54 protein-coding genes, 1 tRNA gene and 2 pseudogenes (1 of these 57 only partly in view) are annotated in these 54,816 nt (G+C 72.3%); 31 read left to right on the top strand and 26 right to left on the bottom strand.

The features are described 5' to 3' along the window. Both AB0M59_RS41450 and AB0M59_RS41445 read left to right on the top strand, forming a co-directional pair. On the top strand, positions 1-586 hold the 3' portion of the coding sequence (locus tag AB0M59_RS41450) for a 3-hydroxyacyl-CoA dehydrogenase NAD-binding domain-containing protein (RefSeq protein ID WP_364626840.1). It extends 326 nt beyond the left edge of the window; the window shows 586 of its 912 coding nt (coding positions 327-912); the start codon falls outside the window, past its left edge; its stop codon occupies positions 584-586. 1 nt (position 587) lies between these two features. After that, positions 588-1,778, top strand: a complete 1,191-nt coding sequence (locus AB0M59_RS41445; protein ID WP_364626838.1) for an acyl-CoA dehydrogenase family protein — start codon at positions 588-590, stop codon at positions 1,776-1,778. A 4-nt stretch (positions 1,779-1,782) separates the two neighbouring features. Here the strand turns inward: AB0M59_RS41445 and AB0M59_RS41440 are convergent, their stop codons facing one another. Both AB0M59_RS41440 and AB0M59_RS41435 read right to left on the bottom strand, forming a co-directional pair. Beyond that, positions 1,783-2,994, bottom strand: a complete 1,212-nt coding sequence (locus tag AB0M59_RS41440) for an LCP family protein (protein ID WP_364626837.1) — start codon at positions 2,992-2,994, stop codon at positions 1,783-1,785. Positions 2,995-3,191: 197 nt separating this feature from the next. After that, complete coding sequence (locus AB0M59_RS41435) at positions 3,192-3,932, bottom strand: SDR family NAD(P)-dependent oxidoreductase (protein ID WP_364626835.1); 741 nt, start codon at positions 3,930-3,932, stop codon at positions 3,192-3,194. A 176-nt stretch (positions 3,933-4,108) separates the two neighbouring features. Here AB0M59_RS41435 and AB0M59_RS41430 point away from each other — a divergent pair, with 176 nt between their 5' ends. Beyond that, on the top strand, positions 4,109-5,086 hold the full coding sequence (locus AB0M59_RS41430; protein ID WP_364626833.1) for an RNA polymerase subunit sigma-70: 978 nt from the start codon (positions 4,109-4,111) through the stop codon (positions 5,084-5,086). Positions 5,087-5,299: 213 nt separating this feature from the next. On the opposite strand, the gene AB0M59_RS41425 is transcribed toward AB0M59_RS41430, so the two are convergent. Next, positions 5,300-5,563, bottom strand: a complete 264-nt coding sequence (locus AB0M59_RS41425) for a WhiB family transcriptional regulator (protein ID WP_364626831.1) — start codon at positions 5,561-5,563, stop codon at positions 5,300-5,302. Positions 5,564-5,758: 195 nt separating this feature from the next. Next, on the bottom strand, positions 5,759-6,391 hold the full coding sequence (locus AB0M59_RS41420) for an endonuclease (protein WP_364626829.1): 633 nt from the start codon (positions 6,389-6,391) through the stop codon (positions 5,759-5,761). Positions 6,392-6,550: 159 nt separating this feature from the next. Here AB0M59_RS41420 and AB0M59_RS41415 point away from each other — a divergent pair, with 159 nt between their 5' ends. Both AB0M59_RS41415 and AB0M59_RS41410 read left to right on the top strand, forming a co-directional pair. Beyond that, positions 6,551-7,039 (top strand): sigma-70 family RNA polymerase sigma factor, encoded by a 489-nt coding sequence (locus AB0M59_RS41415; RefSeq protein ID WP_364626828.1) that lies wholly within the window; start codon positions 6,551-6,553, stop codon positions 7,037-7,039. Between the two features lie 155 nt (positions 7,040-7,194). After that, a complete protein-coding gene (locus tag AB0M59_RS41410) occupies positions 7,195-7,782 on the top strand; it encodes a sigma-70 family RNA polymerase sigma factor (protein WP_364626907.1) in 588 nt (195 codons plus the stop codon). Here the strand turns inward: AB0M59_RS41410 and AB0M59_RS41405 are convergent. Next, positions 7,779-8,612: a LysR substrate-binding domain-containing protein gene (locus AB0M59_RS41405; protein WP_364626826.1), complete on the bottom strand. Its 834-nt coding sequence runs from the start codon at positions 8,610-8,612 to the stop codon at positions 7,779-7,781. The genes AB0M59_RS41410 and AB0M59_RS41405 overlap by 4 nt on opposite strands. Positions 8,613-8,708: 96 nt before the next feature. Between AB0M59_RS41405 and AB0M59_RS41400 the strand changes: the two genes are divergently transcribed. Next, positions 8,709-9,683, top strand: coding sequence for a bile acid:sodium symporter family protein (locus tag AB0M59_RS41400; RefSeq protein ID WP_364626824.1), 975 nt, complete (start codon positions 8,709-8,711; stop codon positions 9,681-9,683). A 59-nt stretch (positions 9,684-9,742) separates the two neighbouring features. After that, complete coding sequence (locus tag AB0M59_RS41395) at positions 9,743-10,264, top strand: dihydrofolate reductase family protein (protein WP_364626822.1); 522 nt, start codon at positions 9,743-9,745, stop codon at positions 10,262-10,264. A gap of 72 nt (positions 10,265-10,336) precedes the next feature. Here AB0M59_RS41395 and AB0M59_RS41390 read toward each other — a convergent pair whose 3' ends face one another. After that, positions 10,337-10,612 (bottom strand): hypothetical protein, encoded by a 276-nt coding sequence (locus AB0M59_RS41390; protein WP_364626820.1) that lies wholly within the window; start codon positions 10,610-10,612, stop codon positions 10,337-10,339. A 163-nt stretch (positions 10,613-10,775) separates the two neighbouring features. Here AB0M59_RS41390 and AB0M59_RS41385 point away from each other — a divergent pair. Then, positions 10,776-10,849: transfer RNA gene (locus tag AB0M59_RS41385), tRNA-Ile, on the top strand. 97 nt (positions 10,850-10,946) lie between these two features. Here the strand turns inward: AB0M59_RS41385 and AB0M59_RS41380 are convergent. The 3 genes and pseudogenes from AB0M59_RS41380 to AB0M59_RS41370 all read right to left on the bottom strand — a co-directional run. Continuing rightward, positions 10,947-11,354, bottom strand: a pseudogene (locus tag AB0M59_RS41380) (dihydrofolate reductase family protein); the annotation flags it as partial. 14 nt (positions 11,355-11,368) lie between these two features. After that, positions 11,369-12,157, bottom strand: coding sequence for a metalloregulator ArsR/SmtB family transcription factor (locus AB0M59_RS41375; RefSeq protein WP_364626819.1), 789 nt, complete (start codon positions 12,155-12,157; stop codon positions 11,369-11,371). A gap of 47 nt (positions 12,158-12,204) precedes the next feature. After that, positions 12,205-13,173, bottom strand: a complete 969-nt coding sequence (locus AB0M59_RS41370; protein WP_364626817.1) for a hypothetical protein — start codon at positions 13,171-13,173, stop codon at positions 12,205-12,207. Positions 13,174-13,351: 178 nt separating this feature from the next. Here AB0M59_RS41370 and AB0M59_RS41365 point away from each other — a divergent pair, with 178 nt between their 5' ends. Next, positions 13,352-14,356, top strand: coding sequence for a hypothetical protein (locus AB0M59_RS41365; protein WP_364626816.1), 1,005 nt, complete (start codon positions 13,352-13,354; stop codon positions 14,354-14,356). Between the two features lie 502 nt (positions 14,357-14,858). Here AB0M59_RS41365 and AB0M59_RS41360 read toward each other — a convergent pair. Then, entirely contained in the window at positions 14,859-15,374 is a 516-nt protein-coding gene (locus AB0M59_RS41360; protein WP_364626814.1) for a hypothetical protein, read from the bottom strand. Positions 15,375-15,582: 208 nt separating this feature from the next. Between AB0M59_RS41360 and AB0M59_RS41355 the strand changes: the two genes are divergently transcribed. Next, on the top strand, positions 15,583-15,864 hold the full coding sequence (locus AB0M59_RS41355; RefSeq protein WP_364626812.1) for an isoamylase: 282 nt from the start codon (positions 15,583-15,585) through the stop codon (positions 15,862-15,864). A 15-nt stretch (positions 15,865-15,879) separates the two neighbouring features. On the opposite strand, the gene AB0M59_RS41350 is transcribed toward AB0M59_RS41355, so the two are convergent. After that, the gene (locus AB0M59_RS41350) at positions 15,880-16,599 is read right to left on the bottom strand and encodes a substrate-binding domain-containing protein (protein ID WP_364626810.1); all 720 of its coding nucleotides are present in this window, start codon (positions 16,597-16,599) and stop codon (positions 15,880-15,882) included. 42 nt (positions 16,600-16,641) lie between these two features. Between AB0M59_RS41350 and AB0M59_RS41345 the strand changes: the two genes are divergently transcribed. The 4 genes from AB0M59_RS41345 (at position 16,642) to AB0M59_RS41330 (ending at position 19,557) form a co-directional block, all read left to right on the top strand. Continuing rightward, positions 16,642-17,013, top strand: coding sequence for a DUF5997 family protein (locus AB0M59_RS41345; RefSeq protein ID WP_364626808.1), 372 nt, complete (start codon positions 16,642-16,644; stop codon positions 17,011-17,013). A gap of 47 nt (positions 17,014-17,060) precedes the next feature. Beyond that, positions 17,061-18,215, top strand: coding sequence for an aminotransferase class V-fold PLP-dependent enzyme (locus AB0M59_RS41340; RefSeq protein ID WP_364626806.1), 1,155 nt, complete (start codon positions 17,061-17,063; stop codon positions 18,213-18,215). Positions 18,216-18,280: 65 nt separating this feature from the next. Beyond that, positions 18,281-18,718, top strand: coding sequence for a MarR family transcriptional regulator (locus tag AB0M59_RS41335; RefSeq protein WP_364626804.1), 438 nt, complete (start codon positions 18,281-18,283; stop codon positions 18,716-18,718). 11 nt (positions 18,719-18,729) lie between these two features. Further along, entirely contained in the window at positions 18,730-19,557 is an 828-nt protein-coding gene (locus AB0M59_RS41330) for a haloalkane dehalogenase (protein ID WP_364626802.1), read from the top strand. 1 nt (position 19,558) lies between these two features. Here AB0M59_RS41330 and AB0M59_RS41325 read toward each other — a convergent pair whose 3' ends face one another. Genes AB0M59_RS41325 through AB0M59_RS41310 form a run of 4 tightly spaced genes read right to left on the bottom strand, consistent with a single transcriptional unit; the run spans position 19,559 to position 22,917 of the window. Next, a complete protein-coding gene (locus AB0M59_RS41325) occupies positions 19,559-20,185 on the bottom strand; it encodes a TetR family transcriptional regulator (protein WP_364626801.1) in 627 nt (208 codons plus the stop codon). 1 nt (position 20,186) lies between these two features. Then, the gene (locus tag AB0M59_RS41320) at positions 20,187-21,338 is read right to left on the bottom strand and encodes an FAD-dependent oxidoreductase (protein ID WP_364626799.1); all 1,152 of its coding nucleotides are present in this window, start codon (positions 21,336-21,338) and stop codon (positions 20,187-20,189) included. After that, a complete protein-coding gene (locus AB0M59_RS41315; RefSeq protein WP_364626797.1) occupies positions 21,335-21,523 on the bottom strand; it encodes a ferredoxin in 189 nt (62 codons plus the stop codon). The genes AB0M59_RS41320 and AB0M59_RS41315 overlap by 4 nt, the downstream gene beginning before the upstream one ends. Continuing rightward, a complete protein-coding gene (locus AB0M59_RS41310) occupies positions 21,523-22,917 on the bottom strand; it encodes a fatty acid desaturase (RefSeq protein ID WP_364626795.1) in 1,395 nt (464 codons plus the stop codon). The genes AB0M59_RS41315 and AB0M59_RS41310 overlap by 1 nt, the downstream gene beginning before the upstream one ends. A gap of 579 nt (positions 22,918-23,496) precedes the next feature. Here AB0M59_RS41310 and AB0M59_RS41305 point away from each other — a divergent pair. The 7 genes from AB0M59_RS41305 to AB0M59_RS41275 all read left to right on the top strand — a co-directional run bounded on the left by AB0M59_RS41305 (position 23,497) and on the right by AB0M59_RS41275 (position 30,081). After that, on the top strand, positions 23,497-25,923 hold the full coding sequence (locus AB0M59_RS41305; protein WP_364626793.1) for a nitrate- and nitrite sensing domain-containing protein: 2,427 nt from the start codon (positions 23,497-23,499) through the stop codon (positions 25,921-25,923). 52 nt (positions 25,924-25,975) lie between these two features. Further along, positions 25,976-26,401 carry a roadblock/LC7 domain-containing protein gene (locus AB0M59_RS41300; protein ID WP_364387916.1) on the top strand — a complete coding sequence of 142 codons (426 nt, stop codon included), beginning with the start codon at positions 25,976-25,978 and terminating at the stop codon, positions 26,399-26,401. Further along, complete coding sequence (locus AB0M59_RS41295) at positions 26,398-26,769, top strand: DUF742 domain-containing protein (RefSeq protein ID WP_364626791.1); 372 nt, start codon at positions 26,398-26,400, stop codon at positions 26,767-26,769. The genes AB0M59_RS41300 and AB0M59_RS41295 overlap by 4 nt, the downstream gene beginning before the upstream one ends. 16 nt (positions 26,770-26,785) lie before the next feature. Beyond that, entirely contained in the window at positions 26,786-27,340 is a 555-nt protein-coding gene (locus AB0M59_RS41290; protein ID WP_364626789.1) for an ATP/GTP-binding protein, read from the top strand. Positions 27,341-27,664: 324 nt separating this feature from the next. Then, positions 27,665-28,594 (top strand): tryptophan dimethylallyltransferase family protein, encoded by a 930-nt coding sequence (locus AB0M59_RS41285; protein WP_364626787.1) that lies wholly within the window; start codon positions 27,665-27,667, stop codon positions 28,592-28,594. Between the two features lie 48 nt (positions 28,595-28,642). Continuing rightward, positions 28,643-29,272 (top strand): hypothetical protein, encoded by a 630-nt coding sequence (locus tag AB0M59_RS41280; protein ID WP_364626785.1) that lies wholly within the window; start codon positions 28,643-28,645, stop codon positions 29,270-29,272. Beyond that, positions 29,269-30,081, top strand: coding sequence for a hypothetical protein (locus tag AB0M59_RS41275; RefSeq protein ID WP_364626783.1), 813 nt, complete (start codon positions 29,269-29,271; stop codon positions 30,079-30,081). Before AB0M59_RS41280 ends, AB0M59_RS41275 begins: the two co-directional genes overlap by 4 nt. A 91-nt stretch (positions 30,082-30,172) precedes the next feature. On the opposite strand, the gene AB0M59_RS41270 is transcribed toward AB0M59_RS41275, so the two are convergent. The 3 genes from AB0M59_RS41270 to AB0M59_RS41260 form a co-directional block, all read right to left on the bottom strand. Continuing rightward, positions 30,173-32,407: a LuxR C-terminal-related transcriptional regulator gene (locus AB0M59_RS41270; RefSeq protein WP_364626781.1), complete on the bottom strand. Its 2,235-nt coding sequence runs from the start codon at positions 32,405-32,407 to the stop codon at positions 30,173-30,175. A 121-nt stretch (positions 32,408-32,528) separates the two neighbouring features. Further along, a complete protein-coding gene (locus AB0M59_RS41265) occupies positions 32,529-32,984 on the bottom strand; it encodes a hypothetical protein (protein ID WP_364626779.1) in 456 nt (151 codons plus the stop codon). A 657-nt stretch (positions 32,985-33,641) separates the two neighbouring features. Then, positions 33,642-33,824, bottom strand: a complete 183-nt coding sequence (locus tag AB0M59_RS41260; RefSeq protein ID WP_364626777.1) for a hypothetical protein — start codon at positions 33,822-33,824, stop codon at positions 33,642-33,644. On the opposite strand from AB0M59_RS41260, the gene AB0M59_RS41255 reads away from it, so the two are divergent. Further along, the gene (locus tag AB0M59_RS41255; RefSeq protein WP_364626775.1) at positions 33,814-34,164 is read left to right on the top strand and encodes a hypothetical protein; all 351 of its coding nucleotides are present in this window, start codon (positions 33,814-33,816) and stop codon (positions 34,162-34,164) included. The two genes, AB0M59_RS41260 and AB0M59_RS41255, sit on opposite strands and share 11 nt — an antisense overlap. A 6-nt stretch (positions 34,165-34,170) precedes the next feature. Here the strand turns inward: AB0M59_RS41255 and AB0M59_RS41250 are convergent, their stop codons facing one another. The 3 genes from AB0M59_RS41250 to AB0M59_RS41240 form a co-directional block, all read right to left on the bottom strand. Further along, the gene (locus AB0M59_RS41250) at positions 34,171-35,049 is read right to left on the bottom strand and encodes an RNA polymerase sigma-70 factor (RefSeq protein ID WP_364626773.1); all 879 of its coding nucleotides are present in this window, start codon (positions 35,047-35,049) and stop codon (positions 34,171-34,173) included. Beyond that, positions 35,046-35,408, bottom strand: coding sequence for a DoxX family protein (locus AB0M59_RS41245; RefSeq protein WP_364626771.1), 363 nt, complete (start codon positions 35,406-35,408; stop codon positions 35,046-35,048). The genes AB0M59_RS41250 and AB0M59_RS41245 overlap by 4 nt, the downstream gene beginning before the upstream one ends. 65 nt (positions 35,409-35,473) lie before the next feature. Continuing rightward, on the bottom strand, positions 35,474-36,004 hold the full coding sequence (locus tag AB0M59_RS41240; RefSeq protein WP_364626769.1) for a helix-turn-helix domain-containing protein: 531 nt from the start codon (positions 36,002-36,004) through the stop codon (positions 35,474-35,476). Positions 36,005-36,103: 99 nt separating this feature from the next. Here AB0M59_RS41240 and AB0M59_RS41235 point away from each other — a divergent pair, with 99 nt between their 5' ends. From AB0M59_RS41235 to AB0M59_RS41215, 5 genes and pseudogenes are all read left to right on the top strand, one after another. Then, complete coding sequence (locus AB0M59_RS41235; RefSeq protein WP_364626767.1) at positions 36,104-37,006, top strand: NAD(P)H-binding protein; 903 nt, start codon at positions 36,104-36,106, stop codon at positions 37,004-37,006. Between the two features lie 11 nt (positions 37,007-37,017). Beyond that, a pseudogene (locus AB0M59_RS41230) lies at positions 37,018-37,191 on the top strand (SDR family NAD(P)-dependent oxidoreductase); the annotation flags it as partial. A 56-nt stretch (positions 37,192-37,247) separates the two neighbouring features. After that, positions 37,248-37,784, top strand: coding sequence for an SDR family NAD(P)-dependent oxidoreductase (locus AB0M59_RS41225; protein ID WP_364626765.1), 537 nt, complete (start codon positions 37,248-37,250; stop codon positions 37,782-37,784). Positions 37,785-37,878: 94 nt separating this feature from the next. After that, complete coding sequence (locus AB0M59_RS41220) at positions 37,879-38,772, top strand: TIGR03619 family F420-dependent LLM class oxidoreductase (RefSeq protein WP_364626763.1); 894 nt, start codon at positions 37,879-37,881, stop codon at positions 38,770-38,772. An 86-nt stretch (positions 38,773-38,858) separates the two neighbouring features. Continuing rightward, positions 38,859-39,506, top strand: coding sequence for a response regulator transcription factor (locus tag AB0M59_RS41215; RefSeq protein ID WP_364626905.1), 648 nt, complete (start codon positions 38,859-38,861; stop codon positions 39,504-39,506). 1 nt (position 39,507) lies between these two features. Here the strand turns inward: AB0M59_RS41215 and AB0M59_RS41210 are convergent, their stop codons facing one another. The 4 genes from AB0M59_RS41210 to AB0M59_RS41195 form a co-directional block, all read right to left on the bottom strand. Beyond that, positions 39,508-42,288 (bottom strand): AAA family ATPase, encoded by a 2,781-nt coding sequence (locus tag AB0M59_RS41210; RefSeq protein ID WP_364626761.1) that lies wholly within the window; start codon positions 42,286-42,288, stop codon positions 39,508-39,510. 2 nt (positions 42,289-42,290) lie between these two features. Beyond that, positions 42,291-42,416, bottom strand: a complete 126-nt coding sequence (locus AB0M59_RS41205; protein ID WP_364626759.1) for a hypothetical protein — start codon at positions 42,414-42,416, stop codon at positions 42,291-42,293. Between the two features lie 383 nt (positions 42,417-42,799). Next, positions 42,800-45,544 (bottom strand): AAA family ATPase, encoded by a 2,745-nt coding sequence (locus AB0M59_RS41200; RefSeq protein ID WP_364626757.1) that lies wholly within the window; start codon positions 45,542-45,544, stop codon positions 42,800-42,802. Then, on the bottom strand, positions 45,528-48,104 hold the full coding sequence (locus tag AB0M59_RS41195; RefSeq protein WP_364626755.1) for a LuxR C-terminal-related transcriptional regulator: 2,577 nt from the start codon (positions 48,102-48,104) through the stop codon (positions 45,528-45,530). The genes AB0M59_RS41200 and AB0M59_RS41195 overlap by 17 nt, the downstream gene beginning before the upstream one ends. A 405-nt stretch (positions 48,105-48,509) precedes the next feature. Here AB0M59_RS41195 and AB0M59_RS41190 point away from each other — a divergent pair, with 405 nt between their 5' ends. The 3 genes from AB0M59_RS41190 to rfbB all read left to right on the top strand — a co-directional run bounded on the left by AB0M59_RS41190 (position 48,510) and on the right by rfbB (position 51,841). After that, positions 48,510-49,802 carry a histidine kinase gene (locus tag AB0M59_RS41190; RefSeq protein ID WP_364626753.1) on the top strand — a complete coding sequence of 431 codons (1,293 nt, stop codon included), beginning with the start codon at positions 48,510-48,512 and terminating at the stop codon, positions 49,800-49,802. A gap of 160 nt (positions 49,803-49,962) precedes the next feature. Next, positions 49,963-50,850 carry a glucose-1-phosphate thymidylyltransferase RfbA gene (gene rfbA, locus AB0M59_RS41185; RefSeq protein ID WP_364626751.1) on the top strand — a complete coding sequence of 296 codons (888 nt, stop codon included), beginning with the start codon at positions 49,963-49,965 and terminating at the stop codon, positions 50,848-50,850. 19 nt (positions 50,851-50,869) lie between these two features. After that, positions 50,870-51,841 (top strand): dTDP-glucose 4,6-dehydratase, encoded by a 972-nt coding sequence (gene rfbB, locus AB0M59_RS41180; protein WP_364626749.1) that lies wholly within the window; start codon positions 50,870-50,872, stop codon positions 51,839-51,841. 1 nt (position 51,842) lies between these two features. Here rfbB and AB0M59_RS41175 read toward each other — a convergent pair whose 3' ends face one another. Next, on the bottom strand, positions 51,843-53,321 hold the full coding sequence (locus AB0M59_RS41175) for a glycosyltransferase family 39 protein (RefSeq protein ID WP_364626747.1): 1,479 nt from the start codon (positions 53,319-53,321) through the stop codon (positions 51,843-51,845). Between the two features lie 205 nt (positions 53,322-53,526). Between AB0M59_RS41175 and AB0M59_RS41170 the strand changes: the two genes are divergently transcribed. Further along, complete coding sequence (locus AB0M59_RS41170) at positions 53,527-54,753, top strand: macrolide family glycosyltransferase (RefSeq protein WP_364626745.1); 1,227 nt, start codon at positions 53,527-53,529, stop codon at positions 54,751-54,753. Positions 54,754-54,816: the final 63 nt, after the last annotated feature.

Genomic DNA, 54,816 nt, shown 5'->3' with positions numbered 1-54,816 from the left:
GAGTTCGTCCAGCGCCATCCCCTCGACCGCGTTCACCGGCGAGATCGACGGCAGCCGGGTCCTCATCGGACACCCGTTCAACCCGCCGCACCTGATCCCCCTGGTCGAGGTCGTCCCCGGCGAGCGCACCAGCGACGAGTCGGTGGAAAAGGCCGTCGAGTTCTACACCTTCCTCGGCCGGACGCCGGTCGTGGAGCGCAAGGAGATCCCCGGGTTCGTCGGCAACCGGCTGCAGAACGCGCTGAGCCGCGAGGCGATCTACCTCGTCGAGCAGGGTGTCGTCACGCCGGAAGACCTGGACAAGGTGATCACGAACTCGCTCGGCATCCGCTGGGCGACCGTCGGGCCGTTCCTCGGTTCGCACCTCGGCGGCGGCCCCGGCGGCTACCGGCACATGGCCGAGCACATCGGCAAGTCCATGAAGAAGATGTGGGCCGGCCTGGGCACCCCCAGCCAGAGCCCCGAAGAGCAGGAACGGCTCATCGAAGCCGTCGAAAAGGCTTACGGCTCCTCCACGTACTCGGAACTCGCCGAAACGCGCGACCGCAAGCAGCTCGCAGTGTTGAACGCAGTGGAGGAGAACTGACATGGAACCGCTCAAGGACAAGCTGACCGCCGACTTCTACGACTTCGAGGCGCTGCTCCCCGACGACGAGCGCAAGCTGCTCGTCAAGGCCCGCGAGTTCATGACCACCGACGTCAAGCCGCTGGTGAACGAAAACTGGGAAGCGGGCACCTTCCCGAAGGAACTGATCGGGATGTTCCGCGAAAGCGGTCTCGCCGGCCTGCCCTACGAGGGCTACGGCGAGCACAAGCCCGCCGTCAGCCACCTGCTCACCGGCATGATGGCGATGGAGATGAGTCGCACCGACGCGTCCGTGGCGACGTTCTTCGGTGTCCACAACGGACTCGCAATGTACTCCATCTACAGCGGTGGCAACCAGGAACAGCGCGACCGCTGGCTCCCCGAGATGGCCGCGATGGACAAGATCGGCGCGTTCGCGATGACCGAGCCGCTCGGCGGGTCCGATGTGGCCGGTGGCATGCGCACGGTCGCCAAGCGCGACGGTGACACCTGGATCCTCGACGGTGCCAAGAAGTGGATCGGCAACGCGACCTTCGCCGACTACGTCGTGGTGTGGGCGCGGGACGTCGACGACAACCACGTCAAGGGGTTCGTCGTCGAGAAGGGCACGCCGGGCTTCGTGCCGGAGAAGATCCAGGGCAAGACCGCGTTCCGGATCGTCGAGAACGCCGAGATCACCCTGACCGGCGTCCGCGTGCCGGAGGCGAACCGCCTGCAGGGCATCAACGGCTTCCGGGACGTCGCGGAGATCCTGCGCGCCACCCGCGGCGGCGTCGCGTGGCAGGCGCTGGGCGTGATGATCGGCGCCTACGAGGCCGCGCTGGCCTACTCGCAGGAGCGCAAGCAGTTCGGCCGCCCGATCGCGCGGTTCCAGCTGGTGCAGGACCTGCTCGTGAAGAGCCTCGGCAACATCACCACGTCGTGGGGCATGCTCGCGCAGCTCGCCCGGCTGCAGGACGCGGGCATCTTCAAGGACGAGCAGTCGTCGCTGGCGAAGGCGTTCGTGACGTCGCGGATGCGCGAGGTCGTCGCCTGGAGCCGGGAGATCTTCGGCGGCAACGGGATCGTGCTCGGCTACGACGTCGCGCGGTTCTTCGCCGACGCCGAAGCGATCTACTCGTTCGAAGGCACGCGCGAGATGAACACGCTGATCGTCGGGAAGGCGATCACCGGACAGTCCGCGTTCGTCTGAGCACTCAGTTCACGCAGCCGGCGGCCGTAGTGGTCGCCGGCTGCTTCGTGTCCGACGACACCGCCGACGGCGTCCGCGTGGTGGTCGCCGCCACCGGCTTGACGCCGCCGGCGGTGTCGTCGCCCGAGGCCTGGACCGCGGGCGTGCTGATCGCCGTGCGCACGAACTGCTGGACCTGCGCCGGGTCGACCTTCACCGCGTCGCCGTCCGAGGGCGTCGCCAGCGACAGGCTCTGCACCGGGATCGTGGCGAACGCGATCGCCCCCGAGCTCATCCCCCGCAGCTGCTGCGCGAAGCTCAGCACGTCCCAGCCCTGGTCCAGCACCACGGACCCCTGCACCGCGTCGACCAACGCGGAGAGCTTCGACACGCTGGTGAACGTGCCCGCGCTCAGTACTTTCTTCGCCATCCCGGACAGGAACGCCTGCTGCCGCGCGATCCGGTCGAGGTCGCCGTTGGTCAGGCCGTGGCGCTGCCGGACGAACGCGAGCGCCTGCGCCCCGGACAGCGTCTGCGGGCCGGCCGCGAAGTCCGCGCCGGAGTAGCTGTCGTGCACCGGCGCCTTGAGACAGACCTCGACGCCGCCGACGGCCTGCGACAGAGCGTCGAAACCGGCGAGGTTGATGGCCGCGTAGTGGTTGATCGTCAGCCCGGTGAACTTCTCGATCGTCTGGATCGCGGTCTTCGCGCCGGCCTCGTTCGCCGCCACCTCCAGCTGCGCGCCGGACAGGCCCTGGGCGCGCAGCCCGGACATCGAGGCGTTCTTGCCGCGGCTGTACGCCGAGTTGATCTTGTGCTTGCCGTACCCGCCCGCGATGTCCACATAGGAATCGCGCGGGATCGAGATCGCCGTCGCCGCGGCGCCGCCCGCCGGGATGTGGACCACGATCATCGTGTCGGTGGTGTCGCCGCCGTCGTCACCGCTGCCGGCGTGGAGGGCGTCGAGCACGTTCTGCGGCAACGGGTTGCCGTACGTGTCGGTGCGCGCGTCGATCCCGACGAGCAGGACGTTTTGCGCGACTTTGAGCGGTTCGCCGGGGATGGTGTCTTCGTCCTCGACCTGCCCCGACGGCGAGATGACGTTGGCGGTGACGAGGCCGTGGTCCAGCTTGCTCAGCTGCGACCAGGCGTACCCGGTGGCGCCGAGCACCAGCGCCGACACGACGCCGAGCGCGACCCGCACGCCGATGCGACGCCCCCGGGACGACAGCAGCACGACACTTCCCCTTGCTTCCCTGTGGTGAACCTCCGACCCCGCCTTCGAGGATCACCGGGTTAGCTGGGAATCAGCTGAGAAAGTTGTCGAAATGCTGTGACGCTGCCCGATCGGCCGAGCTGATTCGAGCCGATCGGCCGATTTCGCGACGGAAAGTACCGGCGCGCACACGAAAACGTGCTGTGGGCGTGGCCACACTAGCGCGGCATCCGCCGCCAGACCGCACGCGGCAGCAAGCGCATTCCGAAGAAGACCGGACGGAGTACGCCGGGCACCCAGACGACCCCGCGACGCTTGCGCAGCGCGGCGACGGTCGCGTCGGCGACCTGGTCCGGCGTGCTCGAGAACGGCGCCGGGCTCATGCCCTCGGTCATCCGTCCGATGACGAAGCCGGGGCGGACGAGCAGGAGGTGGACGCCGGAGCCGTGTAACGCGTCGGCGAGGCCGCTCGCAAAGCCGTCGAGGCCGGCTTTCGCCGAGCCGTAGACGTAGTTGGCGCGCCGCACGCGCACCCCGGCGACGGACGAGAACACGACGAGGCTGCCGTGGCCTTGGGCGCGCAGCAGGTTCGCGGCGTGGGTGAGCACGCCGACCTGGGCGACGTAGTCGGTGTGCACGATCGCGGCGGCGTGGGCGGCGTCTTCTTCGGCGCGGGCTTGGTCGCCGAGGATGCCGAAGGCGAGCACGACGACGTCCAGGGGTCCGTGCTCGGCGGCGACCTTCTCGAGGAAGGGACCGTGGGCGGCGAGGTCGTCGGCGTCGAACTCGGCCGTCTCGACGGTTTCGGCGCCGGCTTCGCGCAGTTGGGTCGTGGCGGCGGTCAGGTCCGCGCCCGGACGGGCGGCCAGCACGAACCGCCGGTGGTCGCCGGCCAGGCGTTCCGCCACGGCCAGTCCGATCTCGCTGCGTCCGCCCAGCACCAGCACCGTTCCGCTCACGGAGGCAGTCTCGCAGCCGATGGTGGCCGAGGTGCGGGCACCCGCCGCTCCCTTCCGGCGAACGTCGCGAATGACTCATTCGGGACCTCCGGAGCCGCGAATGAGTCATTCGCGACGTCCGGGAGTGGCCGCCGCGGAACCTGACCCTCGCCGCCCGCGTGCGCTAGCGTGCCCGGGTGGGCCACGCTCCGGATTTCGAGACGGTCGTCGCACGGCATCGGCGGGAGATCCAGGTGCACTGCTACCGGATGCTCGGCTCGCTGAGCGATGCCGAAGACCTCGCCCAGGAGACCTTCCTGCGCGCCTGGAAGGCCCGTGACCGGTTCGAAGGCCGGGCGAGCGTGCGGACCTGGCTGTACCGGATCGCGACCAACGCCTGCCTCGACGTCCTCGCCCGGCGGCCGCGGCGGGTGCTGCCCGACCAGCTCGGGCCCGCCGGGGAGCCCGACGGCCCCATCGCCGCCGCCGATCTGCCGTGGCTCGAGCCCTTTCCCGACCGGCTGCTGGACGAGGCCGGGCCGGATGCCGTCGTCGTCGAGCGGGAGACCATCGAGCTCGCCTACCTCGCGGCCGTCCAGTACCTGCCGCCGCGGCAGCGGGCGGCGCTCGTCCTGCGGGACGTCCTCGGCTGGTCGGCCAAGGAGACCGCGGACCTGCTGGAGACGAGCGTCGCGTCGGCGAACAGCGCCCTGCAGCGAGCGCGCGCGACGCTGCGTGAGCGACTGCCCGCGCGCCGTGCCGAGTGGACGGCCGGCGACCCGACGGACCGGGAAACCGCGCTGCTCAAGCAGTTCATCGCCGCGTACGAGGCGGGCGACCCCCAAGCGGTCGCCCGGTTGCTGCACGCGGAGGCCCGCGCCGTCATGCCGCCGTACGAGCTCTGGTTCGGCAACGCCGCGGCGATCGTCCGGGCGTTGTCGCTGTCGCTCGACCCCGCGTCGCCGCACTGCGTCGGCCGCTTCCGGATGCGCCCGACGCGCGCCAACCGCCAGCCCGCGGTGGCGACCTGGCTCCGGCGCCCGGGCGAAGACGACTACCGCTGGTTCGGGGTGTCCCTGCTGACGATCGAGCACGGGCTGATCACGGACCTGGCCGCCTTCGAGTCCGTCCCGGCGGCGGCGTGGGGGCTTCCGGAGACGTGGCACGACGAGTGAGCACGATGGCCTCGGATGGCCGCGACCGGCACCGCGCACCGAGGACCGGTGCGTGCATTCGGTAGTGCGTCGCTCACCGCGCAGGGCGTGAAAAAGCCCGGGCGGGTGATTCACGGGGAATCACCCGCCCGGGCGCACACCACCCGGAAAGAAATTCTTCCGATTTCGGTGTTCGGCTTCCTGGCCGCCGGGAAGAGGTCACCGGGCGGCGGGTCAAGCTGCTCGGTGCCGCTGCGGCGCGGTACGCGTCAACCGGCGTCGGTCCTCGGCGGTGGTCCCGCCGAAAACACCGTGGTCCAGGCCGTTGTCGAGCGCGTAGCCGAGGCATTCGGCGCGCACCGGGCAGCGCGCGCACACGGCCTTGGCCTGCGCCGTCTGCCGGGCGCCGGGGCCTGTCGCGGAGATCGGGAAGAACAGTTCCGGGTCCTCGTCCTTGCAGGCCGCGAGTTCCGCCCAGCCCGTCATCGTGGCTTCCATTTCCTTCGTTCACCTCCCTCTGCTTCTCTACTGTTTCCCATTGTCTTGGCGCGTCAACCGACTTGACCGCGACGGACGCGCGAGCGTATCCGCGTGGGTCAAGGGGGTTTTGGCTTCGGTCCCCGGCTCACCCTCCGGGCAACCAAGACTGCAACACACGAGAGTACGCCTTCCTTCCCGGGATCTCGATGTCGATCACGTCACCCGATCGGCGAGACCGCGCTCCAACGTGACCCGCACGAGGGCCGCCGCGAGGTGCGCCAGCTCGTCCGGCCCGACGAGCTTCGCGAGCCGCGCCGGCTGCGTCGGCAGCCCGAGTTTTTCCGCACCCTGCAAGGCTTTCCGGTCGAGGTGCGGGCGAAACTCCGGCCACACCAGCTGCACCTCGCGGGTGAAGATCTCCGCCCCGACGGGTCCGAGTCTCGGCACCTTCGTCAGCAGTCCGGCCAGTGTCCGGAATTCGCCGTTCGCGGCCTCGCGCACATGTCTCAGGTCGCCGTTGTACTCGTCGAGGAGGTACTGCGCTCCCTCGCCGAGCGCGGTCGCCGTCTGTTCGTCGTAGCGCTTGTAGTGCGCGCGGCCGAGCGCGTCCACCCGCTTCTGCCAGGTCGCGTCGGCCATCGCCCGGGCCGTGCCCATCCCCGCCGCCTTGAGCTCCCGCGCCGCGTCGACGGCGATGGCCGCCTTGATCCGGGTCGAGAGCAGCACCGACAGCACCAGCAACCGGTACAGCGGCGCCGGCTGGTCGGCGAGCTTGATCCCGGCCTCGGCGGCATAGGTCGGGCCGGCCTCCCGGAGCAGGCGCTGGATCGTGTCTCGCTGGGTCATCAGGTTCGGGTACCCGAGATGCCCGCGCCCATTCGTCACCGGTCGTCACCGATCCGGAGCAGACCATTACTCCTACCGAGTAGTCTTGATCGAATCGTTACACGTAGCGGTCACCTCAGCGCACTTGTTCCAGTGGAGGCGAGGGGTGGTGAGGGGTCCGTGTGGGGTGACGACGATTTCGACGCGTTCTTCCGCGCCGACTTCCCCCAGCTCGTGGCGTTCCTGTGCAAAGCCGGGTTCGAGGCCGAGCTGGCCCGCGACATCGCCGCCGAGGCGATGCTGCACGCGCTCGAGGCGTGGCCGACCCTCGAAGACCCGCGGGCCTGGGTCCGCCGCGTCGCCGGGCGGCTGCTCGACGCGGCCGGCGACGCGCGCACGGACTGGACGCAAGCGGAGGACGCGGCGGACGACGAGAAACTGGCCGCCCTGGTCGACCAGCACGCGGGGCTCATCGACCTGCTCGCCTCCCTGCCCGGGCAGCAGCGGCTGGTCCTCGCCTGGTCCCTCGACGGCTTCACGCCCACGCAGATCGCGACGGCGCTGCGCATCGCGCCCGCGACCGTCCGCTCCAACCTCCGCCACGTGCGGGAACGCCTCAGGCGCCACCGGGCCGCATCGCCCGGCGACCAGCGGGACAGGGAAGGGTGAGCACCATGCCGGCAACCGAGTACGGGGACCCCGCGATCACCGAGTTGCTGCGGGAGTCCAACGCCGCGCTGCACGACTCGCTGCGCGCCGGCCTCGACGTGGAGGGCGCCCTGCTCCGGGTGCGCAGCCGCGCCCTCGTCCGAGAGATAGCCGCGGTGAAGCCCCCCGAAGCGTTCCCCTCGCACTGGCGGCGGCACGACGAGCCGGTCGCCGACGCGATCGCCGGCGACCACGACGCGACCGCCCGCCTGCTCGCCACCATCCGGCCGCTGGTGGTGCGCTACTGCCGGGCCCGCGTCGGCCGGCACGAGCGCTCGTTCGCCTCCGCCGACGACGTCGCCCAGGAGGTCTGCGTGGCGGTGCTGACCGCGCTGCCGTCCTACCGCGACCAGGGCCGCCCGTTCCTCGCGTTCGTCTACGGCATCGCCCAGCACAAGGTCGCCGACGCGCACCGCGCCGCGGCCCGCAACCGTTCCGACCCGGTCCCGGAGGTGCCCGACGGGGTGTCCGAAGCGGACGGACCGGAGCAGCGCGCCCTGCGGTTCGAGCTGAACGAACGGCTGGCGCGGCTGCTGGACGTGCTGCCGGCGAAGCAGCGGGAGATCGTCGTGCTGCGGGTGGTCGTCGGGCTGTCGGCGGAGGAGACGGCCTCGGCGGTGGGCTCGACGCCCGGCGCCGTCCGCGTCGCCCAGCACCGCGCGCTGGCGCGGCTCCGAAGACTCCTGACCGGTGACGAAGACTAGCGCCGCACACGGTCGAGGATGAACTCCTCCAGCGCGGCAGCCGGCCCTTCGCTCGATTCGCGGGCCAGCAGCATGAACTCGATGTCACCGGGCTGGGGCAGGCCGTCGAGCTCGACGAGGTCGCCGGGCACCAGGCTGCGCGCGTGCAGGGTGACGCCGAGCCCGGCCGCCGCCGCGGCGCGCAGGCCGGTGAGGCTCGACGTCTGGCACGCCGCCCGCCACTCCAGCCCGGCGCGTTCGAGGCACTCCACCGCGAGCTGCCGCGTGATCGACGGCATCGGGTACTGCACCAGCGGCACCGGCTGGCCGGGTTCCAGCACCGTCGCCGCCGAGCCGATCCAGACCAGGGGCTCCCGCCAGAGCAGCCGGCCGTGGTGGGTGCCCGGGCGGCGCTTGCCCAGCACCAGGTCCAGCTGACCGGCGCGCAGCCGCTGCGCGAGGACGTCCGACAGCTCGACTGTCAGCTCGACGTCGACCAGCGGATGGCTGCGCCGCAGCCGGTGCAGGATCTCCGGCAGCTCGCCGAGCGCGAAGTCCTCCGAGACGCCGAAGCGCACGCGGCCACGCAGTTCGGCGCCGCGGAAGTGCCGCTCGGCCCGCTCTTCGGTGTCGACGATCGTCTGCGCGAACCCCAGCATCGCCTGTCCGCGCGCAGTGAGCTCGACGGTGTGGGTGTCCCGGGCGAAGAGCAGCCCACCCGAGTCGCGCTCCAGGCGCCGGACGTGCTGGCTGATCGTCGGCTGGCCGACCCCCAGCCGCCGCGCGGCCGCGGTGAAGCTGCGCGTCTCGGCGACGGCGAGGAACGAACGGCACAGGCGCGGGTCCAGCACGCGGTTACTTTATCGCGATCCGCGATGACAGTCAGTCCGGTCATCGGGGTTCACAATGAGCGCGCCGTCGTCGAGAATTACTGCGAAAGGAGACCCATGTCCCGGTTTCGCCTCGACCCGTTCGTCGTCGCCATCCTCGCCACCGTCGGGGCCGCCACGCTGCTGCCCGCTTCCGGCGTCGTAGCGGGTGGTTTCAGCACCGCCACCACGATCGCCGTCGGGCTGCTGTTCTTCCTGTACGGCGCCCGGTTGTCCACCCAGGAGGCCCTGGACGGACTGCGGCACTGGCGGCTGCACGCGCTCGTACTGGCCGCGACGTTCGTCCTGTTCCCGCTGCTCGGCCTGGCACTGTTCCTGCTGCCGCCGTCCGTGCTGCCCGCCCAGCTCGCCGCCGGCGTGCTGTTCCTGGCCGTGCTGCCCTCGACCGTGCAGTCGTCGATCGCGTTCACCTCCATCGCCCGCGGCAACGTCGCGGCGGCGATCTGCAGCGCGTCGCTGTCCAACCTGGCCGGGATCGTGCTCACGCCGCTGCTGGTGGCGCTGCTGCTGTCGGGAGACGGCGCCGGGGTCGACGGTTCGGCCGTGCTCGGGATCGTGCTGCAGCTGCTGGCGCCGTTCGTCGCGGGACAGCTCGCACGGCGCTGGATCGGCGAGTGGATCACGCGGAATTCGGCGCCGCTCAAGCTGTTCGACCGCGGGTCGATCCTGCTGGTCGTCTACACGGCGTTCAGCGCGGGCATGGTCGAGGGCATCTGGCACCGGCTCGACGCGGGTCACCTGCTCGTGCTGCTCGGCATCTGCTGTGTGCTGCTCGCGGCGGTCCTGGGCGCGACGAGCTGGAGCGCCCGCCTGCTGGGCTTCGCCCGCGCCGACCGGATCACGATCGTGTTCTGCGGGTCGAAGAAGAGCCTGGCGAGCGGGTTGCCGATGGCGACGGTCCTGTTCGGGCACGCGCAGGTGGGGCTGATCGTGCTGCCGCTGATGCTGTTCCACCAGATCCAGCTGATCGTGTGCGCGACGCTGGCCCGCCGGTACGCCACTTCTTCGGTTCCGGAGCTCGTCCCGGCCTGACCGATGAGTTTTCCGGCCGCTCCCGGTCGGTACTGGTGACTCCTACGGAAGGCGCCACCATGGCCAAGGTCCTCTACCACATCACGATGTCCCTCGACGGTTTCGTCGCCGGCCCCGCCGACGACATGACGTGGCTCGCCGGCCTGCACGCCGGGCCGAACCCGGTCGTCGAGCGGGTGATCGGCGGGATCGGGGCGATCGTGATGGGGCACAACACGTACGCGCCGGCGACGACGGCGGAGGGCAAGGTCTACGGCGGCCGCTGGGAGGGCCCGATCTTCGTGGTGACCCGCGACGCCCCGCCGTCGCCGGGCTTCACCCTGGTCGACGACTTGGGCAAAGCGGTGGCGGCGGCGTCCTCGGCGGCCGGCGACGGGTACGTAGCGATACTGGGCGCCACGACGGCCCGGCGTTGCCTGGAAGCCGGGTTGCTGGACGAAGTGCTGGTGCACGTCGCGCCGATCCTGCTCGGCGACGGCGTCCGGCTGTTCGACCACCCCGGCGGCGCGCGGGTGCGGCTGGAGCCCTTGGAGCTGAGCGTTGCCGGGCCGATCGGCAACTTCTGGTACCGGGTGGGGTGAGCAGTCACCGTCCATTGTGTACAGCTAAAGGCATACCGGCGGAGCGGCGGAACCTGAGCGGAATCCGCACTCTCACCGCGGCCGCGGCGACGGCTTCCGCAGTTCTTCGGCGAAAATCGCGTCCACGCGCCGGTTCGCGCGCCGCAGGACCCGCGCCGCCGCGCGCACCACGAATCCCAGTGCCACCGCGAACAGGAGGGCCAGGCCGATGGCCGCGAGGTTCGCCACGAGCGCCTCCCGGTACTGGTGCGCCAGGTAGCCCAGGCCCGCCCCGGCGGTGACTGCGTCCAGCAGCGCCAGCCGGAGCGCGTGCGGGGGGTGCGGTGTGGCTCGCGGTGCCGTGACCATCGCCCACCTTCCCGCCGTTCCGTTCAGCGGTGACGCCCTTGCAACCTAGACGAGGCTGGGCCGGTCGGTGGCCACTTCAACCTGTTTGGCCTACCGGATCTCCCCGGATGGCCGCTGTGATAACTTGAAGCGAACTGAGTCTTCTGTGCGAATGCAAATCCCGGGGGCGGTAGCTCAGTTGGTTAGAGCAGGGGACTCATAATCCCTTGGCCGCGGGTTCGAGCCCCGCCCGCCCCACGACGCTGTCCCGCCGCTGTCCACAAAGGACGTCAGCGCACGCGCTCGTAGACCGCCGACTCCCCGGCTCACCGGTTTCCTGGCGGGCCATGCTAATGCTGTTGACCAGGATGTCACCCGATCCGGTGGATTTCAGGTCCGCGACGACGTCCGCCGCCGGGGCGTTCACCACGCGGGTGCGCTCCCATTGCGCCTCGGTCAAGGTCGTCGAGAAGACCACCTTTTCCGCGTCCACCAGCCACTTCGCGTAACCGCGGTCGCGCGGGTCGGCGTTCTCGTCGGCGGCGACCGTCGGCCAGAAACCCAGGAATCCCTCGGCGTTGAGACGGCCGAGCACCGCCGTCGTCGCGCTCTCCCAGATCCGCGTCAGGTGGCGCCGCGCGACTTCGGTCGTCGCGTACGAGACGATCGCGCCCATGTCGCCGGGCCCGCCGGGGCCGTGGTAGCGCCCGTCGAGCGTCAGACTCAGGTTCGCGGTGACTCTGCGGCCGGTCGAATCGGTCATGGTGGTCAGTCCTTTCAAGGGGTGAGTACGTCGGTGAGGTGGTCGAGCACCTGGTCCCAGCCGGTTTCGATGCCGGCGATGGCGGGGACCGCCCCGACCGTCGTCGCGGTGATGCGCAGCCCGAGCCGCAACCGGGTGCCGCCGGGCACCGGCGCGAGCTCGAGGTCGTAGTGGCCGGTGAAGGACGCTTCGCCGGTGACAGCGAGGTCGAAGGCGAGCCGTCCGGGCTCCGTCGCGAGGCGGACCCACCCTTCGGAGTGGTATTCGCCCTCGGCGTCGCGGTAGGCGAGCACGGCGTGCCCGCCCGGCCGCGGCTCGAGGACGCAGGCGGTGACCGTCATCGACGGCGGCACCCACCACGACGCCAGCAGCTCCGGGTCGGTCCAGTGCTGCCAGACGACCTCCCGAGGCACGGCCAGCAGGCGCTCGAACGCGAACTCCCGCCCGTCCGCCCACTCGTCCCGGTCCGCGGCCGCGGTGTCTTCTTCGATGGCCGCGCGATACCGCGCGACGACGTCCCGCTCGCCTTCGTGCGCTTCGGTCGCCTTCGCCAGCTCCGTGAGCCGACCCGCGAAGGCCGCCAGCGGCTCGGCGTCGAGGGCGTAGACGCGGCGCTGCCCGAGCGGGAACACGGTGACCAGCCCGGCGCGGGCGAGGGTCTGGAGATGCTTGGTGGTCTGCGGCTGCCGCAGACCGGTCAGCTCGGCCAGCTCCCCGACCGATCGGGGACGCTCGGCGAGCAGTTCGACGATGCGCCACCGCGCCGCGTCCGCCAGTGCTGCCGCGATCCCGTCCCCGTCCATGCGGCCAAGTATTCACATGCCAGAATATTCATGTCAAGGAATATCACTCAGGGACTTTCCTGGGCCACCCAGCGCAACCCGTAGGCGTAGCCCAGCTGCGGGGCGCCGAACTCCTGCGCCACTTCGCACGCGCCGTCGAGGGGCAGCGCCGGGCCCGGCTTGGCCGGGTCGCCGAGCACCGAGGGTGGGACCCGGTCCAGCCGCCACACCGTCCACGGCAGCCGGTGGGGGTCGAACCGGACCCGCACGGTGAACGACTCGCACGTCACCAGCGGCACGAACACGTACGACGGCCGGATGGGCAGGCCGTCCCGGATCCGGATCACCAGGGCGTAGGTGTGGGTGTCCCCGCGCGCCAGGGGCCGCGGGAGGTCGAGCAGCCAGCGGAAGTGGCGCTGCCCCACCCGCTGGGCGTCGGTGATCCGGACGCCGTGCTGGGCGTCGGCGGCCACCAGCCGTTCGCCGTCGCCGCCGTCGACGCGGGGCACGGTGAACTGCGCGGAGATCCGGCTCAGCCCGTCGCGGGTCGCCACGATCTGCCGTTCTTCGATCAGCTCCGGCTCGGCGGTGTCCAGCCGCACGATGGCCCGGAACCGCTTGACGAACCAGCCCTGGTCGGGGTCGTCGGGCACGCCGTCGCCGGGCCGCAGACCGGCCTCGATTTCGGCGGCCAGGCGCGCGAACGAGCGGTCGATCCGGCGGCGGGCCGTGCGTTCGGACACCCGCAACCGGTCGGCGAGGACCCCGACGCGGTCGCTGAGCAACGCGTGCTGCGCGCCCGGGGCGATGCCCAGCGCGACGTTGACCGCGAGCTGGTCGTCCGCCGGGAACTCGGCGACCGCGGTGGAAATGGCGTCGCGCAGCACCCGCCGCGCTTCGCGGTCGTTCGCCGTCCGGTGGATTTCGCACCAGCCGGAAACGAGCGGCCCGAGCCGGGCCCGCAGCCGTTCGGTTTCCAATCCCCAGCCGCGGCGCAAAATCGTGAGTTCGCGGAGCAACCCGTCCTCGTATGCCATGAGATTTCGATTGTGGCACGCGGACTTCCACGCGATCGGCGGTGCGGGCTGCGCCGATCAGGTGATTCCGGAATGGCCAGTGGCTGGCCAGTTCCGGCGTGATTCGGCCAGGCGACGGCCTTTTCCCGTTCCCCGGCTGACCGACCATTTTCCGGTCGACGACATCGGGGAGGACGGGTTGCTCGACACCACGCACGCGCCCATCGGGCCGGCGGACGTCGCCGGTGTCCGCAGGCTGGCCCGCGACGGCCGGCTCGCGGGCTCCGCTTCGGCCGCCCCGCCCGGCGACCTCGCCCGCCTGCGCGGCGCGGTGTACGCCGTCGCCTGGCCGCTGGTCTTCGCCCGGATCACCAAGCCCCTGGAACGGCAGCGCCGGCACCCGGACTGCGCGCGGGGGCTCGAATGGCTGCGTCCCGACTGCCTCGACCGCTTCCACGACGACGTCGAAGCCGTGGTGGAGCACGCTTTGCGGCGCGCGACGGACCCGATCGGCAACTTCGACGGCTGGCTGGCGACCCGGCTGAGCCCGGCGACGGTCGACGCGCACCGGCGGCGGCGCGGCGAGATCGGGGCCCTGCAACGACCTCGCCTGCCGGCCTGGCTGGGCGAAGCCCTCGGCGACGACCCGTGGCTGTGCGACCTCGCCCTCCAGATCCTGGTGTGGGCCGGGGTGCCGGCGACGGCGGGCGCCGAGCTGTGGCCGCTGGACGGCTGGGCCGCGCGCCGCGCCGAGGTCACCGGGGCGCCGCCGGCCGGCCGCGACACGCTCGACCACGAGGTGCGGACGGTCCTGGCCGCCATGCGCACCCGGCCGAAGTGGCACGCCGAGCACGTCGAACGCCCGCTCGGGCACAAGCGGGCGCCGGTCGCGCCGATGCCCGCGGACCGCGCGGCCGAGCCCGCCCCGCTGCGGCTGGTCGGGCCGGACGAGGCCGACGACGCCCGGCTCGCTGCCCGCGCCGAGGAGGCGCTGCGCACGATCGAGGCCCGGCTGGACCGCGGCGAGAACCCCGCGACGGCGGTCGCCGCGGTGGTCCGGCGCGTGTTCGGATCCGGCGCGAGCGCGCTCGACCGCTTGCCGCACAACGGATCCACCCGCGACGACTGGCTAGCCACCGCTCTCGCCGACGAGGCCAGGCTCGACCGGATGGTGGCGACGGTCCTGGCCGTCCTCGGCCGCTGACCGCGACGGCGCGCCCAGGATCGGGCCACTGGCCGGCGAGCATGGCGGCGCGCACCGGGCATGCCGACCGGCGGAGCCCGGCTTCCGGCAGCCGTCCCCGGCCGACGAGCACCACCGCGCACCCGGAACGTCGCGATCGCCCCGGCCCTCCTTGGCCGCTGACCACGGCGGCGCGTCCAGGACATCGCCGGCACAACCCGGCCACCGACAGCCGTCCCCGGCCGCCGAACCCAGCCCCGCATCCGGAACGTCGCGATCGCCCCGGCCCTCCTCGGCCGCCGAGCGCAACCGCGCGTCCAGGACGTCGAACAGCACTTCCGGCGGGCAGCCCGCGACCCGCGCCCGCGTTCCCGCGGACACCAGCTCCGCCAGCAGTACCGCGTGCACGGCCGTCCGGGTCTCGTGCGGAAGTCTCATGGGCGGGACAGCTGATGCGGCCACCCCGGCCTCCTTTCGCCCGGCGCCGGGTTCGGCCGGCCCAGCCTTCCCCTGACGGACGGCGTCAGCGCCACCACGCCGGCGGGGGCGCCGGGAGCCGCAGCGGGCAGCCGGTGTGGCGGCCCGCCCAGGAGTCGGCGAGCCACCGGGTCAGCAGGACCGGCCCGAGCAGGCTGTCCTCCCACACCGGGGTGAGCTCGCCGGCCCGGCGCAGCATCGTTTCGGCGGTGGCGCAGTAGGAGATGATCGCGGCGACGGCGGCGTCGGCCCGCTCCACGGGCCAGACGACCGCGGCTCCCGGCAGCCCGGCCGGGATGGCCAGGCCGGGGCCGGCGGTGCAAGTGCGGGCCAGCTGGACGGCGAGGTCGAACTCGACCGCTTCGGCGTGGCACTGCCGGGCCCGCCAGCGGGGTGAAGCCGCGGCGGCATGCAGCCCGGCGATCCGAGCGGCGACCAGCCCGTCCCACACCGTCATGAGCACCCCTCGGGTGTCGGCGGGGTGAACGCCGGCGAGTTCGAGGGTGACGGCGCTGAGCCAGGCACACGTGTCCTTGACTTGACGATCGGCGGCGACGGTCACGGCACACAGTCTCGCACCGGAATGCACGTCCGGCAGCAAGATGATCATGGTTCGCGGCAGGACCACCCGGTCGGTGGCGAACCGTTGAGCGGCTGGGTAATTCCTTCGGGCACTGCGGGTGACCGGACGGTCACTGGTGTGTCATCATGTCGGCGCTCAGTGCCGAGCACGCCCCCTTCGTTCTCCTTCTCCGAAAGGCCGTCGCAGCGTGATCAAGACCAGCAAGAGCCGGGCCGGCACCCAGCGAGTGACGTTCAGCCTCCCGGCCGGGGCCCCGCCCGGGCGCGTCAGCGTGGTGGGCACGTTCAACGACTGGACGCCCGGCCGCCACCACCTCACCACGCGCTCCAACGGCCGCCGGTCGGCTTCGGTGGAGGTGCCGCCGGGGACGGTGCTCGAGTTCCGGTACCTCGGCGAGGACGGCTTCTGGTTCGACGACCCCGACCTGCCGGACCGGGTCGACGGCAACTGCGTCTACGCGACGAACTGACCGGCGCGGCGCCGGTCAGGACTTGCGGCGCGGCTTCCCGCGCTTCGGCGCACCGCCGCCTCGCCGGACCGGCTGCTTCCCGGCCGACCTCGCCGGTGCGGGCTTGCGTTCCGGGCGCTTCTTCTCCTCCGGCGCCGCCGGCTGGCGGCCGCGCGTGCTGTTGACCGTGCGCCCGCGCACGATCCCGATGAACGTCTCCATCAGGTCCGTCGTCTCGTCCTCGAGCCACGACAGCGCGACGCTCGACTGGGGCGCGTCCGTCACCGTCCGGTACGTCAGGTCGCGACGGTGGTGCAGGCGGGCCAGGGACTGCGGGACCACCAGCACTCCCACCCCCGCGGCCACCAGCTCGATCGCGTCCGCCGTCGTCTCCGGGCGGGAGACGGCGGACCGGCCCGGCAGCGAAGACCACTCGATCGTGTCGTCCAGCGGCTGCAGCACGACCTCGTCCGCCAAGTCCGCTGTGGACACTTCGTCCGCGGTCGCGACCAGGTGGTCCTTCGGGACCAGCACCACCGTCGTCTCGGTGTAGAGCGGGATCGCGTGGAGGCCGTCGCGGTCGATCGGGGAGCGCAGCAGCGCCGCGTCCGCACCGCGCGAGCGGAGCAGCTCCGTCGCGTCGGCCGCGGCGACCGGGACCAGCTCCAGCGGCACGCCCGGCTGCCGCTCGGCCCACGTCCGCACCCACTTGGCGGGCGTCGCACCGGGGACGTACGCGAGACGGAACGAGGTCACCGGGTCAGGCTACCGGGCGGGGCGCTGGCTACCCTGGACGGCATGACGTCGCACAAGACCGCCCAGACGATGAAGCCCGCGACCGCGGCGAAGAAGCTGGGTGTGTACCTCGAAGCCACGCCCCCGGAGTTCCAGGAGGGCGTCGTCTCGCGCGACGAGCTGAACGCGCTGCAGGCCGAACCGCCCGAGTGGCTGCGCGAGCTGCGCCGCACCGGCCCGCACCCGCGGCCGGTCGTCGCGGCGAAGCTGGGCATCTCCATCGGCGGCCTCTCCCGCGGCGGGATCACCGACGCGCTCACCACCGAGCAGATCGACGCGCTGAAGACGGAGAACCCCGACTGGCTGGTGCGGGAACGCGCCACCCAGGCCGAAGTGCGCAAGGAAACCGTGCGGGTCAAGGAGAAGGACCACTGACCACGCTCGAAGAGGCGAAGCGCCTCGACGCCGGGGACGAGCTGGCGGTGTTCCGGGACCGCTTCGTCCCGATCACCGACCCCGGTGTCGTCGCCTACCTCGACGGGAACTCGCTGGGCCGTCCGCTGCGCGCGACGGCCGAGCGGCTGCAGGAACTCGTCGCCGAGCAGTGGGGCGCCCGGCTGATCCGCTCCTGGGAGGAGCGCTGGCTCGAGCTGCCCGAGCGGATCGGCGACGAGCTGGGCCGCGTCGCGCTCGGCGCCGCGCCCGGCCAGACGATCGTCGCCGACTCGACGTCCGTCTGCCTGTACAAGACGCTCCGGGCGGCGGCCGCGCTCCGGCCTGGGCGCGACGAGATCGTCACCGACTCCGCCAACTTCCCCACCGACCGGTTCCTCGTCGAGAGCGTCGCCGCCGAACTCGGCCACACGGTGCGGTGGATCGAAGCCGGCGACGTCCGCCCCGAGCACGTCGCGGCGGTCACCGGGCCACGCACCGCGGCCGTGGTTCTGTCCCATGTGGACTACCGCTCCGCCGCGATCGCCGACCTCGCCGGGATCACGCGGCTGGTGCACGACCGCGGCGCGCTCGCCGTCTGGGACCTCTGCCACAGCGTCGGCTCGATCCCGGTCGAGCTGGACGCCGACGGCGCCGACTTCGCCGTCGGCTGCACGTACAAGTTCCTCAACGCCGGCCCCGGCGCGCCCGCTTTCCTCTACGTGAACTCCCGCCACCACGCGGAGTTCGGGCAGCCGATCACCGGCTGGATGGGCGCGGCCGACACGTTCGGCATGGCCGAGCACTACGTGCCCGCGCCCGGCATCCGCCGCGCGCTGTCCGGCACCCCGCCGGTGCTGGGCATGGTCGGCGTGCAGGAAGGCGTCGCGCTGCTGGCCGAAGCCGGCGTCGAGCGCGTGCGGGCCAAGGCCGTCGCGCTGGGGCGGTGGGTGCTCGACCTGGCCGACGCGTGGCTCGTCCCGCTCGGCTTCTCGGTGGCGTCGCCGCGCGAGGACGCCCGCCGCGGCGGGCACGTCACCCTGCGCCACCCCGACGCCGAACGGCTTTCCCGGGTGCTCATCGAAAACGGCGTGCTGATCGACTTCCGCCGTCCCGACGGCATCCGCGTCGGGCTGAGCCCGCTCACCACCGGCTTCACCGAGGTGCGCGCGGCCATGGACCGCATCCGCGAACTCTCGGCCTAAGCGGCCTGCCACAGCCCGGACCAGAATAGTAGCCATGTAATTAGTAGCCATGTACTGTATCCGGCATGAGCACTCCGGGGCACCTCGTCTGGCGGCTGTCGATGAAGTGGCGGGTGGCCGTCGACCGCGCCCTCGCGCCGGCCGGGCTGACGCACGCCCAGTACGTCTTCCTGTCCTCGCTCTTCGGCCTGGAGCGCGCCGGAGAGAGCCCGAGCCAGCGAGAACTCGCCGACCACACCGGGCTCGAAGCGCTCTACGTCTCGAAACTCGCGCGCACCCTCGACACCGAAGGTCTCGTCGAACGCGTCCGCGACCCCGCCGACGCCCGCACCATCCGGCTGAGCCTCACCACCCGCGGGCGTGCCGTCGTCGAGCCGGCGATCGCGACCGTGGCCGAGCTGCTCGACCGGCTCCTCGCACCGCTCGGTGGCCGGGACGGCGACCGCACCGCGGCCCTCGCCCGCGAGCTCACCCTCCTCCTCGACACCCCACTGGATCCCTGAAGGGACAGAACATGAACCTGCACCACGAAGAATCCGGCTCCGGCACCCCGATCGTCTTCCTGCACGGCAACCCCGGCTCGTCGCACGGCTGGCGGAACGTCCTGCCCCACGTCGGCGGCGGCCGGCTGCTCGCGCCCGACCTCATCGGCATGGGCCGGTCCCCGAAGCCCGACATCGCGTACTCCTTCGACGACCACGCCCGCCACCTCGACGCCTGGTTCGACGCGCTCGGCCTGGACGACGTCGTCCTCGTCGGCCACGACTGGGGCGGCGCGCTCGCGTTCGACCACGCCACCCGGCACCCCGGCCGCGTCCGCGGGGTGGCGTTCTTCGAAACCATCGTCAAGCCGCTGGCCTGGGACGACCTGTCGCCGCAGGCGGTCGAGCGGACGCGTCAGATCCGCACGCCGGGCGTCGGCGAAGAGCTGGTGCTGGCGCAGGACCTGTTCGTCCGCAAGGCGTTCACCGGCGGCGTGCGCACGCCGGTGGCGGACCTCGAACCGTACCTCGCGCCGTTCCCCACACCCGAGAGCCGCCGGCCGATCCTCGCGTGGGCGAGGCAGATGCCGCTCGGCGGCGAACCGGCCGAGCTGATCCCGCGCATCGAGGCCTACGACGAGTGGCTGGCCACCAGCACCGGCACGCCGAAGCTGCTGATGACGTTCGAGGGCTCCCCGACGCTGTCCATCAGCGCGGAGATGGCCCGGTGGTGCGAAAAGAACATCGCCACGCTCGACGTCGTCGCCTGCGGGGAGGCCGGGCACCACGCCCAGGAAGACCGGCCGAAGGAGATCGCCGCCGAGATCTCGGCGTGGCTGGACCGGCACGGCCTCCGGTGAGTCAGCGGTGCCGCAGCGGCGGGGTCGCGTCCACGCCGAGGACGCGGGCCGCGACCCACGCCAGCGCGTCCGCGGTGCGGGCCGGGGTGTCCGACGGCTGCATGACGTGGCTGAGCACCGTGCGGACGACCAGGTCGATCAGCACGCCGAGCTGCTCGCCGGAGAACGGTGGCCCGTAGGCGGCCACGCGCGCGGTCAGCATCGCCTTCGCCTGCGTGAGCAGCAGGCCCGCGTCAGTGGTCAGCAGCGGGAGCAGCTCGGGGGCGGTGCCGTGCGTGGCGGAGGCGATCGCGCGCAGCAGGATGTTGTCGTCGGCCAGCTCGAGGACCGCGCGGACGGCATCGTAGATCGCCTCGACCAGGTCGTCCTCGTGCCGGTCGAAGGCGGCGCCGACGACCGTGAGGAACCGGTCGAGCTCGTGCGCGACCATCGCCTCGGCCAGCGCGGCCTTGGACCCGATCTCGTTGTAGACGGTCTGGCGGCTCACGCCGACGACCTCGGCCAGCCGCGCCATCGTGACCGACGGCCAGCCCGACCGCGCGGTCAGTTCGATCGCCGCGGTGATGATCGGCCGCCGGTGCTGACCCCCTGCGAGGGGGGCCGGGAGTGCGGCGCTCATGGTCGCCATCCTAGGCCGCGCCCGCGAAGGCCAGCGCTTCTCCCCACTCGGCCCGCGCCGCGACCCGCCGACGGTACTTCATGATCTCGCGCGGGCGGTCGACGGTGAGCGCGCCGACGATCCGGTCGCCACGGCGGTAGAGCGTCACGCCGCCGGCGGACACCACTTCGTCGGCGCGCGGGGTGCCGACGAACTGGATCCGGTGGCCGTACCAGTCGGACCAGAAGTAGGGCACGGCTTCCAGGGCGCGCGCCGACGCCGGGTCGAGCGCGTGGCGAGCGGCGGCCGCACCCTGCTCGGCCGCGTTCGTCCAGTGCTCCGGCCGCATCGGCTCGCCGTCGAACAGCGGGTTCGCCACGTGCGCGACGTCGCCCGCCGCGTAGACGCCCGGCGGTCCGGCGGACAGCGTCGCGTCGCACACCACGCCGCGGTCGCGCTCGTGCAGCGTGAGCCCGCTGCCTTCGAGCCATCCGGTGGCCGGCACCGCGCCGATACCGGCGACCACGAGGTCCGCGGGCAGGACCTCGCCGGTGGACAATCGGACGCCGTCCGCGACGCCGGTGACCTCGGTGGCGAGCCGCAGCTCGGTGCCGGCCGCGCGGTGCAGCCCGGCCAGCTCCGCCCCGGCCACCTCCCCGACGGCGCGGGCGAGCGGGACGGCCGAGGCCTCCACGATCGTCACCGGCAGGCCGCGTTTGCGCGCCGCCGACGCGACTTCCGAGCCGATGAACCCCGCACCGATCACGACGGTGCGGGCGCCGTCGTCCAGCGCCGCGCGCACCGCGACGGCGTCTTCGGCCGTACGCAGCGTGCGCGCCCCGGGGAGACGGCGCGCCGTCGCGCCGGTGGCGATCACGAGAGCGTCGTAGCGCACGGGCGCCCCCGCGACGGTCACTTCGCGCGCGCCGGTGTCGAGACTCTCGGCGGGCGCGCCCAGCATCAGTTCGACGCCGAGTTCGTCCCGCAGCACGGTTTCGGAGTGGAACGGCGTCACCTCGCCCGGACCGTCCGCGTCGAGGAACGCCTTCGACAGCGGCGGCCGGTCGTACGGCAAGTGCTCCTCGGCGCCGATGAGCACGATCCGGCCGCGGTACCCGGTACGGCGCGCGGACTCCACGGCGCGCAGCCCCGCCAAGGAGGCACCGACGACGACGAGAGTCACAGCAGCTTCAGGGCCAGCACGGGACAGGAGTCGACCGCCGCGGCGAGGTCCGTCCGGTGTTCCTCGCCCGGGCGGTCGTCGAGCACGACGACCGTGCCGTCGTCGCCGACCTCGAAGAAGTCCGGCGCCATCGCCTCGCACATGCCCAGGCCGTCGCACTTGCCGCGGTCCGCTTCGATCCGCATCACGCACCCACCCGGCCCGGCGCGACGAAGTCGACCTTCTCGCGCACGCCGCAGTCGGGGCAGCACCACGAGTCCGGGATCGCCGGCCACGGCGTGCCGGCCGGGAAACCCTCGCGCGGATCGCCGAGCTTCTCGTCGTAGACGTAGCCGCAGCCCGGGCACATGCCGCCCTCGGTGGCGTCGCCGTGGGTGTCGGCCGCCTCCCGCGTTTCGGCCGTGACGCGGGTTCCGTACCGCGCGAGGACCTTCTCGCGCTTGGCGGGCTCGATATTGCTGCGCGAAATATCGCCGTCGAAGTGGGCGAGCACGCGCGGGTCCATCACCCGGCGCCACACCGGCGGGATGAGCGCGAGCACGATCATCCCGGCGTACCCGGTGGGCAGCACCGGCGACTCGGCGAAGTCGCGCAACGTCTGGTAGCGCCGCGTCGGGTTGGCGTGGTGGTCGCTGTGCCGCTGCAGGTGGTAGAGCAGGACGTTGGTGGCGATGTTGTTGGAGTTCCAGCTGTGGCTGGGATCCACGCGCTCGTAGCGGCGCTTGCCCGGGGCGCCGACCCGCCGGCGCAGCATGCCGTAGTGCTCCATGTAGTTGACGACCTCCAGCAGCGAGAACCCGACGACGGCCTGGATCACCAGGTACGGCAGGACGCCCACGCCGAGCCACGCGATCATCGCACCCCAGAGGATCGCCGACATCAGCCAGGCGTTGAGGACGTCGTTGCCGAGGCGGTAGGGGTGCTTGTCGCGGCGGGCGTAGCGCTTGCGCTCCAGGCGCCACGCCGACCGCAGCGAGCCGAAGACCGTGCGCGGCCAGAAGCGGTAGAAGCTTTCGCCGACGCGGCTGCTCGCCGGGTCTTCCGGAGTGGCGACGCGGACGTGGTGACCGCGGTTGTGCTCGATGTAGAAGTGGCCGTAGAAGCTCTGCGCCAGCGCGATCTTCGACAGCCAGCGCTCGTGGCTCTCCTTCTTGTGGCCCAGCTCGTGCGCGGTGTTGATGCCGATCCCGCCGATGCACCCGATCGACACGGCGAGCCCGATCTTGTCGGCGACGCTCAGATCGCCGCGGGCGACCAGCCAGAACGCGGCGGCGAAGCCGAGGTACTGCACGGGCAGGAACGCGAAGGTGATCCAGCGGTAGTAGCGGTCTTTCTCCAGCCGCTCGAGGACGTCGTCGGGCGGGTTGCTGCGGTCCAGCCCGGCGAAGAGGTCGATGAGCGGCACGATCACGAGGATCACGACGGGCCCGATCCAGAACCAGCCGCCCCAGCCGGTCGCCGCGTGCAGGCCGATGGCGAGGAACGCCAGGGACGGCACGACCAGGCCGATGAGCCACAGGTAGCGCTTGCGGTCGCGCCACCGCTCGGTCGACCCGGCGGGGATCGTTGCTCCGCTCATCACACCCTCCTCCGTTGGCTGGGTTTACAGAACGATAGAGGATGTCGAGCTTGATTGACAACAGCTCGCTCAATGTAAAGATCCGAAGGGTCCCGGCACCCGGCCGCGGACACCCCTGACCGGTCGCTCGTGACGAAGATCATCTTCCGTCGCACAGCACGCTCTGTCGTCACCGACAGGTCGCCGAAGGGAGCGGTCAGGACAATGCCGATGCCGGCTCTTTCCCAGTCCGCGAAGCCGCGACGCGCCGAGTCGGGCGAATTCACTTTCACCCGTTCGGCCCAGCGTGCAAGAGCCCGAAATACCGCTCGGGCCCGTTACCAGAGGAAATACCGGTAACCGCCCGGACGCACTCGGTAAACGCCGTTCGCGCCTTGCCGGACAACCGTCCGCGGACCGGGCCAGGACCACCGCTCCTGAGTGGTTCGTGGTAAAAAACGGACCCTGATCGATTCCGCGGCAACACGGAGGGTGAGGCGAAGACGGGTGACGGCGGCAGCTGTGTCCCATCGTCGTGTCCGCTTCCTCGTCCGGGTCCCCGTTTTTCGCCGACCGTCACTCAGGAGTTCGTGAACCGCCGTGCAGAACAAAGACGCTCAGGACGAGTCGGACAAGCCGTACGACAAGTCGATCCGCAAAAGGCTGACCAGGACCGTTCTCATTCCCAGCGTGACCCTGCTGGTGCTGTGGATCGCGGTCTCCTCCTACTTCCTCTTCAACGGCGTTTACGTCCGGCTGGTCGCGGCGTCCGTGCGCGAGGTGTCCATCCCCGCCGCCACCGCGCTGGCCGAGTTCCAGAAGGAACGCCAGACCGCGCTGCAGTACCTCGACGACCCGGCGCTCGGCCCGGGCCGGCTCCAGGTGCAGCAGCGGGCCACCGACGAAAAGCTCGGCGCGCTGCAGGACGCGTTCGCCGCGACGATCTCCAACGCCCCCGACGAGATCGCCGCCAAGGTCAACGCGCTGAAGTCCCAGTTCGACCAGCTGCCCGTGCTGCGCTCGCAGATCAGCTTCCGCAGCATCGACCGCACGCAGGTCAACAACTACTACAACGGCGTGATGGACGCGGCGTCGAACCTCTTCGACACCCAGGCCCGTGTCGTGCCCGACGCCGAAGCGGCGACCGGTGGCATCACGGCGACCTCGGTCTTCCGCGCCGGTGACATGATGTCGCGCGAGACGTCGCTGGTGTCGACGGCGTTCTCGGCCGGCACGTTCGCGCCCGACGACTTCGCCCAGTTCGCCCAGCTGTCCGGGTTCTACCGGACCCAGCTGGCGCAGATCGCGCCGTTCCTCGACCCGGGCGTGCGCACCAGGTACCAGGCCCTGACCGACAGCGCGGCCTGGAAGCAGCTGGCGACCGCCGAAGAGGCGATCGTCAAGCACGGCCCGTGGGCCCCCGGCGACCAGAACACCGTGCCGGTGTCCGAAACGGACTGGCAGAACGCGACGAACCAGGTCGCCCAGTCCCTCAACGACCTCGCCATCACCCAGGCGGACAAGGTTTCCGCGGCCGCGATCGACTCCGGTGACGCCCAGCTGCGCAACGTGATCATCGGCAGCATCCTGGCGCTGCTCGCGTCGCTGGTGGCGATCATCGTCGCGGTGCGGGTGTCCCGCTCGCTCGTCGACCGCACCCTGATGACGCGCCTCGCCCGGCTGCGCAACGACTCGCTCGACCTCGCCCGCAACCGCCTGCCGGACATCGTGGCGCGGCTGAAGAACGGCGAACCCGTCGACCTGAAGGAAGAGCTCCCGCAGCTCGACCACGGCCGCGACGAGATCGGCCAGGTGGCCGAGGCGTTCAACACCGCCCAGCTGACCGCGGTCAACGCCGCGGCGAGCGAAGCGAAAGCGCGCAGCGGCGTGCACAACGTGTTCCTCGGCATCGCGCACCGCAACCAGGTCCTGGTCCACCAGCAGCTGCAGATCCTCGACGAGATGGAAGCCCGCGAGGACAACTCGACGCAGCTGGCCTCGCTGTTCCAGCTCGACCACCTCGCCGCCCGCGCCCGCCGCACCACCGAGAACCTGATCATCCTCGGCGGCAAGCAGCCGGGCCGCCGCTGGCGCAAGCCGGTGGCGCTGATGGAGGTCCTGCGCGCGGCCGTCTCGGAAACCGAGCAGTACGCGCGGGTCCAGGTCGAGCAGGTACCCGACGTCGCGATCGTCGGCGCCGCGGTGGCCGACACGATCCACCTCGTCGCCGAGCTGGTCGACAACGCGACGTCGTTCTCGCCGCCCGGGTCGCCGGTCGAGGTCACCAGCCGCGCGGTCGCGCGCGGGATCGTCGTCGACGTGTCGGACCAGGGTCTCGGCATGAAGGACGGCGTCCGCGACTGGGCGAACTCGATGATGGCCGAGGCGCCCGAGTTCGACGCGATGGCCCTGCGGGCCGACTCCAGCCTCGGCCTGTTCGTGGTCGCGCGCCTGGCGGCGAAGCTCGGCATGACGGTCACGTTCGACCCGTCCCGCTACGGCGGTCTCCGGGCCACCGTGCTCATCCCCTCCCAGCACCTGGCCGGCCAGCAGGAGGACCTCCCGGGCGAGCCCGGCACCTCCCCGGCGGAGACCACCGCGGTCCTCGCCCCGGTGGGCGCACCCGCGCCGCAGGAAGCAGAAAGCTCACTCGGTTCCATGGACACGCCCAGCTCGTTCACCGGCCAGATCCCGATGAAGCGAGAGGCCAAGCCGAGGCCGTACCCGGCACGCGCGCTCACCCCGCCGGACCCGCTGCCCGCCGTGCCGGCCGCACCGCCGGCCACCCCGGCCGCCCCAGCACCGGCACCGGCACCGGCCGAAGCACCGGCCGGGCAGGCCAAGCCGGCCGACGACCGGCCCCGGCTGCCCCGGCGCGAACCCCAGCAGAACCTCGTCGCCCAGCTCGAAACCGAACCCGACGACAGCGACGTCGTCGTCGCGCCCGGAGAGGGGACCGCGCGCACCCTCGCGGCGTTCCACAAGGGCACACGCCGGGGGCGGGGCGGGCCGGACGACGATGCGTAGTCCGCGACAGCACACACGAAAGTCCACAGAGGAAAGTCAAGGTCTCTGACGCATGAACGAGTACGGGAACCCCAAACCCGATCTCAACTGGCTGCTCGACGACGTGGTCCACCGCGTGGTCGGCGCGCAGAACGCCATCGTGCTGTCCGCCGACGGGCTGCTGATCGGCAAGTCGGCCGGCATGAGCAAGGACGACTCCGACCAGCTGTCGGCCATCGCCTCCAGCCTGCAGAGCCTGGCCAAGGGGGTGAGCAAGCAGTTCAACCGCGGCCCGGTGCTGCAGAACATGATCGAGATGGAGCGCGGCTACCTGTTCGTCTCGGCGGCCGGGCAGGGCGCGTGCCTCGCCGTGCTGGCGGCGGACAGCGTCGACGTCGAGATGATCGCCTACGAGATGAGCCGGCTGGTCAAGCGGGTCGGGGACTACATGGCGTCCGCGCCGCGTGAAGCGGCGAACGTCCTACGGGAGGCCACATGAGCACCGACGAAGGCTGGTACGACGAGGCCGCCGGGCCACTGGTCCGGCCGTACACGATCACCAGCGGCCGGACGCCGTCCGACGCGTCGCGGCTCGACCTGTCCACGCAGGTGATGACCCTGCGCTCCGAGCAGGAGCCGGTCGGGCTGGGCCCGGAGCACAACGCGATCGTGCAGCTGTGCCGCCACCCGGTTTCGGTCGCCGAGATCGCCGTGTACGTGAAGATCCCGCTGGGGGTCGTGCGCGTGCTCGTCGGCGACCTGATCGAACGCGGCCTCGTGATCACGCGCTCCCCCACCCACAACCCGGCCCAGGCGCCGGACCTCGAAACTCTCCAGGCGGTTCTCGATGGCCTCATCAAGTACTGACGGGACCGGGGCCGACATGGTCCCCACGCCGGTCAAGATCATCGTCGCGGGCGGCTTCGGCGCCGGCAAGACCACCATGGTCGGCTCGGTCAGCGAGATCCCGCCGCTGACCACCGAGGAGGTGCTCACCGAGGCGAGCGCCGGGGTGGACGACCTGTCCGGCGTGGAGCGCAAGACCACGACGACGGTCGCGCTCGACTTCGGCCGGATCACGATCTCGCCGCGGCACGTGCTGTACCTGTTCGGGACGCCGGGCCAGGCGCGCTTCTGGTTCATGTGGGACGACCTCGCGCGCGGGGCGATCGGGACGATCGTGCTCGTCGACACCCGCCGCCTGGAGACCAGCTTCGCGGCCATCGACTTCTTCGAGCGCCGGAAGATCCCGTTCGTCGTCGCGGTGAACTGCTTCGACAACGCTCCGCGCTACACCGCCGACGAGGTCCGCGAGGCCCTCGTGGTCCCGGATCGGGTGCCGATCGTCATGTGTGACGCGCGTGACAGGGACTCGAGCAAGCTCGCGCTGATCCGGCTCGTCAAGCACGCGATGACGGTGGCGCCGGTGCGGGTCTGAGACCTGCGCTTTGTCCACTCGGTGTCCGCCGGATGTCCCGACCGGACAACGCCGGTGTCCGAGGTGTCCGAGCGTGTCCACCTCGGACACCGGCAAACCCACATGGCGCAATTGGTTGGACCACCCGGGTGCAGCTTTTTAGTTGAGCAAGCATCAAACTGATAGCATCCGCACGTGACGATTCACGTGCCGAAGTTTCCTGAATATACAAGGGAAAACTACCCGGCTCAGGGTCGTCTCTTCGGTGACTTCCTGTGCGGGCTCTGGTCTACCGCGTGTGAAGCGCTCGAGGTTCCGGTCGAGCAGTCCGTCCGGACCACCCGGATGCTGCGCGCCCTGCTGCCGCCGTGGTCGCACGAGCTGATCGAGGCCGCGCCGGCGCACCCGTCCTATGTGGCGGACGACGGGTTCCCCGCCGAGATGTCGGTGAACTGGTCGGGGCGGCACCCGGAGCTGCGCGTGCTGTTCGACAGCCTCGGCCACGACACGGGCTCTCCCGCGGAGAGCGATTTCAGCAGGCTGCAACGGGTGCACGAGATCTTCACGCCGCGCGGGGGCCGGCCGTCGCCCGCTCCCCTGTGGCACTCCATCGCCTGGCGTCCGCCGTCGAGAGTCGTCCACAAGACGTACTTCGGGCTCTATCTTTGGCCGCACGCCCAACGTGAAGCCGCCGTCGCCGAAGCCATGGCCCGGCTCGGCATGGCGGACGCGTGGGACACCACCCGGCGCCAGGTCGAAAACGTCGACGGCACCCGCGAAATCGAGTTCTTCGCGGTGGACCTGGCCGACGAGGCCGAGGCCCGGGTGAAGATCTACTACCGCAACCACGGCGCCGGCCTCGCCGAGGTGAACCGCGTCGCCTCGGTCGCTCTGCGCCACGACGCCGACGACGCGCGCGTCGCTTACCGGACCCTGGCCGGCGACCGCGAAGACGCCGGCAAAGCGGCCTTGAGCTGCCTCGCGTTCCGGCCCGGACCGGACCGCGCGGCCGAGTCCACGACGTACCTGCGCCTGCCCGATCTCGCTGCCAGTGACGAAGAAGCCGTCGAGCGCACCGCCGCTTTGCTCCACCGCGAAGGCGTCGACCCGGGACGGTTCCGCCTCCTCACCGCCGCGCTGGCGCCGGGACCGTTGGCCACGACGAGCATCCTCGAGCTGGTGAGCTACCGCACAGCGGGCCGCCGCGGCGACGTCACCACCTACTTCCGGTTCCCCGTGTACGACCGCTCCCTCACCCCTGTCGATCTTGCGTAGCGTCACCGGAAAGATGATCTCCCGCAACACCCCGGTAAGGAGCCGATCGTGACCCAGCAGGACGTCGAGCGCGTAGCCCGCCACAACGAGCAGCGGCAACGGGAGTACGAAGCGTCGGACCTCATCCGGCTGCTGACCGACGCGAGCACCACCGACGACACGAAGAAGGCGGTGCTCACGTACCTGCAGCCGTGGTCGAACGCGTTCCAGCGGATGATCAGCGCCCGCGTCACCTTCGAGAGCGATCCGGAGCTGCGGGCGCTCGCCCTGGAACACCAGGAGGAGGAGATCGGGCACGACAAGATCCTGGCCCGCAGCCGCGCGGACGACCGGCAGCTGGTCTGGGACCCGGTGATCGAAGCGGGTGCGTCGTGGTTCGTCGACCAGTTCGGGATCCTGCCCGGCGTGCAGCGCGCGGTGCTGGCGCACCTGGCCCTCGAAGCCGGCAGCCTGGTGTTCAGCCAGGCGGGCACGCGGGCGTTCCCCCAGGACGAATACTTCGACCTGCACGACGAAGCCGACGTCGAGCACCTCGAGATGGGCTACGAGCTGTTGCGCCGCCGCGAAGACTGGACGGTCGACGCGGTCGTCGACGTGCTCGACCGGGCGTGGCAGGTGATCGGCGTCGTCTCCGACCGCATCGCCGAGTGCGCCCGCCGCGATACGGTGGCCGCATGACCTCCACCGACCCGGCTTCGGCCGCTCGCGAAATCGCCGCCGAGGCCGCGCAGGCGTACCAGGAAGCGTTGGGAGAGCGCCTGATCGGCGCCTACCTGCTGGGCAGCCTGTCCTACGGCGGCTACGCCCCGGCGGCGAGCGACATCGACCTGGCGCTCGTCCTGGCCGACGCCGACGGCTCGTCCATCGCGGACACGACGGCGGCGCTGCAGGAGCGGAGTCCGTTGCACCGCAAGCTGTCGGTGTTCTGGGCGTCGCTGCCGGCGTTGCGCGAAGGCCGTGACGACGGCCGCTTCCCGGCGCTGGACCGCCTGCAGCTGGCCGACCACGGCCGGGTCCTGCTCGGCTCGGACGTCCTCGCGGAGATCGCCCGCCCGGCGGCCGCGGAGCTGCTGCTGGAGAGCGCGCGGTTCGCGATCGCGGTCCTGGCGACGCCCGAGGTGACCGCGGAGTTCCGCGAGCCGCGCCGGCTGCTGGTGGACACGGTGTGGTTCACGAAGGCCGTGCTGTTCCCGGTCCGCTTCCTGTACTCGGGAACGCTGGCCTCCGGTCGTGCGGCGAACAACGACGAGGCGATCGAGTGGTACCTGGCCCGGCCGGACGCCCCGGCGAAGTCGCTGGTGCGGCTGGCGTTGAAGGTCCGGGAGGGGCATCCGCTGGACGCCGACGAGCTGCGGCCGGAGCTGGCGGCGGGGCTGGTTCCGCTGTACCGGTACTACATCGAGGACCAGCTGCGGCAGCTGAAGGAGATCGACGCGCCCGCCGACCTGGTGGCGGCGTTCGCCGACTGGGACGAACGACTCGGCTAGCGCCGCCGGCGGCCGGCCGCGACGTCATGAACGAGTCGTTCACCGCGTCCGACGACCTGAACGACCCTTTCATGACGTTCGGGAGGCCGGGCTAAAGCCGTGAGACCTGTGCCGCCCAGGCGGCCACCTGGCTGCGCGAGTCGAACTCCAGCTTCCGCAGGATCCGGTTCACGTGCCCCTCGGCCGTCCGGCGGGAGATGACCAGCTTGTCCGCGATCTCCTGGTTGGTCCGGCCGTCCGCGATGAGCAGCGCCACCTCGTGTTCCCGGTCCGTCAGCGGCGTCGACCGCGCCGGGCCGGGGGCCGGGGACGGCGTCGCGTCCCCCAGCGCGTAGGCGATCGCCTCCTCCAGGCCGAACTCGCGCCCGCGGCGGAAGGCCACGTCGAACGGGCCCTCGCCGAGCCCCTTGCGCGCCTGCGTCTCGCACTCTCCGTGCGGGGCGCCGAAATACCGCGACCCGAACATCGGGAACCCGACCGCCTGCCAGATCGGCTGGGCGGACCCGAGCATCGTCGCCGCCGGCTCCCAGCGGCCGCGGGCCGCCTCGTTCCAGGCCAGCACCTCGATGGCCAGCACGATGCCCAGCAGGTCGTGGAACTTCCGCTTGACGCGCAGGCAGTGCCGCCCGTGCTCGGCCGCGCGGGCGAAGTCGCCGCGGCCCAGGGCGACCAGGGCCTGGACGAAGATCGCGTACGCCTGTGCCCACTGCTCGCCGTGGGCGACACCGGTCGCGCACGCCTCTTCGCACAACTCGCCCGCGCGATCGAGGTCGCCCAGGAAGATCGACGCGACCGCCAGCTCGATACCGGCCAGCATCACGTTGCTGTTGAGCTCGCCGAGCTGCCGGTACCGGGCCTGCGCCTCCTCGAAGAGCGTCTTCGCGTCGCCGACGTCGTCGCCGACCAGCAGGTTGCAGCCGAGCCGGTGCGTCGCGTACGCCAGCGCCACGTCGTCGCCGGTCTGGCGGGCGTACGCGCGGCACTCCTCCAGCATCGCGACCGCGCCGGCGTTGTCCCCTTGCAACGTCGCGACGTAGCCGTTGACCCACAACGCCTTCGCGCGTTCCCCGCCCGGTTCGGGGGAGAGCGCGAGCGCGCGGTCGAGCCAGTGGCGGCCTTCGCCGAACACCCCGCAGCCCGCCCAGTAGAACCAGAGCGTCGAGGCGAGCCGGAGGCCGGTCTCGAGTTCGCCCGGCACCGTCAGGCTGAAGTCCAGCGCGGCCCGCAGGTTCGCGTGCTCCATCCGGGTCCGGCGGAACGTCTCCGCCTGCTCCGGGCCGAACCACTTCCGTTCACTGCGCACCGCCACGTCGAGGTAGTGGTCCCGCATGGACCGCAGGACGGCGTCCGCTTCGCCGGACTCGGTCAGCTTCTCCCGGCCGAACTGCCGCAGCGGCTCCAGCAACCGGAACCGGCCGGCTTCGCGGATCAGCACCGACTTCTCCACCAGCCCGGCGAGCCCGGCCCGGACGTCCTCGCCCGCGCAGACGCGCTCGGCCGCCGGCAGGTCGAAGCCGCCCGCGAACACCGACGCCCGGGCCCACAGCCGCCGTTCGGCCGGGCTGCACAGCGTGAAGCTCCAGTCGACGGCGGCCAGGAGCGTCTGGTGGCGGGGCTCGCCGCCGCGCTTGACCGTCCCGGGCAGCCGGAAGCAGTCGCCCAGCCCGGATTCCAGCTCCGCCAGCGTCAGCACCCGCAGCCGCACCGCCGCCAGTTCGATCGCCAGCGGGATGCCGGCCAGCAGCCGGCACACCTGCGCCACGCGCTCCTGGTTCTCCGCGGTGACGGCGAACCCCGGGTCGACGGCGGCCGCGCGTTCGGCGAACAGCGTCAGCGCGGGATAGCGCAGCCAGGCCCCGCCGGGCAGCGGACGGCCGGGTTCCGGCAGCGGCAGCGGCGACACCGGCCAGAGGTGTTCGGCGGCCAGCGCGAGCCGCTCCCGGCTGGTCGCGAGCAGCCGGAGACCGGGAGAGGCCCGCAGCAGGTCGTGGGCCAGCGCGGCGCAGGCGTCGAGGACGTGCTCGCAGTTGTCCAGGATCACCAGCAGCCGCCGGTCCCGCAGGTGCTCGGCGAGCACCCGCGCCGGTGCCCGGCCGGTTTCGTCGTGGACGCCCAGCGCTTCGAGCACGGTGTGCGCGACGAGCGCCGGGTCCTGCAGCCCGGCGAGCTCGACCAGCCAGACGCCGTCGGGGAACGCGCGCGACAGCCCGGCGGCCGTCTGCACGGCCAGCCGCGTCTTGCCGACCCCGCCCACGCCGGTCAAGGTGACCAGCCGGGCCCGCGTCAGCAGGTGCTTGACCTCGGCCACCTCGGACCTGCGTCCCACGAAACTCGTCGTGTCCGCGGGCAGGTTCCCCCTCGCGCACGTCACGCCGGACTTCCCCACCCGTGCACCGTAAGGACGTCCGCGCGGGCCGGTCAATGCGGACCCCTCGGAGGTAGCAACCTCAGGCGTCGGGGAGGCGGTACAGCGTGGGCGTGTCGCCGCCGTGCATCGCGGAGAGGCTCGTGCGGCAGGCCTGGCGGACCTCGCGGTTGGCGGCCGAGTCGGCCTGGCCGCAGCGCGGGCAGTACAGGTGCACCGCACCGGGGGCCGTCTCGTCGACGGCGACGTCGACCGGGCACTCGCAGCGGCGGCACCACCGGTGCCCGGTGACGACGAGGACGTGCAGCGAGTGGCCCACGCACTGGTGCGCCCAGCACCGGTGGACGTAGCAGGTGCTGCGGGTGTGCGGGTTGAGGCCGTGCTCTTCCGCGGTGTCCTCGGCGGCCAGGATGGCGGCCAGCCGCCGGTCGTCGAGGTCGGCGTAGCGGTCGCGAGACCCCGAGGGGGCCGGTCGCGGCTCCGGGAGGCTCGTGGGGGAAACGACCCGGAGGAGGGGACGCGACCGGCCGTGCACCATGGGTTTTCCGACCTCCTGCGGTCATCGGGGGCCGGACCAGCTTGCGCCGGGGCGCGCGTCACCACACCCGTACAAGTACCTGACTCCATACCTGTCCGCCCTCACGTGCCGCGCCCGCGGCGCTACTGTCCGCCGTCGCGGTGGTCGCCCGTGGCCGACCCGGCGAGTAGGCTTTGCGGCCACGAAATGGTGCTGCCAGGAGTCGCCATGACCGATGCCGAGTTCACCTTCCGCCAGGCCCTCCCCGATCGCCCCGGCCTGTCCGACGTCGAGCAGCTGGAGACGCAGACGCGGGCGCTTCGCGCGGTCGATTACCGCAACGGCGGCGGTATGTGCCGTGACGCCGTGCTCGTGCGGATCCACCGCGGTCACGAGCTGCTCGGCGCGGCTCCCGCGGAGCCGGTGCGGTCGAGGCTGTTCTCGGCGGTGGCCGACCTGCACAACCTGGCCGCGTGGGCGAGCTTCGACAGCGGGCACGCCGGCGCCGCCCACCACCACCTCGACCTGGCGCTCACGCTGGCCGGGCACGGCGGCAACGACGAGCTCGCGGCCAACATCCGCTACCGGCGCGGGCGGATCCACCTGCACCACGGCGTGGCGGACGAGGCGCTGGCCCAGTTCCAGCACGGTCGCCTGGCCGCGCGGCGCTCCGGCTCCTCACTGGCCGCGAGCATCCTCAGCGCGAACCAGGCGTGGGCCTACGCCGAGAAGGGCGACGAACAGCTCGCGCTCGACCTGCTCGGCCGGGCCGCCGAGGAGTTCGAGGCGGCCGGGCCCGCCGAACCGCCGGACTGGGCGAGGGTTCTTCACCGAGACCGACGTCTCGGCGATGACCGGCACGGTGCGCACCGAGCTGGCCCTGCGCGGCCGGCCCCGCCACGCCCGGACGGCGATCGCGGCGCTGACCGACGCGGTCGGCCGCTACGGCCCGGACATGGCGCGCAGCCGGTCGTTCTGCCTCGCCATGCTGGCCGTGAACCACCTGCTCGACGGCGACCTCGAGCGCGGCGCGGAGATCGGCACCGAAGCGGTCGACGCGGCCGAGACGCTCAAGTCCGTCCGCACCAAGGACCGCCTGCGGCCCCTCAAGCTGGTGGCGGAGCAGCACCGGGACCACCCGGCGGTCCGCGCCCTGGCCGAGCACATCACCGCGTTCGCCGTGAGCTCCACGCACGTCTGAGCGCGGTCACCGCAGGGTCAGCGGGGTCTCCGACTCGACGCGGGTCAGCTTCTCCGGGTTGCGCACGTAGTAGAGGCCGGTGATGCGGCCGCCCTCGACGCGGACCGCCATGACGCCGTCGAGCTCGCCGTCCAGGTGCAGGACGAGCGCCGGGTTGCCGTTGACGATCGTGGGGGCGCTGGTCAGTTGCGCTTCGGTCCGGCCGATGCCGCCGAGCATGAACCGGACCACCTTGCCGGCGCTCGTGACCGGCCGCAGGGCCGCCTGCTTGACGCCGCCGCCGTCGCTGACCAGGACGACGTCGGGGGCGAGGACGTCGAGCAGGCCCTGCAGGTCCCGGGTTTCCATCGCTCGCCGGAACGACTCCAGCGCGGCCCGGGTTTCGCGGGCGGAGACCGTCTCGCGCGGCCGCCGGGCGTCGACGTGCTTGCGGGCGCGGTGCGCGATCTGGCGGACGGCTGCGGGGGTCTTGCCGACGGCGGTGGCGATCTCGTCGTAGCCGAAGTCGAAGACCTCCCGCAGCACGAAGACGGCGCGCTCGGTCGGCGACAACGTCTCGAGGACGAGCATCAGCGCCATCGACACGCTCTCGGCGAGTTCGACGTCCTCGGCGACGTCGGGCGCGGTGAGCAGCGGCTCGGGCAGCCAGGGCCCGACGTAGGCCTCGCGGCGACGCTTCACCGTGCGCAGCCGGTTGAGCGACAGCCGCGTCGTGATGCGGACCAGGTAGGCGCGCTGGTCGCGCACCTGCCCCAGGTCGATGTCGGCCCACCGCAGCCAGGTCTCCTGCAGGACGTCCTCCGCGTCGGCCGCCGAGCCGAGCATCTCGTAGGCGACGGTGAAGAGCAGGTTGCGGTGGGCGACGAAGGCTTCGGTGGCGTTCACCAGCGCCCCCAAGCGACGAAGGCCGCGATGGCGAGGTAGGTCAGGTTCAGCGCGACGAACTTCGCTTCGCCGTGGCGAAGGTGCGTGATCATGGCACCGATCATGAGCAGGACCCAGCAGGCGGCGGTCACCGGGACCAGCACGGGGGCGATCCCGAGGGCCGCGGGCAGGATGAGGCCCACGGCGGCCAGGAGTTCGAGGACGCCGAGCGTTTTGACGAAGCCATCGCTGCGTTCGCCGGTCCATGTCCCGCCGGGCGTCGCGGCGAGCTTCGCCTTGGGCACGAACGCCTTGCTGACACCCCCGGTCAGGGCGACGACGGCGAGCAGCCCGGCGGCGATCCAGAGTGCGATGTTCATGAGGTCTCCCTTGGTCGGCCTCAAGACACCGGGTACGCCGTGGCTGTGACAGAGCATGACGCGGGTCACCCGGCCGGCTGCCTCATGACCGGCTCCAGCAGCCGGCGTGGCGTGGCGAACGCGGCCGATACCGGGTCCGGCCCGCCCGGCTGGGGCTCGTAGCCGGGGCCCGGTTCGATGCGGATCTCCGGGACCGGGACCAGCGCCCCGCACTCTTCGCAGCGGCCGTCCGGGTCGAGGCGGCCACCGTCTTCGTCGTGGCGGGTCGTGCGCTTCTCACCGGCCGGGGAGTAGAACGCGTCGCCCCAGCCCATGAGCGCCCGCACGATCGGCCAGAGCGCGACGCCCTTCTCCGTCAGCCGGTACTCGACGACTCCGCCGTCCTCCTCGCGGATCATCACGCCCTCCTGCACGAGGGACTTCAAGCGGCTGGTCAAGACCGCGCGCGGGATCCCGAGCTGGGCGGCGAAGTCCCCGAACCGCCGGACCCCGAAGAACGCGTCGCGGACGATCATGAGCGTCCACCGCTCGCCGACGACCTCCAGGGAACGCGCCAGCGAGCAGTTGCGGTCCGCGTAGGTGCTGGGGAGAGCCATGGGCCCAGCGTACACCGGACAGTTCGTTCATTGAACTGCCTCGTGCTACGGTGAGCTAGTTCAATGAATGAACTACTTTCAGGCCCGAATGGAGTTCCCGTGTCCCACGACGACCGGCTCTTCCTCGTCACCGGCGCGACCGGCCAGACCGGCGGCGCCACGATCGACCTGCTGCTGGCCCGCGGCCACCGCGTCCGCGCCATGGTCCGGCAGGAGGACGACCGCTCCCAGGCGCTCGCCGCGGCCGGCGCCGAGGTGGTCCAGGCGGACTTCCTCGACCTCGACGGCGTCACCGCCGCGCTGCGCGGGGTCAGCGGCGCCTACTTCTGCTACCCGATCCGCGAAGGCCTGCTCGAAGCGACCGTCAACTTCGCCCAGGCGGCAACGGAAAGCGGTGTGCGCTCGCTCGTCGACATGTCGCAGATCTCGGCTCGCCGCGAAGCGCGCAGCAACGCGGCCCGGCAGCACTGGCTCGCCGAACGCGTGCTGGAGCGCACCGGCCTGCTCACCACCCACCTGAGGCCGACGTTCTTCGCCGAGTGGCTCACCACGTGGTGGGAGCTGCGCGACGGCGAAGGCCTCCTGCGCCTCCCGTTCGGCGACGGACGGCACGCGCCGATCGCGTCGGCCGACCAGGCGCACGTGATCGCCGCGGTCCTGACCGACCCCGAGCCCCACGACGGCGCCGCCTACACCCTCCACGGCCCGGTCGAGCTGGACCACCACGACATCGCCCGGATCATGGCCGCCACGCTCGGCGTCCCGGTGCGCTACGAGCCGATCGGCGTCGAAGAGTTCACGTCGGCCATGACCGCGCGCGGGCTGCCCGCGCACCTCGTCCAGCACCTCGGCAACGTCGCCGTCGACTACCGCAACGGCGTCTTCGCCGGCACCAACGACGTCGTCGAGCAGGTCGGCGGCCGGACTCCGCAGTCGGTCGAGCAGTTCGTGCTGGCGCAGAAAGACACCTTCGCCACCAACGGCCCCTACTTCGTTCCCTGAGGAGCACCACCATGTCGTCCGTACTCATCACCGGCACGTCCAAGGGCATCGGCCGCGCGATCGCCCTCGAACTCTCCCGCCGCGGCCACCGGGTGATCGCCACCGCGCGGAATCCGGACGCGCTCGCCGACCTCCCCGTCGATCAGCGGCTGCGCCTCGACGTCACCGACCAGGACAGCGTCGACCGCGCCATCCGGGACGCCGGCGAGATCGACGTGCTGATCAGCAACGCCGGCGAACCGTGCGCGCCCCACTGGAAACCGTTCCGCTCGACGAGGTCGAACGGCTCTTCCGGCTCAACGCGGTGGGCGCGCTGCGGGTCGCCCAGGCCGTGCTCCCCGCGATGCGCGTCCGCGGATCGGGTCACCTCGTCTTCGTTTCGAGCATCCAGGGCCGGCTGGTGCTGCCGATCATCGGCCCGTACGCCGCCGGCAAGTGGGCTCTGGAGGCGATCGCCGAAACGCTCGCCATCGAGACGGGCCACTTCGGCGTCGACGTGAGCATCGTGCAGCCCGGCGCGGTTTCTTCGGGCGGCGGCGAACGCGCCAAGGTCTTCTTCGAAGACGACGACCCGTACACCCCGCTCTACGAACAGCTTTCCGCCCTGCGCGGCGAGGTGGTGACGCCCGAAGAAGTGGCCGTCACGGTGGCGACGACGATCGAACAGACCTCGCCCCCGCTGCGCGTGCCGGTCGGGGCGCCCGCCGAGAAGGCCTTGCGGGCGCGGAAGGAAGCGCCGGAGAACGAGCCGTTCCTGTTCGCGAAGATCGATTGGTAGGTACGGACCGTTCCGGCCGCTGTACTTGAACGGGCAACTAAACGCGAGTACTACTGGCTACAGGAAGATCCATTCGCTCTTCAGGGGAGAATTCATGCAGTTGGGGTTCAGCCTTCCGGTTTTCGGCAAGGCGGCCGCCGCACCCGGCGGGATCGCCCGGTACGCGCGCGAAGCCGAACGAGCCGGGGCGGCCAGTCTCTGGGTCGGTGACCGGCTGCTGTCGCCGGTCGCCCCGGTCGTTCCCTACCCGGGCTACGACACCATGCCCGAGGAGTTCCACACCGTCCAGGACCCGTTCACCGCGCTGGCCGTCGCCGCCGCCGTGACCGAGACCGCGGTCCTCGGCTCCAGCACCATCAACGCCACCCAGTACCAGCCCGCGAACTTCGCGCGGCTGCTCACCAGCATCGACGTCGCCAGCAACGGGCGGCTGCTGCCCGGCCTGGGCATCGGCTGGTCGCCCGACGAGTACACGGCCGTCGGCATCCCGATGGGCGAGCGCGGCAAGCGGCTGGACGACCTGCTCGACCTGCTCGAGACCTGGTGGACCAAGGACACCGTGTCCCACGACGGCATCGGCTACGCCATCGCCGAGTCCCACGTCCACCTCAAGCCGGTGCGCAAGCCGCCGGTGCACCTGGCCGGGTTCGGCGAGAAGTCGCTGCGCCGCGTCGCCGAGCGCGCCGACGGCTGGCTGCCCGTCTGGTCGGTCCCCGAGCAGTTCCCCGCGGACGTGCTCACCTCGACCCTCGCCAAGATCCGGGCCGACGCCGAAGCCGCCGGGCGGGACCCGAAGGCCATCGGCGCGGCGCTGCGCGTGAACGCCGCGCCGGGCACCGCACCGGAGCTCATCGCCGAGTCGGTGGTGAAGATCGTCGCGGCCCTCGAACCGGACCACACCTTCGTCGACCTCGCCTACCTGACGAGCAGCGTGGACGAGCACCTCGACCTCACCGGCAAGCTGCTGGACCTGGTCGCCCGGGGCTGATCGACACCGCGTCGCACTGTCCGGGCGGAGGCGGCCCGGACAGTGCGATACTGCGGGGTGTGCGCACACAAGGGAAAGACGGCAGCGTGATCCGCCTGGTGATCGTCGACGACGAGCCGATGGTGCTCGCGCACCTGCGTACGGTGCTGACCTCCGCCGGGGACATCGAGATCGTCGGGCAGGCGCAGGACGGCGCCGAGGCGGTCGAGGCCGCGGGGCGCTTCCGGCCCGACGTCATGCTGATGGACCTGCGGATGCCCGGCGTGGACGGGCTGACCGCGATCGAGCGGATCGTCAAGCTCCCGGACCCGCCCGCCCTCGTCGCGCTCACGACCTTCGACACCGACAGCTACGTCCTCAAGGCGCTGCGGGCCGGGGCATCGGGCTTCCTGCTGAAGTCGACGCCCCCGGAGGACCTGATCGGGCTCGTCCGGGTCGCCGCCGACGGGCACACGGTGCTGTCCAAGGAAGCCGCGCGCCGGATGGTCACCGCGTCGGCCGGCGAGCACGAACGCTCGCAGGAAGCCCGGGAGCGCACGTCCGACCTCACCGACCGGGAGCTCGACATGCTGGTCTGCCTCGGCGAGGGCATGTCGAACGCCGCCATCGCGGCCAAGCTGCACCTGTCCGAGGCGACGGTGAAGAGCTACGTCTCGCGGATGCTGACCAAGCTCGGCTGCGCGAACCGCACCCAGGCGGGTTTGCTGGCCCACGAAGCGGGCCTCGCGGGCTGACTCACGCGCTGCTGCGCGCCCCGAAACCCCACGCGCCGAACACCTCGGCGAGTTCCGCCCGGCCCGAGATACCCAGCTTCCGGTAGCAGTTCGTCAGGTGCTTCTCGACCGCCCGCCGGGTCACGTTGATCTCGGCCGCGATCTCGCCGTTGGTCAGGCCGTCGAGGGCGAACGCGACCACCCGGCCCTCCGCCTCGCTGAGCGCGGCCGACGGCCCGGCGGCCGTCCGCGGGCCGGTCGTCTCCTCGGCCGTGCGGCCGGTGAGCCACGGCGCGCCGCAGCCCTCCGCGAGGCGGTAGGCCTCGCGGAACCGGTCCTCCGCCCCCGCTTTCCCGTCGCAGCGCAGCAGCGCGCCCTCCGCCAGCAGAGCGCGGATCAGCTCCAGCCGGTCCCCCGACGCCCGCGACGTCTCGATCGACTCCGCCACCATGCGGTCGGCCTCGGCGCCCGTCGACAGCGACGCCTTGATCCGCAGCGCGCGGCCGAGCGGCGCCGGCGCGCCCCAGCACCGCGCCCACCGGATCTCGTCGTCGATCAGCTCGCCGGCCGACACGCAGTCGCCGAGCCGCCGCTGGAGCCACGCGCTCCACGTCCGCCACGGGAACAGCGCCGGGTTCCGCCAGCCCGCCCGGTGCAGGGCCGCGCCGCAGTCGAGGAACCGGGCCAGCGCGCCACGGGGGTCCTCGACCGCCGTCGCGGCGCCGCGCAGCATCAGCAGCGCGGCCCGGATGTGCAGGCCGGCCCGCGCCAGCGCGTGCTCGTCGTAGTGCTCGACCAGCGTCGTGGCGAGCCGCTCGTCGCGGGTGACCACCGCGATCGCGACGAGCGCCATCACCAGGGACTCGGGTGCCTCGCCCAGGTTCCCGCCGATCAGCTCGTAGGCCTCCCAGGCCGCGGACCGGGCGCGGGTGAGCTGCCCGGTCTGGGCCAGCACCGCCCCACGCGCGGCGATCAGCGACGCGGGGCGCGCCGGCCGGCCGCGGACCGGCTCGCCCGCCGCGCTCTCCAGCCAGGACGACGTCGGGCCGAGCGCACCCGCGGTGAGCGCGGAGATGATCAGCAGCGGCGCGGTGCCGGCGAACTCCTCGGACGACGCGGGGGCGCAGCGCAGCAGCCGGTCGGTCAGCCCCGCCACGATCGCGGCGGGCATCCCGGCGCTCAGCGTGGCCGCGTGCAGCAGGACCGCCAGCAGCTCGCGTTCGGCGAGGGTGCCGATCGGCGGCTCCGGGCCCAGCTCGCGGAGACGGTCGACCGCGCCGGCGAGCAGCGCCGGGTCTTCGCAGCGGGTGAGCCGGATCCGCGCCTCCAGGCGCAGCCCGGCCTGGCCACCGGCGTCCTCCGGGGTGACGCGGCCGGTGAGGACGGCGGCCTCCGGCCGGAGGAACGCCGAGAGCGGCAGCAGGGTGACCGCTTCGGCCCGTTCGCGCGGGGTCGGCAGCAGCCCGATCGCCTGCGTGAGGTGCCGGATCGCGGCGGAGACGTCAAAGGCGGCTTCGCTGAGCGCCAGGTCCACCAGCCGCCAGCCGCGCTCCGGGCCGTCGGGCGGCAGGTCGAGCAGCGCGCGGCGCAGGTACCGCGCCGCCGTCTCGGGCTCGCCGCGCCGGGTCGCCGCGTCGGCGGCCGTGCGCAGCTCCTCCGGCATCCACGGCGACGGCGACGGTGCGGGTACCTCGAGCAGCTGGGCGGCGACCGTCTCGGCGGCGAACCCGGCCTCGTGGAACACGGTCGCCGCGCGCACCCGCAGCCGCAGGTCCTCCTGCGCGGTCATCGACGCCTCGATTGTGGTCCGCAGCACGGGCGCGGCGAACCGGAGCGGGCACGCCGGGGCGAGGATCCCCAGCCGGCCCAGGACCCGCACGGCCTCCGCGACGGCGACCGAGTCGGCGCCGGTGAGGTGTTCGACCAGCCACGGCTCGGCGTGCTCGCCGAGCACCGCGATCGCCCGCGCGCAGTCGCCCACCTGCGGGGGCAGCACGGCGAGCTGGGCGGCCAGCCGTTCCTTGAGCACCGACGGCCCGCCGCGGTGCGCATGGCCGCCTCGCACGACTTCGTTGAGGTACAAGGGGTTTCCGGCGCTCGCCGCGTGGCAGGCGGCGACGACGCACGGATCGCCGGCCCGGCCGTCGGACGCCGCGCGCAGCACCGCCCCGACCCCGTCCTCCGACAGGTTCGCCGGCCGGATCCGGGTCGTCGCCAGCTCCCACAGCTCGCGGATCGCGGGCCGGTCCGCCCCCGGGTCGCCTTCGCGGACCGTGACGACGAGCGCGCAGGGCAGGTCGTGGATCCGCCGCGCGCACTGCCGCAGCCAGGTCAGCGACTGCCGGTCGGCGACGTGCAGGTCGTCGACCAGGACGGCGAGCGGCCGGTCGGCGCTGATGGCGGCGAGCAGGCCGACCAGGCCGTGCGCGGTCAGCACGTCGTGGTGGTCGCCCGGCTCCCACCCCGGCCAGCCCGGGGCGCCGGGGAACAGCCACCGCGCCGCCCCCGCGGTCCCCCCGAACCAGCGGTCCGCCTCGAGCGCGTCCGCCTCGGCGACCAGCGGCTCGAGCACCTGGCAGGCGATCCCGAAGTCGAAGTCCTGTTCGGTCCGGCTCGCCGCCGCCGTGAGCACGCGCGGCCCGCCGGGGTCCGCCTCGGCCGACCGCAGGACTTCCTTGAGCAGCGCCGTTTTCCCCACGCCGAGCTGCCCGGTGACGACCGTGACCGAACCCTCCCCCGCCCCGGCCGCGGCGATCGCGCCGCGCAGCCGGCGCAGCTCGGTCTCGCGTTCCGGCAGCGCCACGGCTAGCCCTCCTTGCCGGTGGCGGCGAGCGCCGCGGCGAGCTGCCACCTGCCGTCGATGCCCAGCTTGCGGTAGACGTTGGTCAGGTGGAGCCCGGTCACCACGATCCCGGCGCCGGACATCCCCACCCGCGCTCCTCGCCGGTGGCGGCGACCTACCTGCCCGTGCGACACCAGGGTTACCACTCCCCGCCGGCCGCCGCGAGCTGCCGCCTGTCGATACCTAGCTTGCAGCAGACGTTGGTCAGGTGGAACCCGGTCGCCGCGATCCCAGCGCCGGACATCCCCACCCGCGCTCCTCGCCGGTGGCCGCGAACTGCCTGCCCGTGCGACACCACGCCTACCCCTCCCCGTCAGTGCCCGCGAGCGCCGCGGCGAGCTGCGCCTGCCATCAATGCCCAACTTGCGGCAGACGTTGGTCAAGCGGAACCCGGTCACCACGATCCCGGCACCGGACATCCCCGCCAGCGCTCCTCGGTGGCGGTGACCTGTCGGTCCGTGCGACACCACGCCTACCCTTCCCCGCCAGTACCCGCGAGCGCCGCGGCCAGCTGCCGCCTGCCGTCGATGCCCAACTTGCGGTAGACGTTGGTCAAGTGGAGCTCGACCGTCCGCCGGGTCACCGCGAGCTCCACCGCGATCCCGGCGTTGGACGTGCCCGCGGCGGCCAGCTTCGCGACCCGGCGCTGCGCCTCGGAAAGCCCGCCGCCTGCCACGGGACGGCCGGTCAGCTCGCGCAGCCGCCCGAGGACGGCCGGCCAGCGGTACCGCGCCGCCAGGGTGCCCGCCTCCGCGAGGTGATCGCCGGACGCGTCGCCGCCGGTCGCCGCCAGCTCCACCAGGGCCGTCGCGTGGCGCAGGTGGCTGCCGCTGCCGCGCAGCAGCCCGGCGGCCTGCCCGAGGTGCCCGGCGCTGCCGGGGTCCGCGGGGCCGAGGGTGAGCGCGGCGGCCAGGTGCGCGCCGCCGACGGCGGCCCGGGTGCCCCACGCGGTCGCGGCGGCGAGCTCTTCGCCGAGCAGCAGCCGGGCGGCTTCCCGCTCGCCGGCGGCCACCAGGCACTTCGCCACGGCCGACCGCCAGGGCAGGACTTCCGGGTTTTCCCAGCCCCGCGCGGAAAGCCGGCGGCCGCACTCGCGCAAGGGCGCGAGCGCCGGACGGGGCCGATCCTCCCCGAGCAGCACCGCACCCTGGGCGTACAACAGGAACGCGCTGCCGAGCCCGGGCCCCGGCTCGATCACGTCGCGCTCGAGCGCCCGCCGGGCGAGGTCGGCGCGGCCGGCTTGCAGGTGCACCCGCGCCTCGGTCGCGACCACCCGGGCGCGCAGCGTCGGGTGCCAGTGCCGGGGCGGCACCAGCTCGTGCGCGCCGGCCAGGTCGGCCGCCGCCTCGTCGAGGGTCCCCGCCGCGAGGTGCCGTTCGGCGCGCTCGGCCAGGGCGCGGGCGACCAGCGTCCGGGAGCACTGGCGGCGGGCCTGCGCGAGCACGTCTTCGCCGTGGGTCTCCGCTTCGGCGAGGTTCCCGGTGAGGACCAGCGCGCGGACCGCCGCGGCGCGCACGGTCAGGGAGCTCACCTCCGCCATCGGCTGCGCCAGCGCGGCGCGCGCGAGCCCCCGGACCCGGGCCGGCCGCAGACCGCGCCGGGCGAGCAGCACCGCGGCCACGGCCGCCTGCGCCGGGTCCGACGGCCGGTCGGGCAGCGGCGGCATGCCGTAGCCGCCGATGGTCGACCGGTCCTGCGGGTCGCCGTCGGCCAGCCAGTACAGGGCGCGCAGGGTGTCTCGTTCGGCCGCCGAGACGTCCGGCCGGCGGAACGCGGCGATCAGGGTGCGCGCGCTCAGCCCGCCGCGGGCGTTGAGCAGGTCCGCGGCCGCCAGCCGGTGCCCGCCGGGGCCCGCACCGTCCGATTCGGACAGTACCTGGGCCAGGTGGCGGTCACCCGCGTCCTGGTCGAGCAGCAGTTCCGCGGCGCCGAGGTCGAGGAGCACGGCCGCGCGCCGCGCCGGGTCGAGGGGTTCCTGCAGGGCGCGCTTGAGCGACGCCGTCGCCTGCCCGTCGCGGCCGCCGGCCTGCCCCAGCCGGGCCGCCGCGCGCAGCACCTCCACCACCCACGGCTCGCCGATCACGCGGGTCCGCCGCAGGATCGCCGCGACGGCGGCGTTCGCGACGCCGTGTTCGAAGCCCAGCTTCGCCGCGCGGGTGAAGAAGGCGTCGCGGTCACCCTCGCTCAGCCGGCCCAGCACCCGCTGGCCGGCGTCCGGTCCGGCCAGGCCGCCGTCCGCCGTCACCAGGCCGATCGCCCGCAGCCGCGCGAGGTCCCCGGCCAGCCGCTCCGGCGGGCACCCGGCGAGCTCGGCCAGCAGCGCCGGGCCGAAGCCGTCCTGGCAGACCGCGACGGCACGCAGCACGGCGGTGAGCTCGGCGGGCAGGCCGTCGACCAGGCGCAGCAGCCGTTCCCCGGCGATCCTGGTGAACAGCGACGCCCGCTCCCGCGCGAGTCCGGGTTCCATGCGCAGCCGGTTCAGGCCTTCGGTCAGCACCGCCGGGTTCCCGCCGCTGCCGCGCACGGCGTGCTCGACCAGCTGCTCGTCCACCCCCGCGCCCAGCCGCTCGCGCGCCAGGCCGGCCACCGCGGCGTCGCCGAGCGGGCGCAGCCGGATGCCGTGCGCGGCGGCCGCGGGACGCCAGGTGTCCAGCCCGCTGGTCTGGCTGACCACCAGCAGCACCGGAATCCCGCACGAGAGCCGGGAAAGCGCGTGCAGCCACGCCCGGGACGCGGCGTCCACCCAGTGCAGGTCGTCGACGGCGAGCACGAGCGGCCGGCCGTCGGTCGCGACGGCCAGGTCCCGGCACAGTCCGAAGAGGACACTTTCGGTCGGCACGGTCTCGCCGTCTTCGCCGAGCGCGGCCGCGGGAAGTGCGCCGCCGAACGCGGTGAAAACCTGGTGCAGCACGGTGAAGGGCTGGGTGCCGTCGGACGGGCAGCACGGCACGTGGGCGACGCGCAGCCGCTCGTGGCGGGCGGTCGCGGCGACGGCGGACAGCAGCGCGCTGCGGCCGGCGCCGGGCGCGCCGGTGACCGTGACGACCGCCGGACGTCCGTCACGCACGTCGTGGACCAGCCCGGTCAGCAGCGCAGACTCCTCGTCCCGCTCGGCCAGCCGGGGCCCGGGCACGCCGCGCTGGGGCGGCACACCGGCCGCTGCCGGCGGCGTCCGCTCGGTGCGCACCGGGAGGTTTTCGCTACCCGGCGAGCCCATGGGTCCTCTTCGGTGCCCCGGGGGCGGTGGATCCCGGGCTCGTCCGCAGCGCGACGGCCAGTTCGGCCCGGCTGTCCACGGCGAGCTTCCGGTAGACGTTGGTCAAGTGCAGCTCGACGGTCCGCGGCGAGACGAACAGAGTGCCCGCGACGTCGCGGTTGCTCGCCCCGCCGGCGACCAGCTCGGCCACTTCGCGTTCGCGCTGGGTCAGCACGTCGGCACCCGGTTTCCGCAGCCGGCCGCCCGACTCCTCGAGCAGCTCCCGGGCGAGCGCGCCGATCGAGCGCCACCCCGAGCAGGCGGCCAGCATCGCCGCCTGGCGCAGGTGCCGGCGCGCGGCCTTGTGGTCGCCGACGCCCGTCAAAGCCTTGCCCAGCAGGTACTCCGCCCGCGCGTACTCGATCCGGCAGGGCGACGTCGCCAGGACCCGGCCCGCTTCCGCCAGCAGCTCCACCGACCGCGTCCCCGACGCGGCCACACCGCGGCCGACCAATACCAGGCCGCGGGCGGTCGGGGTCTGCCAGTTCTCGGCGAGCACTTGCCCGCGTTCGGCGTAGGTGGCGGCTTCCCCGTGCCGGCCCTGCGCGGCGAGCAGCAGCGTGGCGGCGTACCACCACGGCGCGAACACCGGGTTGCCGATGCCGGCTTCGTCCTGCCGGCGGCCGGATTCGAGCAGCAGCTCCAGTGCACCGTCCACATCGGACCGCAGCACTCGGGCCCTGGCCAGGCCGAGCAGCCAGAGGTGGTGCTCCGCCGGCGCGGCGGCCAGTTCGTCCGGGCGTGCCGCGCGCAGCAGCGCTTCGGCGGTGGCCGGCTCGTCGTCGTCGCACAAGGCGGTCGCCAGCGCAGTGCGGACCGCGAGCCCCGGGCGCTGTCCCGCGCTCGCGAGCGCCGCGACGCGGACGTCGGCGAGCGCGCCGTCGCGGTCACCGCTCTCCCGCAGCGCGCGGTAGCGGGCGGCCAGCGCCCGGCCGAGGCCGGCCCGGTCGCCGCGCACGGCAGCCTCCGCCACCGCCCGGTCGAGGGCCCGCAAGGCGTTCGGCGCGTCGTCGACCAGCCGCAGGGTCCGCGCGGCGGCGAGCAGGTCGTCGCTCGACGCGGCCGCCACCGGCAGCCGGACCACGGCGCGGGCACAGGCCGCGGCGACCTCGCTGCCGCGCCCGGCCAGCGCGAGAGCGGCGGACCGGTCCGCGAGGTCCCGGGCACCGGGGTGGCGGGCCGCGGCCGCGCGGGGGGCGGTCGCGGCCCGTTCCCGCAGCAGGCCGCGCGCGGCCTCCCGGGTCGTGGCCGCGGCGGCGAGCGCCGCCACGCGCACCGCGGGCGAGTCCGTGCCGAGCCGCGCGGCCAGCCGGTCGACCATGCCGCCGAGCGGCGCCTGCCGCCGGCCCGCGGCGTCGGCGGCGGTGGCCGCGAGCGCGAACAGCACGGCCACCGCGCAGTGCTCACGCGGGTCGCGCGCCTGGCCGGCGGCCGTGCGCACCTCCGTCATCGCCGCTTCCGGGTCGAGCTCGAGCCGGGCGGCGGCCAGGGCCAGCCGGACGTCGAGCCGGCCCGGCTCGGCGGCGGCGGCGCGGGACAGGTGGGCGACCGCGGTCGCGGGGTCGCCCCGGTGGTCCGCGGCGGCCGCGGCTTCGAGCGCCAGGTCGATCATCCAGCGCTCGTCGAGCCGCGGCAGCGCGCCGAGGTGCGGGGCGACTTCGGCGGCGGGCCGGGCGTCGTCGTTGAGCACCCGGGCCGCGCGCAAATGCAGGTGAGCGAGTTCTTCGGCGGGCGTTTCCGCGAGCAGGCGGGCTCGGACCGACCGGTCGAGCACGCTTCCGGCGAACAGATTCGCGCGTCGAAATCCGTCGATGGCGATCCGCACCGGCCGTGCGGGCAGCCCGCACAAAGCGGCCACCCTCGTCACGTCCTGTTCGTCGAGGACGGCGACGGCGGTGGCCACCGTCCGTGCCTGCGCGGACAGTCCGGCCAGCGCGTCGACCAGGCTCGACGCGGCGACTTCCCAGCGGTGGCACCGGTCCTGCGCCCCGATCTGCCCCAGTGCCCAGGTGCCGGGACCGGGCTCGTCGGGGCGGCGGCAGAGGACGAGCAGAAACCGCTCTCCGCGGCCGCACCGCAGCAGGAAGTCGAAGAACCGCACCGACGATTCGTCGCACCACTGAGCGTCTTCGACGACGATCACGACATTCTTTTTCCGCAATGGCCCGGAAACCAACAGCGACCGCAGCGTGCGGAATTTCCGGTGGAGCGCGGAACCGTTTTCCGCGGGCAGTTCCAGAGTGCGCGCAATGGCCCCGCCCGGATCGGCGTGACCCGCGAACAGTTCGGTGAGCGTGTGGAACTCGGGAGCGTCGGCGACGCCGCCACCGGAAAGACGAATAATATTCGCGGACCGGCCCGTTTCCGACCTTTCGAAGCCCGTCAGCAGGGCGCGGACGCCGCCGTCGGGCGTCCCGTCCACCAGCGCTGCCTGCGCGGACTCCGTCCACGCGAGTACCGCGCACCGGGACAATGCGCCCGAGTTCCCGGCGAAGACCGGATTCGGAGTGGATTCCGACATGCCGCCATCGACCTTTCCTGCAAGCCCGGCAAAACCGAGCCCATTCCGCAGCCCCCAGAGCCGCCGAAGGATCTGACCGTCCGAACGCTATCGACACCGCCGCCGGGATGAAAACCACCGTCGGTGCCCGATCTGTGCCACTTCCTCCACTAACAGGTGACCGTACCAGGCGCGACGCATGCTGTCAGCGAAGACCACCACCCGGACGGGTGAGACACTTGTAGCATTACCGAGCGCCAAAAACTGGACATTTAACCAAGACTTGAGGTCCCCCTTGTTGCCCGTGGGCCGACGGGGTGAAGGGGAACCAACGAAAGTTGTCGGTCCGCCCCCCGGCGGGCAACTTTCGTCGCTAGTCCGGCTGTCGTCCTCCGGGAGGGGGACCCGGGAGCTACCGTGGAGCCCGTGTCGGACGTCACTCCAGGTACTCGAACCACGCTGCGTGAGCACCTCGGTACCCGCGCGGGGCCCAAGCACGAACTGGCGACGCTGCTCAGCCTGGCGGTGATCTTCGGCGCGGTCGACGTGGCGATCAGCGTCAACAGCCACCCCACCGTCGGCTGGGCCGGCCCCCGGGCGGACCTGATCCTCCAGCTGCTGGTCGACGTCTCGGTGCTCGGGCTGCGGCGCTTCCCGAAGACGGTCGCGGGCATCGCGCTGGCAGTCACCTTCGCGACGGTGCTGGCCGACTCGCTCGCTCCCGGCCTGCTCTCCCCGGAAGACCCGGCCAGCCCGCTGATCCTGCCCCGCATCACGCCGGTCATCGTGATCTTCCTGGTCCGGCTGGAGAACCCGCGCGTCGCGTTCGCCTTCATCGGCGCACTGGCGATCATCGGCAGCGAGCCGTGGGCGCCCAGCTGGACCATCACCCCGGTCGGCCTGCTCAGCACGATCGGCCCGGCGGCGGTCGTGCTGTACCTGGACGCGCGCAAGCAGCTGCTGCAGGAGCTGCGCGACCGTGCGGAGCGGGCGGAACGCGAGACGCACCTGCTGGCCGAGCAAGCCCGGTTCGAGGAGCGCCGCCGGCTCGCCGCCGAGATGCACGACGTCCTCACCCACGGGCTCAGCCTGATGGTCCTGCACGCCGGGGCGCTCGGGATCAGCTCGAAGGAACCCGACGTCCGCAAGGCCGCCGAGGAGATCCGCGCGCGGGGCGCGATGGCGCTCGACGAACTGCGCGACCTGGTCGGGGTGCTGAACACGACCTCGGCCGACCTCTCCGAGCGGATGGCGAACCCGAGCCCGCGGACCGGCTCGGCGGGCACGCCGGAGCAGCTGCCCGACCCCGCCACGCTGGTCGCCGAGTCGGTCTCGGCCGGGATCCCGGTGGAGCTGGACGTCGAAGGCGAGCGCTCGCAGATGTCCCCGACGATCGCGCGCACGGTCCACCGGATCGTGCAGGAGGCGCTGACCAACGCCCGCAAGCACGCGGCGGGCGCCGAGATCCGCGTCGAGCTGCGCTACCGCCCGGACGGCGTCGGCATCCGCGTGGTCAACACCCCGCCCCGGCGGCAACCGGACGAGGTGCTGGCCGGCAGCGGCTCCGGGCTCGGGTTGTCGAGCCTGCGCCACCGCGTCGAGCTGGTCGGCGGCACGCTGCAGGCGGAGCCGACGCTCGACGGCGGGTTCCGCATCGCCGCCGACCTGCCGGCGTACGTGCCGACGACGGAGACCCGGCAGAAGGCCACCCACCGCTGAACCGTCGCGCGACGACGTGAACGACTCTTTCACCTCGTCCGACGACGTGAACGACTCGTTCATGACGTTCACCGGGGCCAGGACTGGAGATTCTCCTACTACTCCCGCGCTTAAGGTCGGGCCGGTCACGACCCTTACCGACCAAGAACGTGAGGCCCACATGAAAGGCATCATCCTGGCCGGCGGCAGTGGCTCCCGACTGCATCCGGTCACGCTGGGCGTCTCCAAGCAGCTCGTCCCGGTCTACAACAAGCCGATGATCTACTACCCGCTCTCGGTCCTGATGCTGGCCGGCATCACCGAAATCCTGCTCATCTCGACCCCGCACGACCTGCCCGCGTTCAAGCGGCTGCTCGGCGACGGGGCCGAGCTCGGCCTGCGGCTCAGCTACGCCGAGCAGGCCCACCCGAACGGCCTCGCGGAGGCCTTCATCATCGGCGAGGAGCACGTCGGCGACGACACGTCCGCTCTCATCCTCGGCGACAACATCTTCCACGGGCAGGGTTTCTCCGACGTGCTGCGCGCCGCGACGCACGACCTCAAGGGCTGCGTCCTGTTCGGCTACGAGGTCTCCGACCCGCACCGCCACGGCATCGGCGAGGTCGACGCCGACGGCAACCTGATCTCCATCGAGGAGAAACCGGCCAACCCCAAGTCGAACCGGGCGCTCACCGGCCTGTACTTCTACGACAACGACGTCGTCGAGATCGCCAAGGGGCTGAAGCCGTCCGCCCGGGGCGAGCTGGAGATCTCCGACCTCAACAACGTCTACCTCGACCGGGGCCGCGCCAGCTGCGTCGACCTCGGCCGCGGTTTCGCCTGGCTGGACACCGGCACGCACAAGTCGCTGCTGGACGCCGGGCAGTACGTGCAGACGATGGAAGCCCGCCAGGGCGTGCAGATCGCCTGCCTCGAAGAGATCGCGCTGCGCATGGGCTTCATCGACGCCGACCGGTGCTACGCGCTGGGCGAGCGGATCGGCAGCTCCGGCTACGGCGAGTACGTCATGGACTTCGCGCGCCGCGCGCGGCCGCTCACCACGGTCTGAACCCCGGAGGATCCTTCCCATGCGCATGGTGGTCACCGGCGGCGCCGGTTTCATCGGCTCGGCCTACGTCCGCACCGTGCTTTCCGGCCGGTACCCCGGTTTCGAGCCGGACGAGCTGGTCGTGCTGGACAAGTTCACCTACGCGGGCAACCGCGCGAACCTGGCACCCGTCGCCGGGGACGAACGCCTGCGCGTCGTCGTCGGCGACATCTGCGACCCCGAGGTCGTCGAGCGGGAGCTGGCCGGCACCGACCTCGTCGTCCACTTCGCCGCCGAGTCCCATGTGGACCGCTCGATCGCCGGTTCGGCGGAGTTCGTCCGCACCAACGTGCTCGGCACGCAGACCCTGCTGCAGGCCGCGCTGGAGCGCGAGGTCGGCAAGTTCGTGCACGTCTCCACCGACGAGGTGTACGGCTCCATCGACGAGGGCTCCTGGCCCGAGGACCACCCGGTCGCCCCCAACTCGCCGTACTCGGCGTCCAAGGCGGCCTCCGACCTGCTGGTCCGCTCCTTCTTCATCACCCACGGGCTCGACGCCTCGATCACGCGCTGCTCCAACAACTACGGGCCGTACCAGTTTCCCGAGAAGGTCATCCCGCTGTTCGTCACCAACCTGGTCGACGGGCTGCAGGTCCCGCTCTACGGCGACGGCCTCAACGTCCGCGACTGGCTCCACGTCGACGACCACTGCCGCGGCATCCAGCTCGTCGCCGAGCGCGGGCGCGCGGGCGAGGTCTACAACATCGGCGGCGGCACCGAGCTGACCAACCGCGAGCTCACCGAGCGGCTGCTCTCGATCACCGGCCGGGACCACACCGCGATCCGGCCGGTGCAGGACCGCAAGGGGCACGACCGCCGCTACTCGGTGGACATCACGAAGATCTCCACCGAGCTCGGCTACTCCCCGCAGGTGGACATCGACACCGGCCTGCGCGACACGGTCGACTGGTACAAGAACAACCGCGATTGGTGGGAGCCGCTCAAGGGGTGAGCTACTGGGTACGCAACTGCGGCCACAGGGCGTCCCACGCGGTGTTCCGTCCACTGAAGACGGTCATCAGCTGCGGCACCACGTCCTGCCGGCGGGCGAACGCCCCGGCCACCAGCGGGCTCGCGTCGCCGACGAACAGGACGCTGTCGACGCTCTCGTCCGGGTGCCCGAAGTAGAAGTACCCGCGGTGCGCGCTGTAGACGGCCGGCAGTCCGCGTTCGGCACCGAAGAGCTGGAGGTCGGCGGCGAAGGCGTAGCTGTCGGTCATGATCGCGGTCCGCGCGCGCTGCTCGGGCGGCAGCGACCGGTAGGCCTGCACGACGGCGTCGGAGAGCTGGCCGAGCTGACCGTCGGACTGCACGAAGACCTTCGCCGTCAGTGGCACCAGCGGCACGTCGGGAATGCGCTCGGCCCAGGACTTCGGGTAGATCGGCAGCGCGACGAGCGCCTGCACGACCGACGCCGCGACCAGCAGCCAGCCGAGCGCCTTCGCGGCCGTGGGCCACTTGACGTCCTGCAGACCCACCGCGCCGGCCGCGAACAGGAGCGCGTAGAGGCTGTAGACGTAGTAGGACCGGCCGGAGGTCAGCAGGTAGGCCAGGACCAGCAGCAGGAACGCGACGCCGAGGAAGCGGTAGGGCCGCAGGTCGCGGCCGGCGAGCAGGCGCCCGAAGCCGAACAGCGCCAGCGGCACGCCGATCACCAGGCCGGGCCCGGACAGCAGTTCGAGCAGGAACGGGCCGGTGCCGGGGAACTCGGCCGCGACGACCTCGGACATCCGGGCGTACGGCCAGCCGTGGGCGGCCTGCCAGACCAGCGTCGGCACGGTGGTCAGCGTCGCGACCAGCGCACCCGCCCACAGCAGCGGGCGGCGCACGAGGTCGCGCGGCCCGAAGACCAGCGACGCGGCGGCGAGCGCCACCCACAGCGCCGGCACCAGGAACTTCGTCTGCAGCGACACGGCGGTGACGAGCCCGGCGACGAACAGCAGCCGGTCGTCGCGCACCCGGATCCACCGCACGACCAGCCAGACGATGAGCGACCAGAAGAACGGGTCGATCGAGTAGGTCGCGAGGTAGTGGCAGATCAGCGTGGCACCGGACATCGCGTACGCCGCCGCGGCGACGGTCTGCGCGACCCGGCGGCCGCCCAGCTCGCGGGCGATCAGCGCGCTCAGCACGATCCCGCCGACCGCGGCCAGCGTGGCGGGCAGCCGCAGAGCCGTCAGCGAGCCGGGGAACAGGTGGTCCAGCCCCGCGGCCAGGAAGGGCACCAGCGGCGGCTGGTCGAAGTAGCCCCACGCGGGGTGGTCGCGGCCGGCGACCACGAAGTAGGCCTCGTCGAAGGAGAACCCGTAGTTCCGGCTGGCGACGAGGAGCAGGGCTCCGGCGACTCCCGCGATCAGGAGAACCGGGGTCCGCGCGAACGCCGGGCGCGTGCGGCCCGGCCGGCTGTCGGTGGTTCCACTGGTAAGGGTCATGGCTCAAGTAGACCCGGATGGACCTTGCGTTTTCGACGGCCGGGAGTCATCGACCCGAGCAACGAAAGTCGCGCGAGCCGCGCGGATCCGCAACCTTCGTAGTCACTCAGAAGTGATGTTTAAGCACGGAACGTGAGGGTAGCGATTCCCCTAGACTTCGCTTACGAACCGGCTCTGAGCTGCGGTTTCTCGCGATAATCCAGCCATGACCCAGGGCCGGCACATCATGTTCTTCAGCTTTCCGGGCGTCGGGCACATCAACCCGATGCTGGGCCCGGTCGAAGCGCTCGCCGAGCGGGGCCACCGCGTCACGTTCGCCGTCGCCGACCAGTTCGCGGGCCTGCTGCGCGACAGCCCCGCCGAGGTGCTGCCGTACCACTCGGACTTCCCCGCGTCGGTCACCAAGGTCGACAGCGCCGACGACGCGGTGACGATGATCATCGACCTCATGCGCGAGGGCTTCGCGGCGCTCGAGCCGGCGCTGGAGCGGCTTTCCGGCGACCGGCCCGACCTCATCGTCCACGACACCATCAGCGGGAACGCCGCCCGCGTGCTCGCCCGCGCCTGGGACGTCCCGCTCGTCGAGAGCTGTCCCGTCTTCATCGAGAACGACGACGACGAGATCCCCGGCTCGCCCCAACCGCCCGAGGACCACCCGGCGGCCACCGGCTTCGACCACGAGGACCCGCGCCTGGCGCGGTTCGGCGAAGAGTTCGGCGCGGGCGTCTCGGCACTGCTCACGCGGCACGGGCTGGACCCGCGCCTGGCGATGGAGAGCCTCACGCCGGCCGGCGACGAGCCGCGTCTGGTCTACATCCCCAAGGCGTTCCACTACGGGAGCGAGACGTTCGGCTCCCGGTACCTGTTCGTCGGCCCGACCGCGGACTGCCGTCCCCTCGAAGGCCACTGGACCCCGCCGGGCGACGGCCGGCCGGTGGTGCTGATCTCGCTGGGCACGTCGATGAGCAAGGACCTCGGGTTCTTCACCGGCTGCATCGAGGCCTTCCGCGGCAAGCCGTGGCACGTGGTGCTGACGCTGGGCCGCGGCGCCGACCTGGCCGCGCTCGGCGAGCTGCCGCCGAACGTCGAGGCGCACAACTGGATGCCGCACCCGTCGGTGCTGACGCACGCGTCGGCGCTGGTGTGCCAGGCGGGGATGGGCAGCGTCCTGGAGGCGCTGCGCTACGAGGTCCCGATCGTCGCGGTCTCCCACAGTGGCGAAACCCTGGCCAACGCCCACCGCGTCGCGGAGCTGGGCCTGGGCCGGCACATCCCGGTCACCGAGGCGAGCGGGCAGGCCATCTTCGACACGGTGGAGGCGATGGCGGCGGACGACTCGCTGACCGCCCGGCTCGCGCTGATGGCCAAGGAGATCGAGCAGGCGGGCGGCGCGGCCGCAGCCGCCGACGCCCTCGAAGCCCTGCTCCCCTAAGTAGTCTGCCGCGGCTGGTCGTGAGTGAGAAACAGGGTTAGAACACTGTTTCTCACTCACGAC

Origin of the sequence: Amycolatopsis sp. NPDC051371 (assembly GCF_040682155.1) — a bacterium.
In the GTDB taxonomy this organism is placed as follows: Bacteria; Actinomycetota; Actinomycetes; order Mycobacteriales; family Pseudonocardiaceae; genus Amycolatopsis.
Note: the sequence above shows the minus strand (reverse complement) of the source record. Positions and strands in the feature narration are given on the sequence as shown.

What these genes read in the sequence shown, in the direction of transcription:
- AB0M59_RS41445 (WP_364626838.1), top strand. Translation starts at nt 588, where the DNA reads ATGGAACCGCTCAAGGACAAGCTGACCGCCGACTTCTACGACTTCGAG.
- AB0M59_RS41425 (WP_364626831.1), bottom strand. Translation starts at nt 5,563, where the DNA reads ATGGAAGCCACGATGACGGGCTGGGCGGAACTCGCGGCCTGCAAGGAC.
- AB0M59_RS41420 (WP_364626829.1), bottom strand. Translation starts at nt 6,391, where the DNA reads ATGACCCAGCGAGACACGATCCAGCGCCTGCTCCGGGAGGCCGGCCCG.
- AB0M59_RS41400 (WP_364626824.1), top strand. Translation starts at nt 8,709, where the DNA reads ATGTCCCGGTTTCGCCTCGACCCGTTCGTCGTCGCCATCCTCGCCACC.
- AB0M59_RS41395 (WP_364626822.1), top strand. Translation starts at nt 9,743, where the DNA reads ATGGCCAAGGTCCTCTACCACATCACGATGTCCCTCGACGGTTTCGTC.
- AB0M59_RS41390 (WP_364626820.1), bottom strand. Translation starts at nt 10,612, where the DNA reads ATGGTCACGGCACCGCGAGCCACACCGCACCCCCCGCACGCGCTCCGG.
- AB0M59_RS41375 (WP_364626819.1), bottom strand. Translation starts at nt 12,157, where the DNA reads ATGGACGGGGACGGGATCGCGGCAGCACTGGCGGACGCGGCGCGGTGG.
- AB0M59_RS41370 (WP_364626817.1), bottom strand. Translation starts at nt 13,173, where the DNA reads ATGGCATACGAGGACGGGTTGCTCCGCGAACTCACGATTTTGCGCCGC.
- AB0M59_RS41345 (WP_364626808.1), top strand. Translation starts at nt 16,642, where the DNA reads ATGACGTCGCACAAGACCGCCCAGACGATGAAGCCCGCGACCGCGGCG.
- AB0M59_RS41335 (WP_364626804.1), top strand. Translation starts at nt 18,281, where the DNA reads ATGAGCACTCCGGGGCACCTCGTCTGGCGGCTGTCGATGAAGTGGCGG.
- AB0M59_RS41330 (WP_364626802.1), top strand. Translation starts at nt 18,730, where the DNA reads ATGAACCTGCACCACGAAGAATCCGGCTCCGGCACCCCGATCGTCTTC.
- AB0M59_RS41325 (WP_364626801.1), bottom strand. Translation starts at nt 20,185, where the DNA reads ATGGCGACCATGAGCGCCGCACTCCCGGCCCCCCTCGCAGGGGGTCAG.
- AB0M59_RS41315 (WP_364626797.1), bottom strand. Translation starts at nt 21,523, where the DNA reads ATGCGGATCGAAGCGGACCGCGGCAAGTGCGACGGCCTGGGCATGTGC.
- AB0M59_RS41310 (WP_364626795.1), bottom strand. Translation starts at nt 22,917, where the DNA reads ATGAGCGGAGCAACGATCCCCGCCGGGTCGACCGAGCGGTGGCGCGAC.
- AB0M59_RS41300 (WP_364387916.1), top strand. Translation starts at nt 25,976, where the DNA reads ATGAACGAGTACGGGAACCCCAAACCCGATCTCAACTGGCTGCTCGAC.
- AB0M59_RS41295 (WP_364626791.1), top strand. Translation starts at nt 26,398, where the DNA reads ATGAGCACCGACGAAGGCTGGTACGACGAGGCCGCCGGGCCACTGGTC.
- AB0M59_RS41290 (WP_364626789.1), top strand. Translation starts at nt 26,786, where the DNA reads ATGGTCCCCACGCCGGTCAAGATCATCGTCGCGGGCGGCTTCGGCGCC.
- AB0M59_RS41285 (WP_364626787.1), top strand. Translation starts at nt 27,665, where the DNA reads ATGCTGCGCGCCCTGCTGCCGCCGTGGTCGCACGAGCTGATCGAGGCC.
- AB0M59_RS41275 (WP_364626783.1), top strand. Translation starts at nt 29,269, where the DNA reads ATGACCTCCACCGACCCGGCTTCGGCCGCTCGCGAAATCGCCGCCGAG.
- AB0M59_RS41265 (WP_364626779.1), bottom strand. Translation starts at nt 32,984, where the DNA reads ATGGTGCACGGCCGGTCGCGTCCCCTCCTCCGGGTCGTTTCCCCCACG.
- AB0M59_RS41255 (WP_364626775.1), top strand. Translation starts at nt 33,814, where the DNA reads ATGACCGGCACGGTGCGCACCGAGCTGGCCCTGCGCGGCCGGCCCCGC.
- AB0M59_RS41245 (WP_364626771.1), bottom strand. Translation starts at nt 35,408, where the DNA reads ATGAACATCGCACTCTGGATCGCCGCCGGGCTGCTCGCCGTCGTCGCC.
- AB0M59_RS41240 (WP_364626769.1), bottom strand. Translation starts at nt 36,004, where the DNA reads ATGGCTCTCCCCAGCACCTACGCGGACCGCAACTGCTCGCTGGCGCGT.
- AB0M59_RS41220 (WP_364626763.1), top strand. Translation starts at nt 37,879, where the DNA reads ATGCAGTTGGGGTTCAGCCTTCCGGTTTTCGGCAAGGCGGCCGCCGCA.
- AB0M59_RS41200 (WP_364626757.1), bottom strand. Translation starts at nt 45,544, where the DNA reads ATGGGCTCGCCGGGTAGCGAAAACCTCCCGGTGCGCACCGAGCGGACG.
- AB0M59_RS41195 (WP_364626755.1), bottom strand. Translation starts at nt 48,104, where the DNA reads ATGTCGGAATCCACTCCGAATCCGGTCTTCGCCGGGAACTCGGGCGCA.
- rfbA (WP_364626751.1), top strand. Translation starts at nt 49,963, where the DNA reads ATGAAAGGCATCATCCTGGCCGGCGGCAGTGGCTCCCGACTGCATCCG.
- rfbB (WP_364626749.1), top strand. Translation starts at nt 50,870, where the DNA reads ATGCGCATGGTGGTCACCGGCGGCGCCGGTTTCATCGGCTCGGCCTAC.
- AB0M59_RS41175 (WP_364626747.1), bottom strand. Translation starts at nt 53,321, where the DNA reads ATGACCCTTACCAGTGGAACCACCGACAGCCGGCCGGGCCGCACGCGC.
- AB0M59_RS41170 (WP_364626745.1), top strand. Translation starts at nt 53,527, where the DNA reads ATGACCCAGGGCCGGCACATCATGTTCTTCAGCTTTCCGGGCGTCGGG.